Here is a 57362-nt window from a genome sequence, read left to right as displayed (position 1 = left end):
TTTTTATCCGAGTGCTGAACCCGGCTTATCCAGAAGGCATCATGTTAGCGATTCTATTTGCTAACTTATTCGCGCCACTTTTCGATTACCTAGTCAAAGAAAGTAATATCAAACGCAGAATGAAAAGGGCGAGACCTTCTTAAAATGAGGGTGACCTCACTGAAAATTGATTGAAAACTGCACTATATTGAAAAGGTCAGAGACATGGGGTTTCTGACTTTTTATTTTTATCAGGAGGACGAAGACGATGAGAATAAAGGATATTCTCGATAGCCGTTTGGTGCTGTCGTTCTGGTATAACCTAGACTACTGCTTGTCTCTTCTTAGTAAAATCTCTTCTCGTTGATTTCCTCAATGCAATCGCATTGAAAAGCATTCTATCTATTTGTTTTTTAGTCTTACGTGAAACTGCGTAGGGCAATGCGTATAAGGAAATTAACAATGAAACGTATTCCAGAACCTTTCCGTATCAAAATGGTTGAGCCAATCAAAATGACGACTTTGGCAGACCGTGAAGTCGCGTTAAAAGAAGCGGGCTATAATCCATTTCTTCTTCGTAGTGATGATGTTTATATCGATTTGCTGACTGACTCAGGCACTGGTGCCATGAGTGATAATCAGTGGGCTGGTATCATGATGGGGGATGAATCCTATGCGGGGAGTCGAAATTACTACAACCTGTGTGATGCAGTGGAGCACTTCTTCGGTTATAAGCTCACCGTGCCTGCACACCAAGGGCGTGGTGCCGAGCAAATTTTGTTCCCCGCTTTGATTGAGCGTATGCGTCAGGTGCGTGGTGGCGAAACGCCAGTATTTATCTCGAACTACCATTTTGATACCACAGCGGGTCACATTGAACTCAATGGCGGTAAAGCGATTAACGTGGTAACGGAAGAAGCATTCGACACCACTACGCCTTATGATTGGAAGGGCAATTTTGATATCGATAAGCTGGTGGCAACAATTGAAGCGCACGGTTCGCATAACATCTGTGCAATTATCACCACGATTACTTGTAATAGCTCCGGTGGTCAGCCTGTGTCGATGGAAAACATGCGCAGTGTGTACGAGATTGCAACCAAGCACGATATTCCAGTGGTGATTGACTCGGCTCGTTACTGTGAGAACGCTTACTTTATCAAGCAGCGTGAAGCGGGTTACGAGAATAAATCGATTCTGGAAATCATCCGTGAGATGTACCAGTACGGTGATATGCTCACCATGTCAGCTAAGAAAGACCCGATGGTAAACATTGGTGGCATGTGTTGTATTCGTGATCATAAGGAGTTGTTCCAGGCGGTGCAGACGCGCTGCGTACCCATGGAAGGATTTGTGACATACGGCGGCATGGCTGGGCGTGATATGGAAGCGCTCGCTCGCGGTTTGTATGAAGCCGCGGACGAGGATTTTCTTCACTATAGAATTAGCCAAGTTCAATACTTAGGTGAGCGCTTACGTGAAGGCGGTATTCCGATTCAATACCCAACGGGTGGTCATGCGGTGTTTGTGGATGCCGCTAAGATTTTGCCACATATTCCAGCGGATCAGTTTCCTGCGCAGGTATTGTGTAATGCTTTGTACTTGGAAGCGGGTATTCGAGCAGTAGAGATAGGATCGTTGCTGCTTGGTCGAGATCCGGAAACGGGTAAACAAAAAGCGTCAGAGCTTGAGTTGATGCGTTTGACCATTCCACGTCGTGTCTACACAAACGATCATATGGATTACATTGCGGATGCGATTATCGAACTGAAAAATCGTGCACATGAGTTAAAAGGGCTCACTTTCGAGTACGAGCCACCAGTGCTGCGCCACTTTACTGCTCGATTTAAAGAGATCGATTAACTCAAGTTTAAATCTAGATAAGCAAAAGGCCGCGAGTTTCGCGGCCTTTTTCGATTCGTTTATTTCTTAGCGTTACAGTTACGCTAACTCTAATGTGATGCGAACGAACTGGTCGTCTTGATACTGCACTTCATAATTGAAGGTACCACTGGCGTAAATGCTGCCAAGGAAAAGTGAGCGTTGACTCATTGGTCCGCGGAACAGCATCGAAATAGGAGCGATTAGGGCGTTATTATCATCGAAGTGCTGATTTAAGTTCTCAGAAAGCACACACAGCAAACAGCCGTGTTGGTCGTGAGATAAGTCGACGTCTTCCGGTCGCGATAATAACACGGTAGTCCCCAGTTTCTTCTCAATCTCATTGATCAGCAGCAAGTAGCTATCTAGATCGGGTTGAGGATTTCTGGGTTTGTCTGCACCGACGCAGCGCTCGAGTAATTCTTCCAGATTTCCGTTCTCACCTTTTGCCTGCTGAGTCAAAGATTTTAACGGCTTTTTAATCAGCTTATAGCGATTACTCTTCAGTTTTGGTTTCAGCCATTTCTGAAGTAAGTCATTACGTTCTTTAAGGGAGAGGCCATGCGAGGACGCGTGAATTTTAAAGTGCAGGTGTAATAAAGCGTGAACCGCAAGCTCACTCAGAAGTTGGTTAGCATCTGTAGACTGTCTTGCCTGCTTAGAACTTTGCATTACACTCGAACAAAATTAGGGAAGAAGGATAATGGTGCCGAGAGAGGGACTCGAACCCTCACACCAAAGGCACTAGCACCTCATGCTAGCGTGTCTACCAATTTCACCATCTCGGCATCATGATGCTCTGAATACTCAGAGGCCTCGAAAGAAGCAACGCGAATTATAACCAAAATCCACCTGTTGGCGAGAGCAAAATGACGAATTTTGGCTCTTTCGAGTTTGATTGCATATTTATTGGTCACTTTTATGTTTTTTACCATCAACGCCTATCCTTATGCCCTTACTTTTATTAATGGTATGACGACAAAAGAGTACTTTTGCCTAAATTTTGAACGCTTGAACGTTTGCGTAAATAAATGTGATGAATATCTCTTTTTGTTGGCTATACTTGCGTCCCGTTTAAGCGGGAATTAGGGTTTAGTTGTTCAGGACCCTTACCCATACAAGCCGTCACATGGAGCAGGCCAAGCAACATGCTCGCCAGCAGTGAATGACCCCACGGACCGGACCAGCTACGTTCAATTGCTTGTATAAGGTAAAAATAAGATGTCGAACTATTCGTTCTGTCTACATTCTGGATCTAAAAGTGAGTTATCACTCGCTGCGTTGTCCCTTTCTTCTGCCAATTCCTTTGGCTCTTTTTTCTTTTTCAACGTTTAGTAGGTCCAGCTCATGAGTGTTCTATTTAGTCTATTTGGTATTGTTGCACTGCTAGGTTGTGCTTTCCTACTTTCTGAGGGTCGTTCTTCCATTAATTGGAAAACTGTATCTCGCGCCTTGATGCTACAAATGGGGTTTGCTGCTTTGGTGCTCTATTTCCCGTTGGGTCAAGCGGCGCTGGCGAGTTTAAGTAATGGTGTCGCGGGGCTACTCAGCTTTGCTGATGAAGGGATTAAATTCCTCTTTGGTGACCTCGCTTCTTCTGGCTTTATCTTCGCTATCCGTGTCCTTCCTATCATCATCTTCTTCAGTGCTCTTATCTCCGCCCTTTACTATTTGGGCATTATGCAAAAAGTGATTCAATTTATTGGCGGCGCTATCCAGAAGTTCTTGGGTACGAGTAAAGCAGAGTCTTTGGTTGCAACAGGGAACATTTTCTTATCTCAAGGCGAGTCACCACTTCTTATTCGTCCATTTCTTTCTAACATGACTCGCTCTGAACTGTTTGCCGTGATGGCTGGTGGTATGGCTTCAGTGGCGGGCAGTGTGCTTGGTGGTTATGCTGGTTTGGGTGTCGACCTCAAATACTTGATCGCGGCAAGCTTTATGGCAGCACCAGGTAGTTTGATGATGGCAAAAATCATCGTTCCTGAGCGTCAAACGCCAAGCGATTACAACAATATTGAGCTAGATAAATCAGAAGAAAGTAACGTTATTGATGCGCTAGCAAGCGGTGCCATGGGCGGTATGAAAGTTGCCGTTGCTGTTGGTACCATGCTTATCGCTTTCGTGAGTGTTATCGCGATGGTGAACACGGGGCTAGAAAACTTGGGTGAGATATTTGGTTTCTCTGGCGTAACGCTACAAGCGATTTTTGGTTATTTGTTTGCACCTCTCGCATGGTTGATTGGTGTGCCAAGCCACGAAATTCTAGCTGCGGGTTCATACATTGGTCAGAAAGTGGTGATGAATGAGTTTGTTGCGTTTATCGATTTTGTGCAGCACAAAGCGACACTGTCTGAGCATACTCAAATTATTATCACTTTTGCGTTGTGTGGTTTTGCGAACATTGGCTCAATTGCGATTCAGTTGGGCTCTATCGGCGTGATGGCACCTGAGCGCCGCAAAGATGTTGCAAGTCTAGGCCTAAAAGCGGTTGCTGCTGGTACACTCGCTAACCTGATGAGTGCGTGCTTAGCGGGCATTTTTATCTCGCTCTAATTTAGATTGAAGATCCACACTAAAAACCCGCCTAAATGGCGGGTTTTGTTATTTCTAAGGCTTGGGCATTAAGCCGTAAGGTATCGATTTAAAAGCCTCTGGGTGCTCTTGATAAGTTGGCGCTTTATGTACCCCTTTCCAATCGAGCAGCATGATGGCTAGCACGTTACGGTGTTCGCCGTACTTGAGATCAAAGTTACCGTCGACCGACGGAATCATCCCTTTTTCTGCGTTGATTGCATGACGAATGGCTTGGCGGGTCTTCTTTACGACCGGATCATGGTCCAAGCCTGCTAACAAAAACGAAATGCCGACTTCCGCAATCACATCTTCTTTGGCGCGCAGTAGGATAGTGTCGATGTTGTTACGAAAGTAATCATAAATCCATTGGTGTTTCTTCTCGCTTACTCGCTCCTGATAATACTGTGAATCGGCAAAGATGATGTGCGTCATACCATAGAGTTTGTTCCAATACTGCTGAGCTGAAAGCATCTTATCTTTATCGTCGGGGTAGGTGTCACGGAAGGTTTGAGTGAATTCCTCGACCACATCTTGCTCTCCTAACTGACGAAGCCAGTAGACTTGGTTTGCAAGCTGAGCTGCCCATGCCTCTATCATCTCTTTGTCCGTAACGTAACGCGAGAAATCGTAGCGCCTAATAATTTTTCTCAGCGTTTTGTCTTGTTTATGCTTTAGGCCATATTCGTTTGCTCTTGCCATTGCGCCAAGCAATTCCACACCAAGATAAAGGTACTCAGGATGGTGTTTAGTCACGGTATAGCGTCGCTGACCTCGTTCGGTTTCTTTCTCTTGATACGTGGTCAGCCTTTGAGATGAATAGAGAATGATGTCTTCTGGTTCAACGACTTCATTAGCAAATTGGTTTAACCGGCTGGCTACTTGTGCCATGTCGGTCCAAATGGCAGCGTGATATTTCTCATCTAATGTTTGGCGGTACATGCGTAAGCCAAAATGGCCCTCTTTAAACGCCGGGAAAGTGAACAGTTCTGGTTCGTAGGTACTACGAATCAACTGCGCTGATTGAGTATTATCGAGAAGCGGTACGTCTTCCTGTGATGCCTGAGCAGCAAAGGTAAGTGAGCAAGAGAGTAAGACCGCTAAGCTAAGAGGTTTAATACGCATAAATCCATTCCCTATGAAGTCCTGAACCTAAACCTACCATCAATATTAATTGAGAATGTAAAAGCTGAGTCAATAGTTGAAAATTTGCCTAAAAGTCAGGTTGATACGTTCATCTTTGGTTTTCGCGGTTTTTGGTACGCAGTGCTTCCAGTGATGCTGAAGCTCGCCAGCCATAATCAGTAAGGAGCCATGAGAAAGCTCGTATTCAATCTCAGTTTTACAATGTAAATTTCTAAGCAAAAATCGACGTGTTTCACCTAAGTTCAAAGATGCGATAACAGGGTTTCTACCTAACTCTGGTTCATTATCTTGGTGCCAGCCCATTGAGTCTTGGCCGTGTCGATATAAGTTAGCGAGAACAGAATTAAAAGTGACATCAGCAACTGATTCACAACGCACTTTCAGCTGAGTTAACTCGGGAGTCCAAGGGTGAGGCTGCATGGTTAAGCCTGAGTAAGTATATGCTGCATCACCGTGCCACGCTTGTAAGCGAGGTTGAAGTACTGACTTGCCGAACATAGTAATGTGTTCTTGGTGCCATGGCAGTGTCTTTCGAAGTTGGTCAAAGTAATTATCCGCCTCAAGATGGTTAAGAAAATGAGGATCATAATAAAGTTCTCCTCTTTCTACTTCTTGCCATAGATCGCCGCCAAATAAATCGCCTTGTTGATGCATCATCTCACACCTAAAACATAAAAGTTGTCAATCACTGTTACCTTTCTGATTATGATTGGTTATTCTTGTGATAATAAGAATTTTAACAATAAATAAAAAATCTCGTAGTTGTATACGAGTTGTGGGGAGAAAATGCGTTATTTACCCAGAAAGCGATGCTATTTTGCATTGTTCTTCCTCACCTTTTTCGCTTTGTGTATTGGGGTTATTGAGCTGTTAAATCGAAACCAGCAAGAGCTTCACAAAGAGCGAGTTCAAGTTGAGGCCAAAGAACAACTTTCCATTCTCCGTTCCAATTTGGAAGCGGTACTTATGGCGGATATCTACAAAGCCAGTACTTTAGCGACACTCATTACGTTACTTCCTAAAAACCAAGAAGAAGAATTGAGTATCGCCGCTCACCGAATCCTAAATAAAAGTAAACATATTACAATCATCGGTATCGCGAAAAATGATGTAATTAGTCATGTATTTCCACGCCAAGGTAATGAGCGCCTAATCGGCCTTGATTACCGCGCAGTGCCACAGCAGTGGGTACAGGTGCAAAAAGCCAAGGATGTACAAGAAATTTTCATCGCAGGGCCAGTGACTTTGATTCAAGGTGGCCGAGGTTTGATCGTGCGTGTGCCTGTTTTTCTTGATCCTCCAATGAATCAGGACTACTGGGGAGTGATCAGTGCGGTGATTGATTTCGATGCTCTGATGAGAGAAACCGGCGTAATTGATTTCTCGTATCGTTACCCTTTAATGATCCGTGGTTACGATAGCGGTGGCTCATTTGGTGATGCTTTCTTTGGCGCGCAAAGTGTAAATAGCATGGCATATGCAAAAGAGATGGTTCATTTTCCTTATGGTGGGTGGAGTATGGTGGTTTTCTCTGGAGGCAAAGCTGATCGCCAAATCTCTTGGCATCAGTTGCATTTAGCTAGAGTAATCGGCTATCCCATTATATTCGCACTTAGCCTCGCGCTGTTCGCCATTTATCGACTGTATACCATTGCAGATGACAGAGCTTTACACGATGAACTCACGCGTTTACCAAACCGTCGCTATTTTATGAAGTTTTACAAGCAGCAGTTTGAAATAGCGAAACGTTATAAAAAGCGTTATAGCTTCGCCTTAATTAATATTGACCTAGATAGGTTTAAACACATTAACGACACCTATGGTCACGACGCAGGTGACAAAGTTTTAATCGCTACGGCTGAAAGGGTAAAAAGCTCTCTGCGTAAATCAGACATCGTGGCCAGAATGGGCGGTGATGAGTTCTTAGTTGTAGTTCATCACCCAGGAACGGAAGAAAATGTTCAGTCTCTTCTACAAAAACTTCGATTAGCGCTATGCTCGACGCCCGTCATTTACGATGAAACGCTTATCTATTTGAAAGCCAGTATTGGGTACGCGATATTTGACCCGCAAATGTCATCTCCTGAGCAAATGATGAAAATAGCCGATGAGAGAATGTATCAACAAAAGCATGGCGGATGAGCCTGAACCCAGTTTCAATAAGGGGTTAGAGGAATGGTAAAGTTGGGAGCCCGAAATCTCATCATCATTGAGGTGCAAGAATATGTGACTTCATATGTTCACAGACACTTTGCTGAGAGAGTCGTTATTAGCAGTGCATTCAGTGGCATATTTGCATAATGTTGCATTTTGCAAATGCAGTTTGCGAAATTAATGGTTAATAAAGCAACGATATGCATCTGGATCTACTAAAAAACGGCTTTTTTAAAGTTGGCACGCATCGTGCTTTACTTAGAGTGACCCTTATTAAGCCGAGGGTCACCTAGCCAACTGACGTTGTTAGTGAATACAAATTGTTCACAAGTATATACCGCCAATCACGTTTATTGTGATTGGCGTTTTTTCTTTCTAAAGCTCGATGATATTCACGTCGCTGCCCGTCTCATCAGCTTCTCCGCACTTGCTGTAACAACTAGGTTGTCTTGGACAAACCGCCCCTCTGGAGCAGATCAACCTTGCTTGGGTTTGAATCCCGCGCTCTATCCAGTTGATGTTTAATATCTTAGCGATAGTCGTTAAGTCTTTTTTGATGTGGGGAGGAATAACACTACTTCCGCCGGAAGCGACACAAAGGGACTTAAGTTCTTCCGCTATGGAAACGGCATCGCCACCTTGTGCAGAAATGGCAGGGTTAAGATCAATACCGGCACATAGCACCCGATTATTCCCCGCAGGATCAAATACGTTGACCGATTCGCAGCAGTAGATACGTGGCTCGTCACCAACATTTAAAATCGAAATTTGCGCTGAACTTGTATCCAAAGGCTGGGAAAGGCGTCGGAATACCGCCCAGTGCTGGCAAGGGTCGTTCACTTTGCGCATGTTGCCCCAAGGCAATGGAATACCATTTCCGCGATACACGGCTTTTAACTTGCCAGGGCCATAGGCATCAAAATAGTGCCAATGAGGGTAAGGCGAGACCACCGTCATGCGACGCATTGCAACAGAAGGAGAAACTCCCGCCTTTTTGTGAACATCAATCTCGTAACCAGAACGGTCAAGCAACTGACGAAAGGGTACTTTGGGGCAGAGTAGGGCACCGGCAAAGAAGCTGGACTCAAAATCACGCCAAGCTTGCAGGATATCTTGCGAATTGAGTTCAGAGTTAGACACAGGGCTGTCCATTTGCTCCCAATTGTTTTGATGCCCGATAGATAAAACGTTATTCATTGCATCGCTGCTATGGAGCACTCGATGACCAATATATACCGCCAAGTCATACTTCAATCGGGTTGGATAGTCACGCATTCGTTTATTGAGATAAATAGTCCCAGGTGGCTCCATGAAAGACGTAATCAACTGTTTGGCGCTGACGCCCAGTTCATCAATCACATCTTGTGGCGCTCGATCTACCCAGCGGATATCCAATCCCATACTCTTTGCAATGTCTACGAGATCTTCTACAGATAGATTCAGCCGCTTCAAGCCGACCTCTTCGGCGGCGCGCTCTAAATCAGGAAAATGGTTTTGATGGTTTTCTTGGTGTGCTCGAATCAAGAGATGAGCAAACTGACGCCCCGTGATACCTGTTTGGGAGAGCATTTCTGGTATCGCGATTTGAAGAATATCATTGGAGAACAGAAAGCTCGGCTCCAACGCCATGCCACTAATCCCGCCACGATTTCCTTTGTTGGGTGTGATGGCTTCTAATTCGGGTTCATCATCTAAAAACCAAGCAGGATCTTTTTGAAAAACTTCCGCGATCACTTCGAGCATATCGATACTCGGTACGCGTTTTCCGCGCTCAATCATTGAAAGGTAAGAAACCGACGGAGCGTACTCTGGATTAATTCTTACACAACGGGCAGACAAATCTTCCATCGTTAAATGGTTGTTTTTTCTTAGGTTACGAATTTTCGTACCAAGAAAATGAGACTGACGAATAAGGCTTTTTGACACAGACATTTTGTAAAATTCACATTGTAAAATTTTTGTTGTGAAATTGTAGTCAATATTTCGCTAGTCTACATAATGAGCAGGCAAGGAAATTAACCATCCACTTCACAGAATTGCCTGAAACTTAAATAAAGGATTTAAGTTTTTACTCTAGGACGAGTTTTTAAGTGCGAGGATATGACGATGAATATGCTGAACTTCGATAAAAAAGAGATGCAACAACAACAACGCCCATTTATCGCTGAAGCCGTATTTGCCGTCGAAGCGGTAAGTGCTGAGCAGCAGAGTGAGAAACAAGTAAAAGCGAAGCAACTACTAGACCGCATGTTTCCATTGGAGAATGGGTCGCACCAAGATGTATCAAGTTACGTGATTGATTACCGCCATGTTTTGGCTTATTTCAAAGACGGTACACACAGCGGCCTGAAAAGCCCAAAACACTTCGTGGCGTACACTGGTGAAAAGGAAGATCCAAAATCGATTTTGTTTAAAGATGATTCGGGTAATCATGTAGAAGTGCTGTTTGGCTGTCACAAAGGCACTGGTTGCGTGGAATTAGTGGACATTGACGATATTCAATTGGAAACTCGCACGACGTTTCATCCTGAACTAACTGGCAATGCACCAACCGCGATGCGCCATTGGATAAGTCTAATCAAAGGCGACAAAAAAGGTAAGCCGATGGCATGCAGTGAAGATAAAGAATATACCGCAAAAAATGGTGACGACTACATTCTAAGTTACTGTTACAGCGTCGATTAAGATACTCATGATTGGATACAAAAACCCCGCACTTTACGTCGCGGGGTTTTCTTTTTCATCGTAAAAGTCGTTTTCGCTTAGTCAGTTTATTTAAATTGGCATCACGCGGTTACGACCGAGTTGTTTTGCTTCATAAAGCTGTTTATCGGCTTTATTGATTAAGGCTTCAGGCGTATCACCCGGCTCAAATTCTGCTACCCCAAAAGAAGCGGTAATGCTGTGAACTTGTGTGCCTGAGCGCTTATCTCTGATACGCAGTTTTTCTATCATCCGGCGTAGTGTGTCTGCATATTGGCGAGCAATTCGCAGAGATTTGTTAGGTACAATTAACGCGAATTCTTCACCACCAAAACGGTACGCACATATCCCATCTCGACAGCTTTGTTGTAGCCGGCGGGCAATGGCTTTTAACACTGTATCGCCAAAAAGGTGCCCGTAATTGTCGTTAAATGATTTGAAATGATCGATATCAAGCATGATCAAGGTCATTGCCTGATTTGATGCGATAAGTGAAGAGAGATCTTTGTCAAATGCTCGGCGGTTGTATAGGTTTGACAAACCATCGAACAACGCATCTTGCTGTACTTCAGCCAGTTGGTTTTTGAGGCGAGAAATTTCTTCACTCGCGTTAGTCAATTGGCTATTCAAAAACTTTGTTGAGTGACGAATTTCGTGTGACTCTGCGATAAGTTGACGAATCACCACCATCACTTCTTCAATGCTTAGGCTATTGTCCTCAACTTTTTCCAGTTTATTAAAGCTTTTGTCTACCATCTCAGAAAAGGAGGAAGTATCTGAAATCGTATCGCTCATTGAACTGGATACTTCATGTAGCAGAACTTCTACATTGGTTCTAAGATCTTCAAGGCTGGTTTCTGCTTTGCTGGCCACATAGTTGTTGTAAAGCTGTTTATTGGTTGCTGGCGGGCAAATACCGTAGTTTTCTAACACCGTGTCTAACTCAAAGTTGAGTTCTGGAATGGTCTTGTCAACGTAGGTATACCAAAGCGCGTAGTTGGCTGGCGTGGCAGCAACATGGTTTTTGATCATCAGTGGGACCGCTTTTTTTAAATTAGCGGTTGATTTCTTAAACTCGTCGGTCATTTCTGCGATGGTACTAGCAAAATGGGATTGGGCTTAGATTAACGGATATTAACTAATGTCGCTTTAATTTTTATCACTTTTGCATGGTTTATATAGAAAATGAGTGATTAAGATCGTGATCAATACCGTTGGATTCAAATTTTATAAAATATCAGTATGAAACATGTACAGGAATTTGGTGGTATTGCGTGTTTTGATATATCCAGCAAATGGATTCCGTGTAAACGTCAGTAACCTAATGATCGTCAAACTCTCGTTTTCGTATAAAAGCAAGTAAATCAAAAGGCTTAACGTCAGGGTCTCCGTGAAAAGAACTCGTAGACGAAGAATTAACATCTGAGGGTGCGAATTGAAAAAGAAAATAGGACTTTATTGGTTCACGAACGACTTGCGATTGCACGACAACCCACTGTTGAAAAGCGCCAGTGTAGAAATGGACGAGTTAATTTGCTTGTATTGCTACCCTTCAATGACGCCTTACTTGCAGCACTTTGCGCAGGAAGCCTCTTTCGGGCGCGCGAAATTGCAGTTTCTCGACTCATCGCTTAGTGAACTCAATCAATCTTTGAATCACCTTGGTCAGCGATTATGGGCGGTTGAACTAACGCCCGATCAAGCAATCAAGTATGCTGTTAATCGCTTCGGCGTCACACATATATATGCTGACGCCTTTCCCGGTTCGGATGAGCAACAAGCGTTAGATCGCGCAGTTGAAGGCGCGTCTCATGTAAAAATAAAACAGCAAGCAATCCGGACCCTGTTAAGGGAAGAACAACTGCCATTTGACTTGAGCAATCTGCCTACCACTTTCACGCAGTTTAGAAAGCAAGTTGAAGGTTTAGACATCTCTCGGCCCCACGAGAGTATCCGTTCGTTACCTCCAATTCCTTTAGGTGTGAATCTTCCTTCCGTTACTGCATATTACTTTGACACAAAAGCTGCGTTTCATGGTGGAGAAAGCCGCGGGCTTGAACATTGTCGCCAGTATTTTGCTTCCACACTAGCCAGTGAATACAAACAAACACGCAATGGTTTAGATGGCATGGATTACTCCACCAAGTTCTCTCCTTGGCTAGCTCATGGGTGCGTTTCTCCGAAAACTATTTATGCCATGTTGAAACGTTATGAAGCGGAGAATGGTGCAAATGATTCAACCTACTGGATTTACTTCGAGCTGCTTTGGCGTGAATACTTTTATTGGTATGCCCGTCGACACAAGCGACAGCTCTTCCGATTCGGTGGCATCCAAAATCAAGCACCACTCACCAGCTTTTACGCGCACCGTTTTCAACAATGGAAGAAAGGTGAAACGCCATTTCCTATCGTCAATGCGTGTATGCACCAACTTAATGAAACCGGTTATATGTCGAATCGTGGCAGACAGTTAGTCGCCAGTTGTTTGGTGCATGAACTTGGCCTCGATTGGCGTTATGGCGCGGCGTACTTTGAGTCACAACTGGTTGATTACGATGTGGCATCAAACTGGGGAAATTGGCAATACCTAGCGGGCGTTGGTGCTGATCCGCGTGGTTCACGACAATTCAACCTCGAAAAGCAAACCGAAATGTACGATCCGCACATGGAGTTCATCGATAGGTGGCAAGGTCGTTGTCCTGGCGCGCATTTGGATAGTGTAGACATGGTCGATTGGCCGATTGTGATGGGCAGCAGTGACAAAGCTTCGTCATCGGAGAAACCGTAATGCAATTTGAAACCGTACGATTGATCTTGGGCGATCAACTTAACAGTGAGCACTCTTGGTTTCAGCAACCGGATGAGCAAGTGCTTTACCTGATTGCGGAGCTCAAGCAAGAGAATACATACGTCACGCACCATATTCAGAAAGTGTGTGCGTTCTTTTCTGCAATGGAACAGTTTGCGAAAGAGCGTCAGAGTGAAGGTCACCAAGTTCTGTACCTCACATTGGATGACACACAATCCTTCGACGATCTTGAGCAAGTCTTGCAACACTACGCGAGTGAAGTTGGTGCAAGTAAGTTTGAATATCAACGCCCGGATGAATACCGTCTGCTGGAGCAGTTAGCCAAACTAAAGCTTGATGGGGTCGTGACGCGTTGTGTCGACTCGGAACATTTTTTGTTGCCGTTTGAGGAAATAGAATCGCAGTTTCCTCAAGGCAAACACATCATGATGGAGCACTTTTACCGCCGTATGCGCAAGCGCTTCGACATCTTGATGCAAGACGGAAAGCCCGTCGGCGGAAAATGGAATTACGATGCCAATAATCGTAACAAGCTCAAAGCCAAAGACATTGAACAACTTCCACAACCTTTGATGTTCAGTACCGACGTAAGCGACATTATTGAGCGATTGGCAAAACATGACATCAAAACTATCGGAAATCTCGAAGGAGACTTGTTGTGGCCGATCAATCGCGCGCAAAGCCTCTCTTTACTCGCGCATTTCTGCCAAGTCTGTCTGCCGTTGTTCGGCCGTTTTCAAGACGCCATGACAGGCCAGCATGATGCTAAGTGGAGCTTGTATCACAGCCGAATTTCATTCTCGCTTAACAGCAAATTGCTGCACCCGAGAGAAGTCATTGATGCTTCACTCAAGGCATTTCATTCCAACGCGGACATCGACATTTCTCAAGTTGAAGGGTTTATTCGCCAAATATTAGGATGGCGAGAGTACATTCGAGGCGTCTATTGGGCGAACATGCCTCATTACCCGAAAAAGAACGAGCTGGGCGCAGAAAGAAAGCTGCCAAACTTCTTTTGGAGTGGCGAAACCAAAATGGCCTGTATGCGCAATGCGATTGAGCAGTCCCTCGATTATGCCTACGCACACCACATCCAACGTTTGATGGTCACTGGTAACTTTTGCTTGCTAACCGAGATCGACCCAGATCAAGTGGATGAGTGGTATCTCGGTATCTATGTTGATGCGATTGAATGGGTCGAAATGCCGAACACACGTGGCATGGCATTGTTTGCGGATGGCGGCATTGTTGGCACCAAACCTTACGCGGCGAGTGGTTCTTACATCAACAAAATGAGCGACTACTGTAAAGGTTGCCATTACGACAATAAGGCGAGGAGCGGAGAAGGCTCGTGTCCGTTTAACAGCCTTTATTGGCGCTTTATGAACAAGCACGACAAGCGCCTCGCAGCCAATCCACGAATCGGGATGATTTTCCGCTCTTGGGACAACATGGAAGAACAGCAACGCCAAGCGATTCTTGATACCGCAGAGCACTACATAGAAAACGTGGAGAACTTGTGATGGAAATACTCATCGTCGGTGGCAATGGTGGAATTGGTTTGGCAGTGGTGAGAGAAGCCGCAGCTCGGTTCCCTCAAGCGCGCGTGCATGCCACTTATCGTAAGCAGCAACCAGATTGGCAACACCCAAATGTCGTTTGGCATCAAGTGGATGTATCGCAAGACGAGCAGATAAAAGCGTTCAGTGAGCAGATTGAACACGTCGATTGGTTGGTGAACTGTGTTGGTATGTTGCACACCCAAGAGAAAGGCCCTGAAAAGAATCTTAATTCGCTCGACGCAGACTTCTTTCAGCAAACCATCACGGTTAATACTTTGCCAAGTTTGCTGTTGGCGAAATACTTCACGCCCAAGCTAAAGCGCAGTACTGCACCCAAGTTTGCGACCATTTCGGCCAAAGTTGGCAGCATTAGCGATAATCAGTTAGGTGGTTGGTACAGCTATCGAGCATCGAAAGCCGCATTAAACATGTTCCTAAAAACCATGTCGATCGAATGGCAAAGAGTGGTCAAACATGGCACGGTGCTTTCACTTCACCCTGGCACCACAGATACCGCTTTGTCGGCATCTTTTCAAACCAATGTCCCAGAGGGAAAGTTGTTTACGCCAGAGCGAGTTGCTAAGGATTTATTAGGCTTGATAGAAAAAGCAACCCCGCAAGATAGCGGGGCGTTTTGGGCTTATGATGGGACGTTATTACCTTGGTAAGAGAACGCGTACAAACGTTAATACAAATGAAATAACATACTCCAGAGAGGGTCGGCGTGACCTACGTTTTCGTTGATTTATTTCTTCGGCAACGCTCAGAACAATAAACGATTTCCTCCCAATTTCGCGCCCACTTCTTTCTCCAAGAAAATGGGCGCTGACAGACCGGACAGACTTTCATGGGAAGGTTGGATTTAAAACCTTTCATCGCGCTGAATGTTCACTCCTAATTTGGTTAAAACTACTTATCAAATAGGTACAGGTAATCGCCGTAGCCTAAACTCGCCATCTTGTTCACAGGTACAAATTTCATCGCAGCAGAGTTCATGCAATAGCGTAATCCCGTCGGCTTAGGACCATCTTTAAACACATGACCTAGGTGTGAATCACCAAACTTACTGCGGATCTCCGTTCTAGGGTAGAGCAGTTTATAATCGGTTTTCTCCACGATGTAGCCCGGGTTAATTGGTCGAGTAAAGCTTGGCCAACCTGTGCCAGATTTGTATTTATCAGTAGAAGAAAATAGCGGTTCACCGGTCACAATATCAACATAAATTCCCGCTTCTTTGTTGTCCCAGTATTCATTATCAAACGGACGCTCCGTGCCTTCTTCTTGCGTCACGTAATACTGTAGCTCTGTTAAGTTTGATTTGATTTCAGACTGAGCAGGTTTACTGTACGCTTTCACTTTCGAAAGCAGCTTTTTTTCTTCAATCAACTGTCGAAGTGTTTTAGGGCTTTCTTTTCGATCTTCACCAAACACTTCGTCGAGGTATTTATCGCGACCTGATGCGTAGCGGTAGTATTTGTACTTTAGGCTACTCTTCTTGTAGTAATCCTGATGGTACGACTCCGCAGGGTAAAACTTTTCAAACTCGATCAACTCTGTTTTCAACGGCTTTGGATAGATCATCGCCTTGTCGATTTCCATCATAAACTGCTTAGCAATCTGTTTTTGCTCCGCATTATGGTAGAAGATCGCTGGACGGTATTGAGGTCCACGGTCAACAAATGAACCTTTATCGTCGGTAGGGTCGATATGGCGGAAGAAGTAGTCCAGCACTTGTTCGTAGTTCACGACAGCAGGATCGTACTTCACCTCAATCACTTCAATATGACCAGATTTACCAGAAGAGACTTGGCGGTAAGTCGGGTTTTCAATATGACCACCTGAATAACCTGATACAACATCGATTACGCCGGGCAGTTGCTCTAAATCCGATTCTGTACACCAGAAACAACCGCCAGCTAGCGTTGCGATTCTTGTATTCTCTGAAGCCTTCAGCTTATCCATCGTATCGGCGGTACCTGTTTTACTCAATAGTAGAAACAAGACTGGAAGTGCGAAGGAGAAACCGGCCAATAACTTAGACATATTCTTCATAGCTACCTCATCGTTATTTTTGTAGAAAGTGTTACTTAAATAAAAAGTGTTACGTATAGAGAAAGGTAACCGAGCGAAAAAATTACAGTAATGTTGAAAATTCCGTTGCCCTTTTATGCGATAGAGCTAAAGTATCGACAAGAAACACACCGCTAGTAAGGGCAACGATGCCTTGAATAAGCGATGCTAAATGAGGTAAATCATGCAAGCTGAAGTTAAATGGATAGAAGATTTTAAATTCCTTGGGCAATCTCAGTCGGGCCACTCCGTAGTGATGGATGGCAATGGTGGTGCAACCGCACCAAGCCCAATGGAAATGGTACTAATGGCTGCTGGTGGCTGTAGCTCAGTCGATGTTGTTGATGGTTTGAAAACAGCAGGCCAAAAGGTTTCGTCAGTTAATGCCAAGCTAACCACAGAGCGTCGTGAAACCGCACCGCGTATCTTTACGCAAGTGAATATCCACTTTGAAGTGTCAGGTGACGAGCTTGACCCAGAAGTCGTAGTAAAAGTGGCGGCTGACTCGCTAGAAAAATACTGCTCGGTTTGCTTAATGCTAGGCGAAGGTGTTGAGATGACCCACAGTTGGGAAATTGTGTAAGTTGACAGACTCCACAAAATGTAAAAACAGGAAAGAGAAAAGTCCGGGCTTTTCTCTTTTTTTATTTCGCAGTTCACGTACCTTGTGAAGAATCTGAAAGCAGTAATTGCAGGTTGTAGGAGTCTTCCAGTGACAGAACTAGAAAAAATGATGTCTGGCCAGGTCTTTGATGGCATGGACAAAGAAATTGACGCCATTAGAAGCCATGCTCTTCAAGCACTTAGAGCACTTAATAATAACACCGACGAAAGTCAGTGCGACGAATTGCAAAAGCAGCTATTTGGCAAGGTAGGCCGTTGTATTGTCCAGTCCCCTTTTCATTGTGAATTTGGTAAGACCATCGAAATAGGTGAAGAAACCTTTATCAACATGAACGTGGTCATGCTCGATGGTGCCAAAATTACCATCGGGAACCACGTGCTCATTGGACCGAGCGTGCAATTTTATACCGCTTCTCATTCTGTTGATTACCGCAGTCGCCGACGTTGGGAAACGTTTTGTAAACCCATCACGATTGAAGATGATGTGTGGATTGGCGGTAACTCCGTCATTAACCAAGGTGTAACAGTTGGCGCTCGTTCGGTTATTGCGGCGAACTCGGTAGTCAACCATGATGTGCCGCCAGATTGTCTATACGGAGGCACGCCAGCTAAGTTGATTCGTCGTCTCAACGAAGAAGAGTAGAGGTTAGTATGCAATAACTCTGGCGATTAGAGAGTTCAGACTGAGCTCTCTTCGTCGAGTACATCGTTATATTTTAATGTTAATTCCTCACTCAATTGCTAAAAGAACGGCACCAATTGATAAAGTCAGGGCAACGACAACAGAGTTAACAATGATAATACCCAGTAATAGAATCGACAAATAACGATACCATTTTGGTACTTCTCTAGAAATATTAGGTAATTTTCGCTTTTCACCTGAGCTAGGTTGAACGATTAAACGAACAAACATCAATGTTCGGAAAAATGCGTAAGGCCACCCTGTGAATAAAGAAAGCTCAAATTCATTAAAATATGGTTTTTTAAAATAGTTCCCAACAATCTCCTTCGGCATCAGAAAGTGCATGACACCGATAAAAATGGTTTGTAAGAAAATAATAATCACACCAGTCATTAAAGTGTAAAAAAGAAATGTGATTACTTGCTGCATATAGACTCTATTCCAGTACTAGCGACTAAGTTTGGCTTGCTTTCAATTGAATTATAAAAGCTTTTTGCCACTTTACCGGATGCATAACCTACAGCCGTTGAACCGGCAGCGAGTACAATGGCAGTCCCCCAGCCAATAGGGTTTGATACTAAAAATAGACCGACTAACGCGCTGGTACCCATTCCTACAGCTGTGCTAGTTATTGACTCAACAAAAATTTCATTCTTCTCATGTTGGTCTTGTGTATTCGCAATCTGAATGCAGGAAGCCGTCAGACCAACACCGACTAAAACATGTCCGCCCACTTTAGATGCTTGAGCTATTTTATTCAGTTTTTCGGCTTGTTTAACTATATGAGCATTCGCAGGTAACCCTCCACTTCGAGCTATGCGAATAGACTGGTGAGTCGTTTTGTTGCCAAATAACAGCTTTTCCATAGGGCCAACATTTTTCTTTAGTAGGTCTAAATGTTTTTTACGTCGACCATCATATTGTCCTTTACTTATTACTCCGTTTTTATAGTTTGCGTAAAGGTCGTTGATGTTCTCAATGAGCTTAATATTTCCTTTACTCATCAAGTTCCCTGTAGCACCCATCAAGGTACCTCCTGGAATAGTAATCATATTGGCGTTGTTTTCTAACCATGCCAACGCCCAAAACATTTCAGCATGTTGCGGTGGAACTTGATTTGAGATTGATTTTGGAGGTTGATTGTAGCTGAGAAGATTGGGAGGCAAAACTTTATGGGGAGGAGAGCTGGGCATTTGAGGTTTAGACGCTGGGTAGGTCCCTAGCTTCGCGATACTTTTAGGAGGTAACGCATTGTTACTTTGAGTTTTAAGTTGAGAGCTTGATTTGGGTAGAGCTGATAACCAAATGATATCGCCAGCTCTAATGCGGTTAGGATCTGAAATATGCTTGTTTAATGTCATTATATGAGTCAGTACCATCTGATAGTCCTTGCTACCATATGGAGCACCATACATGTTTAATATAATTGATTATAAGTTATCATGAGTTTTTATTTTATACTCAAATAATCCCGACACAGAGCACCTCTAGCTAATAATTTGTTTGTGCAGATACTAACAAAAAACTATATTTAAAAAGGTTTATTTTTTGCATTCTAGACTTTCATTTTAAAAATTTACAAATTAGCTGATGTATTTATTATTTGCATGAAATTGTTAATGTGATTTTTTACATTTAAAGTGTGATATTAAACTTGGTTGGATAAGTGAAGGTCATACATGATTTGCTAGTGATAAAAAACCTGCGATAAAAAATACAAGTGCTAACATTGTAGAGTTTATGATAATTACCCATATTATTATGAAGGATAATAGGCGGTACCACCTAGGCACCTCTTGGGATACATCGGGTAACTTTCGTTTTTTACCTGAGTTAGGTTGAACGATTAAACGAACAAACATCAATGTTCGGAAAAATGCGTAAGGCCAACCTGTAAATAGAGCTAGTTCGAAAGTGTTAAAATAAGGTTCTTTAAAGTAGCTATTGACAATGTCTTTTGGCATTAAAAGGTGCATGATACCTATAAAGAATGTTTGAAAAAAAATAACTAATACACCAGAGAACATTAAGTATCCAATAATGTTCCAGATCAATTGCATATTGCACCTATCCTTATAATAAACCGATGCTTTTTCAAAGGTTTTATCCTAATTTTTATCATGAAGAAACTAACAGATAACCTATATCTTAGCTATGAATGTAAGGCCGTTTTGAAGGAGTGTCGAGAACGAAAATAAGAACTATTTTATTGATTTTTATGTAAATATAGTTGGTCGTGTATAAAATGGATAACGTGTAATGGCGAGATGTAAGCCTTGCACAACTAACAAAGGTTGGTTAAACAAGGCTAATAGTCGGTTATGGATGAATAACGATTTGTTGCTCCTCAGTCATCACAAGTGTCGCTTTGCTTTGTTCGATAAGTTGGGCAGCATAAGAAGGGGTAACGGCCTGCATATCACCTTTAGATCGAAGAGTTAAAGACTCCCACGCTTGATCTCGATATTTCCCTGCTTGGGTGTATTGAATCAGTACTTTCATAGCTTCACGCTCCGGTGTGGTTGACGTGCTACTTAAGTTAACGATCTTAGGTTGGTTGCGCATCTGTTAAAAATGAAACGTTAGTTTAACTAAATGTACCTTTCCAAATATCGCGCATTGAGCAGAGCAATTTAGAATCCTTTTGATGGAAGGATGAAGAACACTCAATCTTTCGATTCATACTGCGCAATATAATGTTTGAGAGATTTGGTTTCCGCACTCTCAAACTCTTCATCGTGCATACGCAGTGCTTGGATACGGTCGAGGCGGAACTGGCGGTAGTCATCGCGCAATTCGCACCAGGCGACCAGCGTCCAGACTTTGCCCCAAAAGAACTGGCCTAACGGTTGGATTTTTCTTTCGGTCACCTGTCCGCTTTCATCTTGGTAATCCAAACTGACCTTAAACTGATGATCAATCGCGTGGCGCAGAAGCTGCCCTCGTTTGGCAGTCTCGGATTGGGTGTGATAATCGGGCACAATCAGCGGACAATCTTCCACTTGTTGTTTGAGCTTATCGGGCAATACCGAAAGTATTTTGGTGGACGCAGAGTGAGACGCTTCGGCGAGTTCGGCATCCGACCAGGCTCGAACCATCCGCATACCCAGTTCAAGCGCCATCATCTCTTTTTCTGAGAACATCAAAGGCGGCAGATGAGAGCCAGCTTGCAATAGGTAGCCAACACCTGCTTCACCTTGAATAGGAACACCAGAACTAAGCAACGACTGAATATCGCGATAAATCGTACGTTCGCTGACTTCCATTCTTTCTGCGAGCTCTTTCGCTGTCACTGCGTAACGCTTTGCGCGCAAAAGCGTCAGTAGCTCAAACAGTCGTTCTGATTTGCTCATGATGTTCCTTATCTAGACCTACTGGTTGTTAGTGGTAGTGTGGCTGATTACTTCTCTAGCTCACTGCACATTTTTAAGTTGTGATGTTTAAGCTCGAAACTTTCGCAGTCAATCATCAATAACAGAGGCTGAAATTCAACGGCTTGCTTAATCTGTTTTCCCGCCTGTTTTGCATCGTCCATTGAACGCCAGTAAATGATGTCTGTCCACACATCGTCCGTCGCTTCGTGACTGAGTGATCGGTATAAAAAGCCCGGCAGATTCTTCACAAACGTTTGTGACTGTTTGGCAGCGGCGATCACGTCTTGCTCTGTTGTGCCTGCGGTTAGACGAAATTGCACAGTTTCGATAACGGTTTCCATATTGTGATTCCTTATTGGTTTTGGCTGATTGCCTGTTGAGTTCCAAATAAGGTTACGCGGATGGAATGTCAGAACATGTCAGTAGTGAAATCTCACTCACTTATCATCAATATGGTTATTTTTCTGGGCTGTTGTAACGATCCCAGTAAGGTAAATCTGTGCCGAGTTTTTCGCTGATAAAATCGATAAAGGCTCTTACTTTCAACGGCATGTGCTTGCGCTCAGGAAAAACCGCATAAATGGCGTGTTCTGGTAGAGAATACTCTTCCATCACCGGTTTTAGATTTCCTGCGGCAAAGTCTCTTCCTGCAATAAATGTTGGCAGTTGCGCAATGCCCGAACCTCTTAACAGCAACTGGCGAATGGCTTCGCTGTTATTGACGATAAAGTTTCCTTTTGGAAGTACCTTGTATTCGCTGCCGTTGTTGATGAACATCCATTCGACGCCGCCACGGAAATAGGAGTAGCGCAGGCAGTTGTGACTGACTAAATCACTTGGTTTTTGTGGTGTTCCAAACTCCGCTAAGTAATCTGGCGAGGCACAAAGCACACTTTTACAAGGGGCGAGACGTTTTGCGATGAGATTGGAAGAGGTGAGTTCACCAATACGGATCCCCAAATCAAAACTGTCTTTAACCAAATCGACCATTTTGTCTTCGAGGTTTAAATCCACTTCAATTTTCGGGTAACGAGCGAGAAACTCGCTGATCAAAGGCGCGATATGCAGCACACCGAAAGACATCGGCACGGTAATTTTGAGCCGACCTTGTGGAGAGCCTTGCAGTTCCGATACCGCGTCCACGCCTTGCTGGGCCAGATTGAGCGCTTGAGAAGCGTACTCAAAATAGCGTTCTCCCGCTTCGGTCAGGCTCAGCTTACGCGTGGTTCGGTTAAGGAGACGAATGCCCAAATCGTCTTCTAGTTGGTTGATGCGTTTGCTGATCGCCGATTTCGTCAGATTCAGCTGTTTGGCCGCAAGGGAAAAGCTGCCGCATTCGACAACAGCAACAAAAACGGGCAGGGAGGCAATCGCGTTCACATCAATCTCCTATTATCGTGAAGCATTTATTGTTGAGCACAAGGATACAATTAATTTCTAATTATAGAGATTATCTTCAAGAAGAAAACAATCTAGACTATGCACCAGTATTACGACCTTGATTTTGGGAAGAAGAAAATGAAGTACGATTGGATCCTGTTTGACGCTGACGAAACCTTATTCCACTTTGATGCTTTCAAAGGTTTGCAGCTTATGTTTTCTCGCAAAGGCGTAGATTTTACTGAACAAGATTTTGCTCATTACCAAACCGTAAACAAACCGCTTTGGGTGGATTACCAAGATGGCAAAGTAACGGCAGATGAGCTAAAACATAAGCGTTTTACCGAGTGGGCTGAGAAGTTGAATACCACAACAGCAGATCTCAATAGCGCATTTTTAGAAGCAATGGCCGATATTTGCAGCTTGTTGCCAGGTGCAAAAGAGCTGATGGAAGCGCTGCAAGGCAAAGCTAAAATGGGCATCATCACCAACGGTTTTACAGAGTTGCAAGCAATTCGCCTTGAGCGCACAGGGATGACTGAGTACTTCGATAAAGTGGTGATCTCTGAACAAGTGGGCGTAGCAAAACCGGACTTAGGTATTTTTGAATACGCGATGCAGCAAATGGGCAACCCATGCAAAACGCGCGTACTGATGGTGGGTGACAACCTGCATTCCGATATTCTGGGTGGTAATAATTTTGGTATTGAAACTTGCTGGTTAAATACCACAGGCGCAAGCGTCGATGAGTGTATCGCACCAAATTACACCGTTGAGTCTTTGAGTGAACTAAAGAACATTTTGGTGGCGTAACCGAATCGGGTATTATTCCGTAGTAACCCTCAGAAAAATCAAGGAATAATCATGTCAGATATCAAACAGCTAGACAGCAAAGTCGTTTACCAGAATAAGTGGATGACGGTGCGTGAGGACAAAATTTTACGTCCGAGCGGCGCAGAGGGCATCTATGGTGTGGTCGACAAACCTGATTGTGCTGCGATTCTGGCTATCGATAACGGGATGATTCACTTGGTTCAGCAGTACCGTTACACCGTAGGTCAACGTTGTTGGGAGATCCCACAAGGGGCGTGGGAATCAAACCCAGATGCGGATCATCTTGAGCTTGCCAAAGGCGAACTGCGTGAAGAAACGGGTATGCAGGCGAGCACTATGGAGTATGTCGGCGCGCAGTTTATCGCATACGGCTTTTTGAATCAGACATGTCACGTCTACTTCGCCAGTGATTTAACGGACGTGGGCAATCAACTCGACAGTGAAGAAGAGGATTTGATCACTCGCGCTTTTTCTGTTGAGGAGTTCGAACAGATGATGATCGACGGCACGATCAAAGATTGTGTCACCATCGCCGCTTATGGTTTGGCGAAGCTGAAGAAATTCATTTAGTTATCCATGACGATTTTTTAATGAAAACAGCGGCCTAGTGCCGCTGTTTTTAGTTTGGGTGAGTTCGTTGAGCCATCGCTTACTCGTCGATTTTCTTACCTAAGATTTCCACTTGCGCTTTTTTGGTCACCCCCGCGACTTGCAGCGCAGTGCTGCCAACCGATTCATAGTTCAACTCGATTTTGTCTAACTTCGCGTTATCTTTTGTTGGTAGGCTTAAGCTTCTTGATGACATGCCTTTAGTCAGAACCCCTAAACTGTCGAACGTCTTTTCCTGACCATCTTTCATGAACACTTTAACGCTTTTCAGATCGACCGTACCTTGCGTACATTTGATTTTGATGTGGCTGAAACGAGCGTTAGCAAATGGTGACAGTGGATTGACTGTGTCGGTTTCCGATTTAAAACTGACGGTTTTATCTGCAATCTTGTCCCAATCGTTGTCTCCTGCAACCGATTGGAAAGAGGCTACAGCCGTTAAAAGACAGAGTGCGAGGGTGTTGAACAGTTTCATAGCTTTTCCTTACCTTAGGTTTAGATATTCTGTTTAATCAGTTCGATGACGTGTGTGACTTCGTCTTGAGTTAAAGCCCCTTCTTTCACGAATAAAACTTCGCCTTGTTTATTTTGTACGATAATCGCAGAACTTTCTTGCTGTAGATCCCAAGTTGTTGCTAATACGCCATTTTTGTCTAACACCATGGAAGACCAAGAGAATGTCTTTTTGCTGTCCTCTGCCGACGATTTTACAAATGTACCGGTTCCCCAGATGGCGTCTTCTTGGTTGATCACGGTTGTGGTCTGATACTGATCTTCAGGAAAGTGAGCGGCAGTGATTGCTGACATCAGCGGCGCGTTCATCTCTTTGGCTTTACTACGACCTGCAATGGTTTGTATCACACAGACTTTGCCTAACATCTGCTGAGTTGTCCAAGGTTGATAAGCCACATCGTCTCCTTGCAGCGTCATTTCGCCATAGGTATCAATGCTGACGGAAGGGGTGGTTTGACCGACAGAAAGGTTATGAGAGAAGGCGAGTGTCGGGGCGAGTGAGAGTAAGAGTGACAGAACAGATGGAGTTTTCATTGGGGGGGCCTGTAACGAAGTGAGGTTAGAGCGAATCAAAATAAGGGGCAAATACGATGCCCCTTATCGGATTTGGCGATTAGTTAGAAAGTACAACGCGCGCATTTAACGGTTGTAGCGGACGATTGTTTTGTCCCATGACTTCCATAAGTTTCGCGGCTTGATCTTTGGATAAGGTTTGAGTGTCTTTAAGCACAAACCAGCGCACACCTTCTGAACATGGCGGTGTGGTTAAAGAGCCGTTAAATCGATAGTAGTTTGCAGTTTTTGGCAGTAAGTCGTTAATCTCAAACGTATCTTTAAAGAACGTGGTTTGATTCTCTTGTGGGATTGCGTTGATCAGTTTAGACAGTGCTGCGTTTTGATCGCCAGCATCAAACATCACCGAAATTACCGCCAACTCGCCGTCTGCGTTGGCGTGTACAAAGTGCGCTTCAAGTGGATATTGGCGGCCTTTGATTTGGTTTTCTGATGGTGTGTGGAAATGGAACTGTTGCAGCTCGAACGTCTCGCCATCAATGGTGAAGCTGTTACGTCCGTTCACTTGCGCTTGCAGCGTATGACCATTGTTGGTTAAACCAATGACCTGACCAGTGTACGAAAGGTTCAGTGCTTCCAGTTTTGCATCGGCTGGGTTGTCGATGTTGATTGGGCTTTGGTTTTTCGTGGTTGCGCAGTCTTTGGCGATTTTTCCCCAGTGCTCTGGCCCGTGTTTGTCATTGCCATAGCCCCATTCCGAAGCCTGAGCTGCGCTTAGAGTGAGAAGTGAGAGTGAAAAAGCAAGTAGTGTTTTGTTCATAATAATGTCTCTGTTCGGTCGCTTCGATAAGCGTTGTTACAAGGCAATGACCTAGAGGTTTGATCACTGCCTGACAAATTAGAAACGGTGGCTGAGCTGGGCACCAATTAGGAACGCATTTGAATGGGTCACGCCCGTCACCATCGGTGCAGGAACACCTTCATACGCGTACTCTTCTACGTTGACATCTTCACCAATCAAGTACGTCATGCCGATGTCAACCGTGGTATCTGATGACCATTGGTAAGAGGCCCCCGCAGATAACCAGTGACGGTTCGAATCTGGAATAGAAAGCGAAGTCAGCTCATCGACAGGTGTTTTGTCGAACATGTAACCCGTGCGAAGTGTCCAACGTTCATTGGCGTACCAAGTCGCACCGATGGAGTAGTGCGCGGAGTCTTGCCACTGAAAATCTTTTAGCAACTGATCATCAGCTTTCAAGCTGTCAAATGCTGACCAACCAATCCACTGCACAGAATAGTGCAGGGCAAATTTAGGTAAGACGCGGTGATAACCGGAAAACTCCGCAATATCCGGTAGCGGCATAGCAAGCGAGTCGTACGATTCGCCCGCAAAGTGGATGTCGCCCTTGGCATCTATGTTAGGGCTGTGCTTGTAGCTTAAACCTAAGCGATGACGTTCGTTAAACTCGTACATCATGCCAATATTCGCACCAAGCCCAATGCCGCCTGCTTCCACATCAAGTGCGTTGCCTTTTACGGATCCACAGCGTTGTTCTAGTTCGTTTCCAAGTATGTTCCCACCAACGCAAACACCCACGTCCATATCGCGGTACAGCTCACCAGAGCCGTAAATCACATCAATACCACCACCGATACTAAAACGGTCGTTCACCTTGTATGCCAAGCTTGCGCCAAGGTTGACACTCGCTACGCTGGTGACACCGCCAAAAACAGGTGCGCCATAGTTTGGTTTAAACTCCATGTCGGTTCCGAAGTTGGAATATGCCGATAAGCCTAGATACCAGTCGTCGTTGATAGGGTGAATAAAGTAAAAATTGGGTACAACGGCTGGTTGACCAACGCCATCGACGTCATCAATGTCGGTCACGGTTTGAGAGAAGGACGGGGTAATGTCAACTTGAGGGGACGGAGGAAAACCGCCCATACCAACATTGACATCCGCATTAATGTTAGCTCGATGATATTGCGCATTTTTAACGGTAACGTCAGGTTTGACGTAAGTGACACCGAACGATAAGGCATTTTGTTTAAACAGCGTCATCGCTGCGGCGTTGCGGCTGATTACAGACGCATTATCACCAATGACGGCATCACCAGCAAAAGCACGACCAAGACCCGTCGCAGAATGTTCGTTAATTTGAAAACCACCGGCATACGCCGTCGAGGAGGCTAACCCGATTAATAAATAAATCGGTGAAAGAGTTAATTGTCGCTGCATGTTTTTCTCATGAATTAATTAGAAGTTGTATTGCAACTAAAATTAGTAAAACAAACAAATCTGACCAGTGTATTTAAGAGTAAAACTAACAGTGTGCTGACAATAAGTAAATTTAACTTAATAAATATTTATTGTTGAATTTATTAATGCTTCATGGCGTGAATATAGTAGTTATTTAAGTGTAAATTAAACCCTGAACCTCTATTTTTATTTTTGCGGTATTACTTCTCTATTTTTATTGTGCTGACTGTTCCCTAACAAATAGAGGGAAATCCAGCGATAAAGTGTCCGTGATGGAAACTCTGAGTCATTTGTATTTCCATTGCATCCCAACGTTGGTAGTTCGAATCAGCAAGAGAACTATCGTTTTAAACCCACATGACACACTCCTCTCGGCCTTACCTGTGTTATGTGGGTATTTTTTTATTTAACTTGTCACTTAACTCCTCTTGAAATTCAACAATTTAAAAATGGCCATAATGAAATCTAAATGGATGGCATATTGAATAAGTTTAGGTTTTACTGGTTTGTTGGTATTTAAAAGTTTTGTTTATAGTACTTATAACTTGAATTTCTATATTAAAAATGATCTTTGTTATATTTATTGAATGATAAAGTTTTGAAGTGACTATAATATCTCGGATTTTTCACGTTAGTGATGTTATTCCTTCAGTATCTTGACGTTAATTTACCTATCTTTACGTCTCGTACCCTGTACGGCTAAGACAAATAGCAGTATAAAATCAAAACGATTATTTACTTCACTCCTGCTATGAAACTCAATAAAAAATGGCTCGTTTTGTGTGGCCTACTTGCTATTGGTGCTGGTGGTTATCATTATCTGCAACGTCCAGAACCCATTTCTCCTTACGCGACAGAAGTCGTTCGCAAAGGCAATATCGAAAAGGCGGTATTAGCCAACGGCATGTTGCAAGCGTCCAAATTGGTGAATGTCGGTGCGCAAGTATCTGGGCAAATTCAACGCCTCGCTGTGAACTTAGGGGATGAGATCAAACAGGGAGATTTGATTGCACAGATTGACAGCCTGACTCAGCAAAATAGCCTCAAAGAAGCCCAAGCGTCTCTTAATAGTCTCAATGCTCAGTATCAAGCTAAGCAAGCGCAGATTAAACAAGCAAACTATGAATTCGTGCGCCAAAAAGACATGCTGGCGGCGAAAGCGAGCTCACGAGCTGATTACGAGAATGCCGAAGCGACGCTCGCCATCTACAAAGCCGAGTTAGCGCAACTGGATGCCGAAATCGAGAAAGCCAAAATCAACGTCGACAATGCGCAGTTAGATCTCGGTTACACCACCATCAACGCACCGATGGATGGCACGGTGGTCTACACCGCGGTGGAAGAAGGACAAACCGTAAACGCCAATCAAACCACGCCAACTATTATCGAGTTAGCCAAGTTAGATACGATGACGGTGAAAGCCGAAATTTCGGAAGCCGATGTGATTTTTGTTCACCCAGGCCAAACGGCGCTGTTCACCATTTTAGGCAAACCGAATCAGCAGTTTAAAGGCACATTGCGCGCCATTGAGCCGGGGCCAACCATCATGGATGGCGATGACAGCGATTTGAGCATTTCAGATAGCGACGCCATTTACTACAACGCTGTATTTGATGTGAAGAACCCGCAAGGTATTTTGCGCATCGGCATGACTGCGCAAGTTTCGATTGTCCTTGAGCAATCGGAAAATACCTTGATTGTCCCTTCACAAGTCCTGCAAAAATCTGGCGGCAAAGGCAACTATACCGTGCCAGTGCTTGAACAGGGCCAAGTGGTGCAAAAGCCCGTGACAGTGGGTATCAACAACAAAGTGAACGCAGAAATTCTCTCAGGTTTGAAGGAGGACGACCAAATTGTTCTTGGCAATGCGATGGATGGAGAATCATCAAGCCGAGGTGATCGTCGTCGACCTCCAATGAGGTTCTAAGATGAGTGACGTGCTTTTAAAAGTTGAGGATTTAACTCGACGATTTGTCTCTGGCGACGAGTCGCTTACCGTGTTGAACCACATTAATTTAGAGATAAAACGCGGTGAAATGGTCGCGATCGTGGGTGCATCGGGCTCAGGTAAATCGACGCTGATGAATGTGCTCGGCTGCTTGGATAAACCGTCCAGCGGTCGATACTTCATTAATGGGCAAGATGTCTCGACGTTGGAATCCGACCAACTGGCGGAACTGCGCCGCGAGTATTTTGGCTTTATATTCCAGCGTTACCATCTGCTGGGGGATTTAACCGCGGTGGCAAACGTGGAAGTACCGGCGGTTTACGCGGGAGTTCCTCATCGTCAAAGAACGGAGCGAGCGCAGTCGTTATTGGCTCGCTTAGGGCTGGAAGATCGTTTCACTCACAAGCCCAGCCAACTGAGTGGTGGCCAGCAACAGCGCGTGAGTGTTGCTCGTGCACTGATGAACGGCGGTGAGGTGATTCTCGCTGATGAGCCCACTGGCGCATTAGACAGTCACAGTGGGCAAGAGATGATGGCACTGCTTAAAGAGTTGCATCAACTTGGGCATACGGTCATCTTAGTGACTCATGATATGAACGTGGCGAACTTTGCGGATCGCATCATTGAAATCAAAGATGGTGAAATCATTGCAGATACGCCAAATGCACAAGTTGTAATCAATGAGCAAGCAGTACAGACACCGAGCACGTCTTTTCATCGCCCAGCGCAAGTCGCCAGTAAGTGGTGGAAGTGGGACAGTTTTATTGACGCGCTCAAAATGGCGCTGCTGGCGATGTCTAGCCACAGAATGCGCACGTTTTTGACCATGCTCGGCATCATTATTGGTATAGCCTCGGTGGTTTCCGTGGTGGCACTAGGTAATGGTTCACAACAGCAAATTTTGTCGAATATTTCATCCATGGGAACAAACACCATTGATGTCAGGCCGGGCAAAGGGTTTGGTGACCGCCGCTCCGGACGAGTGAAAACGCTAACCGCCGACGATGCTAAATCGTTGGAGAGTCTACCTTTTGTCGACAGTGTCACGCCGTCTTTATCCAACAGCTTAACCGTGCGTTACGCCAATCAGGATGCAACCGCGTCTGTGGAAGGGGTTGGGGAAGATTATTTCCGTGTGCGCGGTTATGAGATCGCCAAAGGTCAGTTTTGGGATGAAGAGAGCGTGAACTCACTCGCCCAAGAAGCAGTGATTGATGACAACACCAGAAAGGAAATGTTTGCGGATAGAAATCCGATTGGTGAAGTGATTTTTCTTGGTTCATTGCCAGTGCGTATTGTGGGTGTCACGCAGAAAAAAGAAGACGCGTTTGGCAACAGCGACGCGCTGAAAATTTGGGTGCCATACACCACTATGTCGGGACGCATGATGGGACAACGCTACCTCAACGGCATTACTGTACGGATTGATGAGAACGCCCCAAGTGCGGCGGTAGAGCAGAGCATCATCAACTTGTTAAAAATGCGCCACGGTACAGAAGATTTCTTCACGATTAACACTGACACCATTCGTCAGAGCATCGAGAAAACCACCGCCACCATGACGTTACTGATCTCAGCGATTGCGGTGATCTCCCTAATTGTCGGCGGAATTGGCGTAATGAACATCATGTTGGTGTCGGTGACAGAGCGCACGAAAGAGATCGGTGTACGAATGGCTGTGGGTGCGCGGCAAGCGGATATTTTGCGTCAGTTTTTGATTGAAGCGGTACTGGTGTGTTTGTGTGGTGGCATTGCTGGTATTGGCTTGGCATTTTTGATTGGTTTTGCATTCAGTACATCTGGCAGCAGCTTCCAAATGATTTACTCAATGAACTCGATCATCTGGGCGTTTATTTGCTCAACGTTGATTGGCATCGCTTTCGGCTTTTTACCCGCTCGCAATGCCGCCAAACTCGATCCGATAGAAGCGCTAGCGAGAGACTAAAAATGAGTAACACAATGAAATTCAAGACTCGATTGGTCGCGGCTGCCTTAAGCGCAGTGTGGTTGTCAGGTTGTGGTTCGCTTATGCGTAGCGACTATCAAGCTCCTGAGGTGCAAGTGCCTGCAAATTGGCAACAGATGCATGTTGCGGGTGATGTCAGTATGGATCCTTGGTGGTTGGCGTTTAACGACCCAACGCTTAATCAATACATTACTCAGGTGTTGGCTCAAAACAACGATTTGACGCTGGCAACGCTAACGCTAAAGAAAGCGCGTTTACAGCTGGGTTTAACGCAAGATGACCTTTTCCCTACGTTGAGTTCTTCCACATCAGGACAAGTTCAAAAATCTCTTGATAGCGGGGAATCGGCAGATAGCTACAGCACTAACTTGTCCGTCAATTACGAGTTGGATTTGTGGGGAAAAATCTCGGCAGACGTTGACCAAGCCAAGTGGACGGCGGTGGCAAGTCAACAAGATCGCGAGGCGACCGCACAAAGTTTGGTGGCAACGACGGCATCGTTATATTGGCAAATCGGCTATCTAAAACAGCGCTTAAACCTCAGTCAGCGTAATGTGGAAGACGCAGCTCAAACGCTACAATTGATTGAAAAACAGTACCAACTTGGCGCTGTGGATCAGTTAGATGTGCTTGAAGCCAAACGTACGTTGGCAAGCTTACAAGCGCAGCAAAGTGAGTTTGAACAGAGTTTACTTGAGGCAAACAACGCCTTTGCGATTTTGTTCAATCAACCGCCAAAGAGCATCAGTGCAAACATCCAAATGCTGCCTGAAGGCGATATGCCATCGTTGAGTGTTGGTGCTCCGTCTGATTTATTGATCCGCAGACCCGACATTAAAGCAGCGATTTATGAAGTCAAAGCCGCGCTAGCAAATAAAGACGCAGCAGATTTGGACTACTTGCCCAAGCTGACGCTCACTGGGGCTTTGGGTGGATCGTCACAAGCGCTTAAAGACCTGCTTTCCAACCCGATTGGCAGCTTAGGTGCGGATATGACGCTACCGTTTTTGCAGTGGAATGAGATGAAAAATAGCCAAGCCATTGCCGATTTAGACTATCAATCGGCTATTGTGAGCTATCGCCAAGTGTTGTACGCCGCATTCCAAGATGTCGAAAATGCCTTGTCGGCACGCGCAAAATTGAAGTATCAGGCGGCGCGTCTACAAGAGCAATATGATGCCGCAAGTGCCGCTGAGTCCATTTATGCTGCGCGGTATCAGTATGGCTCGACGTCGATCATGGACTATTTGAATGCCCAAGAAGAGACCAGAAACGCGCAAGCTTCTTTGTTGGAAAACCGCTACAACCAGTTTCTCACTCAGGTTACGCTTTACCAGTCTTTAGGAGGAACCGACGTTGCGCCGTTGTAATTAGGGATCAGCGCACACTAGCGAAGCGTCATGCAACAAAGCCTTTTTTGAAGGTATTACTGGTCCCATCAATGGGACCAGTAATAAAAGCTTAAGTTACTTGGCGAACTTCTTGAAAGGTGCATCAACCGGAGTGTCAGCTAGGTGATTGGTGTAGTTACTCATCACTTTTTGCGCTAGACCAAGTACAATTTCAAGCAGTTGCTGCTGTCCGTAACCCGCCGCAAAGAACTTCTCTATCTGAGACTCTTCCACTACACCACGTTGGCGCACCATTTGAAGCGTTGTCTCTCGTAGTGTTTCAAGTTTTTCGTCTGCCAATGGTGTTTGGTTGACGAGAGCATCAACAATCTCCTGATCCACTTTCATTGATGCCGCGATCGCACTATGAGCAGGAACGCAGTAGTGACAACCATGCTCAACGTTGATGGTTTGCCATACGACGGTCAATTCTTCTGCGTTAAATGATGTTTGTTGAAATAGCTCATGCACAACTTGATAACCCTCAAGCAAGGTTGGCGCTTCAGCCATAACAGCATGAAGGTTTGGTAGCATGCCAAACGCTTTGACTGAATTTTCAATCAGGTGCTTTGATCCTTCGGGTGCGTTTTCTGCGGTATACAGTTTAAATTCTGCCATGTTTAAATCTCCTGTAATTGGATATGAGCGAATTAGGCAAGAACAGGATAGTTGATTTTGAGCGGTCGCTCAATATAAAATTGAGCATATGTTCAAAATTGATAATTGCTCATGGCGAATACAAAGAAATTCCAACGTGATGAAGTGGTGAAAGCCGCCTCGGATCTATTCTGGAAGAAAGGTTTTCATGCAACATCTACACGTGATTTGCAAGATAGCGTTAATCTGCGTCCTGGAAGTATCTATGCGACGTTTGGGTCAAAAGAGGGGCTATATTGTGAAGCGCTAAAAATGTACGTTGCGAACTTACAAGCCCTGTTTGAGTTGCATTTAGCTCAGAACACAACGGTTCTAGATGCAATAGAAGCTTTCGCGATTGATGTGGTTATCAATCAGCGAGACTCCAATCCCAGTGAAGTGTGCATGTTAGTCAAATCAGCAAGTGAATTTGCTGAGGATTTTAATGCGCTGCGAAATCAAACAAACAGCTTAGCAAACCAATTTGAATCTTTTCTTGCAAAGCTGTTTGAGCGAGCAATCGAGAATGGCGAAATTGAAGCTCAGGATACATTGCTTCTTGCTCAGTTGTTCCAGGTTCAGTTTACGGGTATACGAGCCTACTCATACCGTAGTGATGATGTAACCTTAAAGACGTTGATCTCTATTATGGTGAACAGCTTCCGCGGTAACGTACCAAAACAGAACGCTGAATGAGACTGCTCAAAGTCAACGTCTCTAAATCAACGGCTTGAAGTAAGCGAGCTCAAATAAACCCGTTATCGGGGGTCGATATCGATAAAAAATGACCACGAAGCATCGTGGTCATTTTTATGCAGATTAACTTGCAATGAACAACAACGGCTTATTAAAAGCGAAACTCTTCTAAGTTATTGCTGCTTTCTAACATTTTTTCAGCCACATAACGATGCGTTGCTGTGGTTGGGTGAGTCACATCCCAGAACACGAACTTATCTGCGCCAGATGCTGCACATTCAGAACGTAATGAGTGAGTGTACATGTAGTCAACAGAGGATGAACGGTTGATGTCTAAGCAAGGGTCGCTTGCATTTACGAAACCGTGTTCTTCTGGTGCCGAGGTTAACTTCTCAAACAGTGCGTGTGTATCAAACAATGCGATGTTGTAGCCTTGGGCTTTGTAGTACATCGCTTGTGCTTTGATGAACTCGTTCATCTTCAATACTTTCGCACGAATCGTTTCAATTTCTTCCTGTGTTGAGTATTTGAACTGTGGTGCTTTGGTTGCATCTGGCAGTGTCATCAACATGAAGTTCTTCGCGCCAGCGTCTGTTAAACGAATCAGAGCTTCAGCGTAATCCGCTTTTACTTCCGGCACGCTACGGTTGTAGTTCATGAAATCATTTAAACCAAACTCTAACGTAAACAATGTGTTAGCAGGGTTGTAGTTCTTCGCCAGCTTTGTGTAGGTTAAGTAAGAAGAAACTTGTTCGCCGACACCAGTTAGCGCGATGTATTGGTTTTCACCTGCTGCGCCACCAACTGCCCAGTTGTATAGCGGTAAGTTTTTGGCTTTAGCAACGTATTCCGTCCAAACAAAACCGTTTGAGAAGTGACCCAAGAACCAGCTATTAGGGTTAGGGAAGCGCCATTGGGACGCGTTAAAGATGTTGCCTGTATCAGACAAGCTATCGCCCAAAGCCACTACCTTGTTGATTTGATCTGGTTGCATTGCAGCATCATTGCTCCAGATCGTGTGGTTATAAGAATAACGATTGTCGGCAGCAAAAAATGTAATGTCTGCGTTCTCGTTCGCTAGATCTAGTGTTTCCTCACAACGCTGGCGAATTACGTTTTGTGAGGTATTGGTGTAGAACATGTTTTTAAATGAAACAGAGCTCCACCAATAACCATCGATAGTGAAGTAACTACCATCTTGGTTTTTTGCCCATTTCCAATCGGTAGCCGCATCGTCCTTAGAGTGGCTCGTACGATACCAGCATCGAACGTACGTATAAGTTTGATTTTCTTGCGCGCTAACCACTTCAGCCGCAGAAACCATTGCTGGTGATAAAGTTGGCTCCTCTGCAATGGCGGAGGCAAGCGGAAGTAATGCAGTTAATAGTGTGATTGTTTTTTTCATCATTCACTCTTCTTGTAATGGTTATTGTTCCGAATGCGTGAATACGCTCGGCTATAACAGTATTTAGATGAGAATTTTTCTCACTAAACCTTCTAATTCTGAGTAAATGCTCAAGACAGTCAACAACTAAATATTCAATATTTCAGTTTTGGCACCACGGTCAAAAAATCCATTCAGCATAGCAATCGATTAAATGGGTTATATTTAGAATAATTACTCACTAACATTAGTTTAACATTCACTTTTTGTTAATTAAGTAATTGCTTTATAAGGTTTTGTTGATGATTTTTAATGTTAACTTAAAGTGTTTATTGAATGATCTTTTGTACAAATTTGTATATTCATGAAACAAATTGTTTGGCATTTTTGCTCTGTAAACTATAGCTGAAGCTCTCATGCAAACATCATGATGATGACTTTTCATGAGAATATAGTGAATAAAAATTAGCTCAAATAAGGAATAGGGCAAATGCACTACACAACAAGTAAAAAACAAGGCTTATTTTCGTTGTCTGCCGTAGCAATAGCACTGACCACTTCGATGTCAGCGTTTGCGGCTCCACCAATGGGATTTGATGAATCTAAGTTACCGACGAAGTACATCGTCAAATTCAAAGAAGATGCAGTCAGCCGTTCTTCAATGGGTGGTAACTCATTCTGGGGGCCACGAATCGCGCAGGAGTCTGTTCTAGAACAGGTGAAGGCACGTAAGGTGGAAAAACTGGGCAATCGCGCCATTTACAGCGTTGAATTGGATGGCGATGACTTAGAGCCGCTTCGCAACCGTAGTGATGTGGAATACGTGGAAGTCGATCCACCTCGCTATTTGCTCAGCGAAACGACCCCATGGGGATATGAAGCGGTTAATGCTCAACTGCTAGCTGACTTCAATGCGGGTAATCGCACTGTATGTATTATCGATTCAGGGTACGACATTTCGCACAACGACCTAAGCGGAAACCGCGTTGCTGGTACTAACGATAGTGGTACGGGATCATGGAGTGATCCGGGTAACAATAATGCCCACGGTACTCACGTCGCGGGTACGATTGCTGCGATTGCCAACACCGAAGGTGTAAAGGGTGTGATGCCAAACCAGAATGTGAATTTGCACATCGTGAAAGTATTTAACGAATCGGGTTGGGGTTACTCATCTGGGCTTGTTAAAGCAATCCAAACCTGTGCCGATAATGGTGCTAACGTTGTGAACATGAGCCTTGGTGGTAGTCAATCAAGCCGAACTGAGCAAAATGCACTGCAAAATATTTACGATCAAGGCGTTCTATTGATCGCCGCAGCGGGTAATGATGGCAATACAGCGCACAGCTATCCAGCTTCTTATGACTCAGTGATGTCTGTTGCGGCTGTTGATAATCAAAATGATCATGCAGCGTTCTCACAATCTACTAATCAAGTTGAGATCTCAGGCCCGGGTGTGGCGATCTTATCAACGGTTACGGTAGGTGAAGGTAAACTTTCTGATATTACCTTGAATGGTGTCAGTCAGTTTGATCGTGGGATTGTTCCTCACAATCGTTTGATCAATAACGGTTCTTCGTATGTTCCGGATCCAATCGCGGGTTCAGTAACGGCAACGCTAGATAGCTGTGATGTCTCTGGCGGTAACTTTAACTGTGGTGATATGTCGGGCAAAATTTGTTTGACTGAGCGTATCGGCAACCAGTCTTCAGGAAACTACCCTGAAGTAGATGCGGTTCAGGCTTGTTACAATGCGGGTGCGCGAGCTGCAATCGTATACAGCAACTCTGAACTACCTGGTTTACAAAACCCTTTCTTGGTAGACACAAACAACGCTTATCGTATGGTTTCGGTAACGGTTGATCGTGCATTTGGTCAAGAGCTATTGGGGTATGTTGGCCAGGAAATTACTGTTGCAACAACCTCTGGTGAAGATTACGAGTACTACAATGGTACATCAATGGCGACACCGCACGTAACGGGCGTAGCTGGCTTGGTGTGGAGTTACCACCCAACCTGTACAGCAGCGCAAGTACGTAATGCCCTAGTGAAAACTGCAACAGATATTGATGTTGCTGGTCGAGACAACCGTACTGGCCACGGCCTAGTTAATGCTGAAGCGGCGAAGCTGTTCTTGGACGCTGGCTGTAATGGACCTGATGGTGGTAGCTCTTCGGACTCTAGCTTCTCAAATACCAGCCCTGTTGCGATTCCAGATAATAAATCTTCTGGCGCAATCAGTGCAGTAGAAGTCGATCGCTCTGGTGATTCAGGCACAGTAAGTATTGACGTTGATATTAGCCACACTTACATCGGTGATCTACGAGTGACTTTAACGTCACCGACTGGTGGAGAAGTTGTACTTCACAATAATACTGGCGGCAGCGCTAACGATATAAAAAACACGTTCCAAGCGGATTTTTCTGGTTTTGAATCGCAAGGTACATGGGAACTAAAAGCGGTAGACAGTGCCAGAAGAGACACAGGCACCATCAACAGTTGGACTCTGACCTTTCAATAAGGAGTGACTATGAAGAAGTTGACCTTACTTTCTTTGTCTGTGGTAGGCGCTACCGCACTATTGGCAATCGGACTGAGCTCAAGCAGCTTGGCAAACAATCAAGGATTTCCTCTCGTGGATGAACGCCAAGATCAAGCCGAGCAGCAACCTGCGCGTTACTTTGTTAAGTATCATGAAGGAAAAGAGAGCGAAGTGAGAGCGCTTCTTCGTCAGCACAACATTGAAGTGGTCGACGCTCTGGTGAAACAACACGTGTTGGTTGTGGTGGGTGAACAGGCGGAAGTCGATAAGCTCGCGGATCACGATGCGGTCGAATACACTGAGCAAGAGCCGACAAGAAAGCTGCTATCTAACGGAACTACGCTTCAATAAGCCAAACTTTCTAAGATAGTGCCAAAAAGAAAAACGCCCCTCACGTGAGGGGCGTTTGTTTCATTTGTTAGTGGAAGATGAAGATTACGGACGTTCACCTGCTGCTAGGCGACGTTCGATATCTGCAACCACTTCTGGGAAGTCGGCAATCGTATCGATTAGGTAATGCGGCGAGCTCTTTAGCAATTTTGCGCGCGCTTTTTCACGAGCGGCATTAAGCGTTGCTTCGTCCGCAGCTTGGTATTCTTCAAACGTTAGACCTGCTTCGTTACCAGAAAGTAATAGACCAACGGTCCACATACCAGCGTTATGACCTTCATCGATGCCCGGTGCGGCGTCATCCACTTTGATACACGCGTTAACGTCCGTTACATTCAGTTCAATCACGTTCTTCAGTGCCATAAATGGTGCAGGGCGACCACCTTGTGGCAGGTCATCCGTTGCTACTACGTAATCTGGTTTGTAGCCGTAATCCGCCGCCACTGGAATCAATACGTCCATCACTTCGCGAGGGTAACCAGAACAAGAACCGATCTTGATGCCTTTGTCTTTCAGACCGTTTACAACTTCAATCGCATTAAGGATTGGGTCTGCATGGTCCGCCACTTTTGCTTTTTGCAAAGGCATGAATGCTGCGTAGATAGCGTCGATGTCTTCGCTGGTCATTGAGCGACCAAACTTCTCATTCCAACGCTTATCAACTGCAGGAATACGACCCACAGCTTGGATGTGATCCCACTTACCAAGCCCCATTGGTTCGCGCGCTTCCTCAAGATCGATATCGAAATCAAAGCCTTGTTTGAACGCTTCCACAAAGATACTGGTTGGCGCAAAAGAGCCGAAATCGACGATAGTGCCAGCCCAGTCAAAGATCACTGCTTGAATTGGTGAGTTGCTCATGTTCAATCCTTTTTCTTGCTTGCCAGAGCGCTGCCTACACATTGGAACTGCGCTCAGGATAAATTGGTTTTGAGGTTAGAAGTAGTTAAAGTCTTTGCACACTTTGGCGATCGCTTCTTCAAAGATCGCCAACGCTTCTGTCAGTTGTTCGCGAGTGATGATCAGCGGTGGGCTGAGTTGAATCACATTGCCTTGCGATACCTTGAAGCTCACGCCATTGTTGAGGCATTGGTACAACACAGCTTCCGCTTCGTCATACGCGCGTGCTTTGCTTTCGTGGTCAGTGACCAGTTCAATGCCCCATAACATGCCGATGCCACGCACATCACCAATCACTGGGTACTTAGCTTTCATCTCTAGCAGCTTTTCACGCATGAACTGGCTGTCAGCTTTGGCTTTATCTAGCAAGCCGTCTTGCTCAATAGCTTCCATGGTTGCCAGTGCTGCAGCACAACCGATAGGGCTTTTCTCATGAGTGTAATGGCCCATGGAGATTTGCTCGGCGGTGTTGTATTTGTCTTTGGTTACCATGGCCGCGATAGGCACTAACCCTCCGCCCAAACCTTTACCGATGCAGAGCATATCTGGCTCGATGTCATAGGCTTGGTAGGTAAACCATTCACCGCTGCGACCCATGCCGTTAGGGATGTCGTCGATGATCAGCATGACATTGTGTTTGTCACAGATTTCGCGGATGCGTTTCCAATAGGCTTTACTCGGCACTTGTACGTCGGTATTACGAACCGCTTCTGCGATAAACGCGCCCACGCCACCTTCTTTCTCAATCACGTATTCAAGGTAGTCGGCGTAATGCACGTCGCTGCCGTCCGCGACTGGGAAAGCACCACCGTAAGATACGGCTGGTGGAATGCGCTCAACACCTGCCATTAATGGCCCCATGCCTTGTCGGAAACACGCTTCGCCACCTACTGAGATGGCATCCAATGATGCGCCGTGGAAGGAATCCCACAGAGACACCACCTTGTAGTTGCCCGTGATGTGGCGTGCTAATTTAAGAGCCATACCAACCGCAGATGTGCCACCCGGAGCAAACAGCACACGGTTCAATTCACCGCCACAGATTTGGGTGAGCTTTTCGGCACATTCAATCGCGGTCTCGTTGGTAAAACGACGTGGTGAAAACGGCAGTTTGGCAATTTGCTCTTGCACGCGTTTCATCACATGCGGGTGACCGTAGCCCAACTGGTGGACGTTATTGCCATGGAAATCCATGTACTTTTTGCCCGTGGCATCTTGGATGTAGATGCCTTCTGCTGCTTCCAAGGTATCTAAGCAAGGCGTCGACATAGCTTGATGAAGAAAGACCTCCGAATCACGCTTCAATAATGTTTGTGTGCGTTCGTCATCCATCGATGCATTCCAAGCTTGGCGCGCTGGTGTTGTGTTGACATCGCCTTCGCTGCGGAAATGGGTCGGTTTGATATTCTGAGTCATAACGCTCTCTCAATCAGAAGGCTGCTTTACGCAACTTGCCAGTACATTGCTTTTTCAATTGCACCGATTAAGCGCTCGATATCTGCTGGGTAAACTTCACCAATGTTGCCGATGCGGAAGCAATCTGCGTTCGATACCTTACCCGGATAGATCACGAAGCCCTGCTCTTTCAAACGTGTGTAGAACGCTTTGAACTGGTAATCACTGTGCGTCGGAGAGTAGAAAGAAGTGATGATTGGCGAGTGTAGGTCATCACTCAGTAGTGGCTCAAACCCCAAAGAACGCATTCCTGCAACCAGTGTTTTCTGGTTAGTTTGGTAACGGTGATGACGCGCTTCAATGCCGCCCTCTTGTTCCAGTTCTAACAAGGCTTGGTAGAAAGCGCGAACTGTGTGCGTTGGAGACGTGAAACGCCATTTGCCGTGGTTCACTTCCATACAGTGCCACTGGTCGTAAAGATCAAGGCTCAAAGAACGCGCCTGACCTTGGCACTTTTCTAGCTCAGTTTGTTTCGCAATCACAAAGCCAAAACCCGGTACGCCTTGAATACATTTGTTTGCAGAGCTGATCATAAAATCGATGCCTAGCTCTGCGATATCGATAGGAATGCCACCAAAGCTCGACATGGCATCGAGAATCACCACTTTACCGTGTGCTTTCGCCGCAGAAGCAAATGCCTCAATTGGGTTAAGCATGCCAGTGGTTGTCTCACAGTGAACAATCGCCACGTGTGTGATCGCAGGATCCGATGCCAATGCAGTTTCCACCTCGTTCAAGTGTGGCTGTGATGTTTCGCCTGGGGAAACTACATGGCATGGAATATTTAGGTAATCAGCGATCTGAGCGATACGTGCACCGTAAGCACCGTTGTCGACAACCAACAACTTTCCATCTTTGCCAATGGCGCTGCCAATTGTCGCTTCTACTGATGCGGTGCCGCTACCTTGCATTAGTACGCTGGTATAGCCGTCTTGCTCCGTCGCCAGTTTTACAAGCTTAGTGCGGATCACTTCTACAATGTCTTTGTTGTATTCATCATCCCAAGTACACCAGTCTTTTAGCATGGCTTCACGTACCGTTTCAGAAGTAGATAGAGGACCTGGAGTCAGTAGTAGGTATTCGTTTTTCATCTCGATTTCCATCAGAATAGGCTAATTGGTCTACACCAAATTTCGAGTTCACTCTAGCGAGGAAGAAAAGGGCAGTAAATAGGCGAATCTCCAATTTCATAAAACTTTAATATCCAGAAAATGGCGGATCAATTGAACGATTATTTATCGGTAATTTTCGTAAAACTGCCATTTAATGGTCATGAATTCGTCACAAAGGCTCAGTAGGGTGTATATCGTCAACTGGTACAGACCAAATGAAAACTTAGCCAAATTAACTGGAGAAAATGATGAAAAACCGTTTGATGAAAGGATCGCTGGCTGCACTTGTCTCTCTGCTAGCTACGAATGCAATGGCAGCACAGGAAGTCACGGTTTACACCGCTTTCGAAACTGACATTCTTGCGAAATACAAGTCTGCGTTTGAGAAAGATAACCCAGATATCAAGATTAAGTGGGTTCGCGATTCAACCGGTATCATGACGGCGAAATTGCTGGCAGAAAAGAACAACCCTCAAGCGGAAGTGGTGTGGGGTCTAGCTGGCTCGTCAATGGCACTGCTTAAAGATGAAGGTCTTCTTAAGCCTTACACACCAAAAGGTTTGGAAGAGCTGCACGCGAACCTAAACGACCCTCAATCAAACCAAGCTTGGTTCGGTAACGATGCGTTCTTTAACGCAGTTTGTTTTAACGAAGCGGTAGCGAAACAACTTAACCTGCCTAAACCAACGTCATGGGAAGACCTCACAAAGCCGGTTTACAAAGGTCACATTGCAATGCCGAACCCAGCGTCTTCGGGCACTGGCTACATGCAGGTTTCTGCTTGGCTACAAAACATGGGTGAAGATCAGGCATGGAACTACATGCGTGACTTAGACAAGAACATTGCACACTACACGCACTCTGGCTCTAAGCCATGTGTTCAAGCGGGTATGGGTGAAGTGGCTATCGGTATTTCGATGGCGAGCCGCGGCGCGAAGCTGAAAACGCAAGGTGCACCACTAGCGGTTATCACACCAAAAGGCATCGGCTGGGAATCAGAAGCCGTTGGTCTAGTAAAAGAGTCTGATGCAGCGAAGCGCGTTGTCGACTGGTCAATCTCTAAAGCGGCAAACGAGCTTTACGTAGAAATGTACCCAGTGGTTGCACATAAAGAAGTGAAAGCGACCGTGTCTAACTTCCCGAACGTTCAAGAGAACATGGCGAAGATGGACTTCGCGCAAATGGGCAGTAAGCGTGCAGAGATTCTAGCAGCATGGTCTGAGAAGTTTGATGCGAAATCAGAGCCAAAATCTTAATTGAATTTGCTTTGAGTTGAATGCTGAAATCCACCTCGGTTGAGGTGGATTTTTTGTTTTCTCTGTTATTTCAGAGTTTGCTGCAAGTAGATTCCTAGTCTCACCTAGGTTCGCTGGAATGACGGACTTAAGAAAGTTGGGAGCTTCTATCCGCACTCACCACGTCATTCTCGAGAGCGACGAAGGAGTGAGTCGGGAATCTCTAATTGTCACGTAAACAAACTTCGCTTCCCTTCATCTATTTGTCATCTTCTGGCTATAAATTTGTCATTGGAACGTAACACTCTAAAACTAGAGTTGGTATATACCATTTGGAGCGTGTGTTATGTCAACTAACCAACATTACCTAAATATCGAAAATGTAGTGAAGCAATTCGGACAGTTCACTGCATTAAAGAAAATCTCGCTAGCGATTGAAAAGGGCGAGTTCGTTTGTTTTCTTGGTCCTTCTGGCTGCGGTAAAACCACTCTGCTACGTGCCATTGCAGGTTTAGACTTGCCAACGTCTGGTGCGATTTTTCAAAACGGTCAAGAGACCACATTCTTGCCACCAGAGAAGCGCGATTTCGGCATCGTATTCCAATCTTACGCGCTGTTTCCGAACCTAACTGTGCAAGAGAACATTGCGGTGGGTTTGAAGAACCAAGGTATGTCGACAAAAGAAGCGCTAGAGAAGGTGGATTACTGGTTAGAAACCATTGGTCTTCCAACCTCTGGCGAGAAATTCCCTAACCAACTTTCTGGTGGCCAGCAGCAGCGTGTTGCTTTGGCTCGTGCATTAGCTTTGTCTCCGGGTCTACTGTTGCTTGATGAGCCATTATCGGCGCTAGATGCAAAAGTACGTGTTCACTTACGTGACGAGATTTGTAAGCTGCAACGTAAGCTGGGTATCACCACCATCATGGTTACGCACGATCAGGACGAAGCATTGTCGATGGCGGATCGCATTGTGGTGATGAACCATGGCGTGATTGAGCAAGTCGGCACACCTCAAGAGATCTACCAGCAACCAGCAACGCGCTTTGTCGCTGAGTTTGTCGGCAGCATGAACTTTATTGAAACCTCAGTCGCAACGGACTCCCAAGTGCGCATTGCGGAAACCTTGATGCCAGCGCCAAGCTTGACCAATCGTAAGATTCAACGTGGTGATCGCTTCGACCTTGCGGTGCGTCCTGAAAGCATCAAGTTCGTTGAAAACTACAACAACTCTTTACCTGTGCGAGTTACCGCAACCGAGTTCCTGGGGGCGTTTTTCCGCATTGATTGCGTATTGCAAAACGACAGCTCAATGAAAACCATCGTAGTGGATGTGCCCGTGGAAACGGTTCAAAAACTCAATATCAAGGCGGGCGATGTACGTTACATCCAGTTTGCTGAAGAAGGGCTGCATGGTTACGCCGTGCCCTCGGTTGATAAAGCACTAGCGGCGTAGGTGTAAACATGGATGCGAAGACAATGACGATGAATAGCCTAACCACACAAGACAAAGCAAAATCCCTACTCGGACGTGTTAGCCGCGACAACCTTGTGTTGTTTGGCTTGCTCGCTGGTTTGTCGACCATGATGGTGCTGTTCATCTTAATGCCGCTTTGGGCAATGTTGACCAAGAGTGTGCAAAATGCCAATGGCGAATTTGTCGGTCTGGCAAACTTTGCGACGTACTTTTCTTCTTCAAGCTTGTGGGTGTCGGTGGGTAATACCTTCACTTTGGGCGTGATTGTGACCTCGGTAGTGGGTGTGCTTGCGTTCGGTTATGCCTACGCGCTGACTCGTTCATGCATGCCGTTTAAAGGTTTGTTTCAAATCCTAGGTACTGCGCCGATCCTTGCGCCTTCGTTGCTACCAGCGATCAGTTTGATCTTCCTTTTCGGGAATCAAGGTATTGCCAAAGAAATGCTGTTGGGAAACTCGATTTATGGCGTGATTGGTATCTCGATGGGTTTGATTTTCTGGACCTTCCCTCATGCATTGATGATTTTAACTACTTCGCTGCGCACTTCTGATGCCCGCTTGTATGAAGCAGCCCGCGCACTTAAAACTTCCCCAATCAAAACCTTCTTTATGGTGACGTTACCTGCGGCGAAATACGGTTTGATCAGTACGCTTATCGTCGTCTTTACGCTGGTTATCACTGACTTTGGTGTGCCGAAAGTGATTGGTGGAAGCTACAACGTTCTGGCGACTGACATCTTCAAGCAAGTTGTGGGACAACAAAACTTTGCCATGGGGGCGGTGACCAGCATTATGTTGTTATTCCCTGCGGTAATGGCATTTGGTGCAGACCGCTGGGTACAGAAAAAGCAAAAGAGCTTATTTGACTCTCGCTCGGTGCCTTATCAGCCAGAACCTAACAAAGCGCGCGACAGCATTTGTTTGGTTTACTGCAGCCTTATTTCTATCGCAGTGCTGGCAGTGCTTGGCATGGCGGTTTATGGCTCGTTAGTTACGTTCTGGCCTTGGAACAAAGCACTGACGCTAAACAACTACAACTTTGCTGAAATGAGCACTTACGGTTGGAGCCCATTCTTCAACTCGCTAACGCTGGCAGGCTGGACGGCAGTGATCGGTACAGCCATTATTTTTGTCGGTGCTTACTGCATTGAGAAAGGGCGTGCGTTTGGTCCAATTCGTCAGGTGATGCAAATGCTCAGCGTGGTGCCAATGGCAGTTCCGGGTATGGTGCTTGGCTTGGGTTACATCTTTTACTTCAACGATGCGAACAATCCTCTGAACGTACTTTATGGCACCATGGCATTCTTGGTAATTAACACGGTAGTGCATTACTACACAGTGGGTCACATGACCGCCCTGACAGCGCTAAAGCAGTTGCCATCGGAGATTGAAGCCACGGCGGCATCGGTGAAGCTTCCTCAATACAAGTTGTTCTTTAAAGTGACATTACCTGTGTGCTTACCTGCGATTTTGGACATTGCGACTTACTTGTTTGTTAATGCATTGACCACCACTTCTGCGGTAGTATTCCTTTACTCAACCGATACGATTCCGGCTTCGGTCTCGATTCTGAATATGGACGATGCAGGTCAAACTGGCGCTGCAGCGGCAATGGCTGTGATGATCATGATTGCTGCCGCAATTGCGAAGATTGTTCAGATGACTTTGGGTAAATTGTTAGAGAATCGCACACAAGCTTGGCGCAAAAGATAAGGACACTTCGTGCAATACGTAAAAATTAAAGATTCGATTGTTGAACAGATTGAAGCGGGCATGCTATCGCCGCGTCAAAAACTGCCAGCAGAGCGTAAGTTGGCGGAGTCGTTCGATACTACACGCGTCACTCTGCGTGAAGCTTTATCACTGCTAGAAGCGGAAGGTCGAATCTATCGCGAAGATCGCCGAGGTTGGTTTATCTCACCTGAGCCATTGCGTTACGACCCTACCCAAACGCTAAACTTCCCGAACATGGCGAAAGCGCAAAATCGCGTGCCAAAAACGGAGTTGGTCGCAGCAAAAGGGACGTTGGCAAACAAACAAGCCGCGCGCTTGCTGGACTTGCAACCTTTCTCGGATGTGTATCGAGTCGACCGAGTGCGATACCTTGAAGACAGACCTGTGGTATTCGTAACAAACTACATTCGCCCAGAGCTATTTCCGAACCTGCTGGACTACGATTTATCAAATTCGCTGACGGACATTTATCGCGATCATTATGGCGTTACATATCAAAAGATTCGCTACCGCATTTCAACCAGTACTTTGTTGGGTGAAATGGCTCAGGCATTGCGTGCGACAGCCGGTACGCCTGCGATGGTAGTGGAGCGCATCAACTACAACCAACACGGTGAGTTGATTGATTGCGATATCGAGTATTGGCGACACGATGCCATCAGCATTGAATCTCTGGCGGAACTCAATCGTTAAGTGGATTTTCTCATCATCTAAGGCTCTATCTCGGGGCCTTTCTTTTATTCAGACAGGAACATTGAAATGGATTTGTTGGCGATTGGTCTCGTCGTTTTTTCTGCTGTTCTCCATGCGGGTTGGAATATCCTTGGTAAAAGCAACTCAGGCTCTGGACTCGCGTTTACTATGGCCGCAAGCTTTTCTGCATGTTTCATTCTTACCCCTTATTTGATTTGGTATTTGGTGACCATTGGCTGGACATCATTACCGAGTGAATTTTGGGGATTGCTGCTCATTAGCGGCACTTCACAAATGGTCTATCTAGTCGGTTTGATTGTCGCTTATAAGCACGCAGACGTGGGGGTGGTTTATCCAATTGCTCGGGCGTTGCCTGTGATGATGGTCGGCGCAATCAGTGTGGCATTAGGGCATGAATTATCCAGTCAGCAGTGGCTTGGATTCTTGCTGATAACCCTTGGTTGTATGCTGGTACCACTGACGAACTTTCGTCAGATGACGCTGAGCTCTTATTTGAATGTCGGTGTGTTCTGGGCATTAATTGCCGCAATAGGCACAACGGGTTACTCCGTGGTTGATAAAGAAGCGCTGAGTTTACTCACAGGACAAGCATCAGAGATCTTGAATGATCAGTACAGTGCAATCTTCTATTTGGGCGTGCAGTTTTGGGCAATTGGTATTCCTGCCCTTGTGTGGTGCTTGGTTACGGGCAAGCCAGATGAGATTAAGACAGCCTGGCATATCCGAAAAACAGCCAGCATGGCAGGGGTAATGATGGCATCCACCTACGGCTTGGTGCTGTTTGCGATGACCATGACCGACAACGTGAGTTTGGTCGTAGCACTAAGGCAAATCAGTATTGTGTTTGGATTGTTTATGGGGATTTGGTTTCTGTCTGAGAAATGGTATCTCACCCGAGGGCTTGGCGTTACTTCGATCGTGGCGGGGATCATTCTTGCGTTGACGAACTGACTCGTATTGATGAAAGAAAAAGGCAGCGACTCAGGCCATCGCTGCCTTTTTCTTTTTTAATTGTTGGGGAAGGGGTAGGAGTATAAGGGACGTCAGAAACGCAATTGAGCGCCGAACATCACACCACCGGAATCAAAATCACTGTTCTTTGAGTACACATACTCTGCGTTTAAACCAAAGTGCTTGTAGCTCCATCCTAATCCTGCCGCCGCTTCACCACCAACGCTAGTGTGTTCAATGTTTCGGCTCTGTCCATTCACCTTGTAAGTGTACTCAAGGGTGTAGAGCGTCATACCTGCTTTACCGTAAAGTTCGAAACCGGCACCAAGTGGATAGCTAGCATAGCCGCTTAATCGTGGGCCAGAAAAACTCGTGTCGGTAACCTCTGAAATCGGGCTTAACAGCGTTGAGCCAATACCATCAAACGCCCCTTTGAAGCCCGCTTCAATCCCGAAGTTTTGAGTCGGCATGTATCGGTAATAAATTTCACCAAGAAACATATCACCGGATTCTTCACTTGCGGGGGCGTCATAGCTTACACCGCCATAACCTAGGTTCGTGCCTATGATGTGCTGGCTTGTACTAGCGTTCGCCGATAGGGAAAGAGTCGACAACACCAGAGCAGCAACGAATGAATAACGCATGAACGTTTCTCCTCAGCTTTTTAGCCTTTTAGCTTTTTTAGTTTCTTAGTACTTGTTCGAATGTTGCTTTGGTGTTGTCTAGCCATTCATAACGACGACGGTACATCGAACGTTTAGAGCGCGACATGCCTTCGATATCTCGACGGGGTGCATTTACATCAATTGAGTAAAAATGACGATTGTATTCGGTGCCGCCCAATTCTTGCCAGAGTGCATCGTAATCCGTTTTGATTCGCCCTTTGCTGTAGCGCTTAGCTGCGTAAGTATGGGACTGCGTTTTCACTGCTAGAATCGTGTTCACTTCCCAAATTTGTGCGAGCAAAGTGAGCAAGCTCACCATCAAGCTTTTTGGTCTCTGTCCGTAAAGCTTACGAGTTAGCTTTTTAATTTTCGCGTTGTTTTCTTCACTGCTTCGCGGTCCTTGTAAGCCGCCAATCATAATGCTGCGTCCAGATTCGATGTGACCGAGCGTAAAAGAGAGCGTGTAGAAGTTGCCATCTTCAGCGCTGTGCAGCACTAGGCTCATGTCGCCTTCTTTTTGATAACGTGCTTCGTATACTAATCTCACCGAGTACAGTATTTCGTCAATTTCAAAAGAGGCTAATGTTAGGCCTTTCGAGTCTGTGTAGATTTCTTCGATTGTTTGTTTAGAAAACAGTTCTGAAATCGTTTTGTAGTGATCAACCACCAAGTTAGAACGATCGAACGCTGAGTTGTTTTTGATGATATACGGACGAAACGGTTTCTCTAAAAATCGATGCGTACGTGTACAAAGCAACTCTAACAATGACGATTCAATATTGTCTGAAAGGTGCTTAAACGCACGTTTGTAATAAAGCGCACGTAAGATGAACTTAGCTCTGTAGGTCCAAATTGGCTTGTAGACATCAGCATAATCATCTGAGTAAATCGATTTGCTATGGTAAAAAATGGATTTGTTCGCGGTCATTTTCACTCCAGATTAACTTGTGCTCAATAGCGACAATTAAGAACCGACGGACGAGCAGCGAAGAACCCGAAAATGAGGAATGCAAAGCACGACTGAAAAGAGGTGGTTTTTGCTGTGTCCGACGTTTTTGTAAGGTTTTGAACACTGTTCTTTTGCTGGAATTCTAAGAGAAAATTGACCTTAGGTATTGTATGGTTTGGTAAGGAAGTGTCAGGTTGAAACCCATTGTTCAAAATGAAAAAAATGCGAATGTCGGCTGAATATGACGTTGAGTTGCTAAGTTAATGTGAAATAAGTTGAACGAAAATTGAACATTATTTGAAATTGTTTTGACGTGTTTTAGGTCTTTATACGTACCTTATAAGTATCGAGCTAATTTTGGCCCGATGTAAAGGTAAGTAAGGAGAGGTTTATGAAACGCTTAACAACTTTAGCAAGTACGATTGCTCTGATTGCTGCACCTTCTATGGCTCTTGCTGGTGGTTATCAGTGGACAAACGATACCGAAACTATCCATGGCGACGTAATGGATAGCAAACAAGCGGCTTATGAAATGGGCCGAGACATGATCCAAAGCTACCAAAATAAATCATCTGGACAACTCCGTGATGAGTTTACGAGCCTTACAACGTATGTTGATCGCCAATCGTTTTCTATCACTGACTCAAAAGTCATGGTAAATGAGTTCTTGCAAAGTGACGGGCAAGTTGTTTACCAGCCTATTCTCAATGTTCAATACGAGTACCGCATGCGTGATACCGGTAAATACTAACCAGTAAGACGGACTCGAATTGTTTACCACTAATATTTTTGTTGTTTGTTTTGGGGAGCCTCGAGCTCCCCATTTTGTTTTTGTCGAAAGCGAAAATTTTCACACTCTCAGTGCAACATTTTCTATCGCTCAGCGTTAGATTTTCTTGCTCGTTGATTGTCATCATCGTTTGTAAAGTGTTTGCGGAAATGGATGTAACGCACTAACGAGGATACCCGATGACACATCATTCATATTGGTTCAAGCAGGCAATTGAAGCTGAGCAACCAGAAACGCCACAACCGTTACAGCAGAACATTAATACTGACGTTGCGATTGTTGGTGGCGGATACACCGGACTTTGGACCGCGATTATGATTAAGCAGCAATCTCCGGAAAAACAGGTGGTTGTTATCGAAAAGGGCTTATGTGGTAGTGGTGCATCGGGCGCAAATGGCGGTTGTATGTTGACTTGGTCTACCAAGTTCCCGACATTGAAACGGTTATTCGGTGAAGAACATGCTGCTTGGTTAGTAAAAGAGTCGGAACAAGCAGTGCTAGAGATTGACGACTTTTGTCAGCAGCACAACATTGATGCGCACTTATCGTTGAAAGGGGTTTATTACACTGCAACCAATCAGGCTCAAACTGGGGGAATGCAGCCAGTTGTGGACGAGTTAAAGCGATTAGAAGTGAACAGTTGGCGTCGTTGCTCGGTGGAGGAACTGCGTGCCAATGCGGGTTCACCTCGACATATAGAAGGCTTTCACTCTCCAGTTGCAGCCAGCGTTCAACCTGCATTATTAGTGAGGGGGTTACGCCGTGTTGCTATTGATCTGGGTGTAGAAGTTTATGAGAACACGCCGATGACGCGTCTAGATTATGGAAAACCTGCCACTGTCTGTACACCTAAAGGAAATGTTCAAGCGCAGCAGGTGGTATTGGCATTAAATGCATGGATGGTGGAGCAGTTTAAACAGTTTAAAAACAGTATCGTGGTGGTATCTTCCGACATGGTGATCACCAAGCCGCTTGGTGACGCACTACCTCTATCTGGTTGGCAGGCAGGTTCTAGCGTGTTGGATTCACGTATCTTCGTCCACTATTACCGAGATACGCCAGATGGCCGTTTGATGTTGGGGAAAGGCGGCAATCAGTTTTCTTTCAATAACCAAGTTGACGCAATGTTTAACAAGCCAACACGCTACCAAGGTCTACTGCGCAAGTCGTTCGATAAGTTGTTTCCTCATTTGAGAGGGGAGGAGTTTGCTTATTCATGGACGGGGGGCTCTGATCGTTCTGCTACTGGTTTCCCTTTTTTCGGCGAGCTAGATAAACAGAGCAATATCTTTTACGGATTTGGTTATTCAGGCAATGGTGTAGCGCAGACTCGAATGGGCGGAAAAATCTTATCTTCGTTGGCATTGGGAATCGATAATGAATGGACGAAAAGCGGTTTAGCCAAAGGGCCGTTGGGGCATTTCCCGCCAGAGCCATTCCGTTGGACGGGAGCAATGATGGTACGCAACGCGGTACGTCGCAAAGAGGAAGCAGAAGATAACGAGCAGACGCCATTCATCTGGGATAAGTGGCTAGCAAAACTCGCGGGACCAGCAGGCAAAGCGGATAAGCTTGACTAAACTGAAGACTTTAGCCACAAACGAGACAGTTTGCAGTGAAAGTCATTGGGGCGCGATGAAGCCTTGTGTTAGCCTCTGTCTTTCAAGCTCAGATTTAAAAGGTGAGTCATAAAATGAAAGTATTCAGCAACTTCGATAGCGGCAGCATTCACGTAGTGAAAGCGGACGACAAAAACGACATCCAACTCAAAATTCCTAACGACAATATGTCGGAATTCTACCAGTGGTTCCACTTCCGTCTTGAGACAGAAGCCGAGCAATCACACACCATCAAATTGCTTGATTTGGCTAAATCGGCTTATCCAGAAGGATGGCAAGGTTACGATGTGGTTGCGTCTTACGATCGTGAAGAATGGTTCCGACTACCGGCAGAGTTCGATGGCGACACGCTGACTTTCACTGTAATCCCTGAGCGCAGCTCAATTTACTTCGCGTACTTTGCGCCATACACGTACGATCGTCATTTAGACTTGTTACACATGGCACAAAGCGCGCACCACTGCCAACTAGAGACGCTTGGTCATACGCTAGATGGCAATGACATGAGCTTGCTTACTTTCGGTGAGCCAGAAGAAGGCAAAAAGAAAATCTGGATGATTGCACGTCAGCACCCAGGTGAGACAATGGCGGAATGGTTCATGGAAGGTATGATCCAACGTCTGTTAGATGAAAACGACACGGTTGCGCGTGCATTGCTTGAAAAAGCGGTGCTTTACGTCGTACCAAATATGAACCCAGACGGTGGTATTCGCGGTCACTTGCGTACCAACGCAGTAGGTGTAAACCTAAATCGTGAATGGCAAACGCCATCAATGGAAAAGAGCCCAGAAGTCTACCTTGTGCGTCAGCGCATGCAGGAAACGGGTGTTGACATGTTTTTAGATATCCATGGCGATGAAGCGATTCCGTATAACTTCGTCGCTGGCTCAGAAGGTATTCCTTCTTACGATGAAAATCTTGCCGCTTTAGAGGCATCATTTAAGCAAGCGTTATTGACTATTACGCCAGAGTTCCAAGATGAGATTGGTTACGATAAAGATGAGCCTGGTAAAGCGAATTTGACTGTGGGTTCAAATTGGGTTGCAGAGCAGTTCAAATGCTTGTCTTACACAATCGAAATGCCATTTAAAGATAACAACAATCACCCTGATCCACTTTACGGTTGGTCTCCTGAGCGTAGTGTCTTGTTTGGACAAGATGTATTAGCTGCAACGTTAACCGTAGCGGATAAAATTTAGCGCGACGAGTTAACGCTTTTTCATTATTTCGAAAACAGCTCATTTTAAATGAGCTGTTTTTTTGTGCTCTCCATATCCACGCTCCCCTGTAAAAATTTGTTGCCATTCACAAGCTTAAATGATGATTCTTAAATTTGAGAAAGTGGCTTTTTATGGTGATTTGCGTCACAGAAAGTTGGCTTCTTTGTGATATTCTCCGCAACGAATTGACTATGGCTAAACCAACGCAACGAACTTTATTTTTCGGTTGGGTATGCGGATGAAGCTCATGAATAGATGGTCTTGAGGTTACCTTTTTCCGTTTTACGTCATTGGCGTTTGAATATCATTTTTGATTCTTTCCTACGCTATTTAGCTATTTCTATTCGAAGAAAAGAGAAAGTTACGGCTTCATATTTTACGGCAGTATGCTGCCGCGATGTGTTGCTTTGTGTACAAGAAAAAGGAAAAGAATAATGAAAAAAATCGCTATAGCAGTGGCTACTGTACTTGCTGGTGGTGTGATCTCAAACGTTGCACTTGCTGACACTTACATGGGCGGTAAAATAGGTTACAACTCTCTAAACGATGCGTGTTACCTAAACGAACCTTGTGACGACGACAGTTTTGCAGCATCTATGCACTTAGGCTACAGCTTCAACAAGTACGTTGCAGCAGAGTATGGTGTTGATTACCTTGGTGACTTCACTGCAAACTTCAAAAAGCCTGGCCTAAACACCGTTGATGGTGATCTTTGGGCGTTGACGCTTGCTCCTAAATTTAACCTACCGCTAACGGATTCTTGGAATCTATTCGCGAAAGTTGGTGCTGCATACATGATGGCTGGTGACGAGAAAGATTTCGTACCAACTGGCTCTCTGGGTGCTGAATACCAAATCAACTACAACTGGAGCCTACGTGCTGAATACCAACGCTACCAAGATATGTCTGATGATGTAATTGAAGACATGGATTCAGATTTCTTCGGTATCGGTTTCAACTACAAGTTTGGTTCTGAGCCAGTCGTTCAAGAAAAAGCCGTTGAAGAGGTGGTAGAAGCACGTCCTGCAACACGCATTGTAGATCACGTTTACCCTGCTCAAACAACAGCGACAGTACAATTCGACTTAGAAAGTGCAGAAGTGAAAGACGCGTCGAACCTTTCTGGTACCGTTGATTTGATGAATACTTACCCACAAGCTCAAGTTGAGATCACGGGTTACAGCGATACGACAGGTTCTGCTGCTTACAACAAGCAACTCACAGAAAAACGTGCGAAAGCCGTTGCTGACGAGTTCCAAGCAAAAGGTATTGCGGCTGAGCGTATGACAGTGAAAGGCATGGGTGAAGCTAACCCAGTAGCAAGCAACGAGACACGTCAAGGTCGTCAAATGAACCGTCGTGTTGAAGTGGTTGTTCCTGCGTTTGAATACCAAACAACTGAAAAAGCAGAATAATTCCTGCTTAAGATAAAGTTCCAAAAGCCAGCGTGTATCACGCTGGCTTTTTTGATCCCGCTTAACAAACTAAGTAGTTGTATAGAAACATAGTTATATCGGGACGCTTTGACATATGCTCAACATACGTAAACTCAACACCTTCATCAATTTGTCATCACCAGTTCATAGCATGACAGCTAAATGTCTGGGAGAATGATATGCAAAGTTTACCGCCGCTCAATTTGCTCCGAGCTTTTGAAGCCACGGCGCGACTACAGAGTTTTACAAAAGCCGCAGAGGAGCTAAATGTGACTCGTGCGGCCGTAAGCCAGCAGGTGAAATCGCTAGAGTCACAGCTCAATGCGACGTTATTCGAGCGCAAGGGCACGCACCTTACGCTGACCTGCTCCGCACAAGAATACTGGCCTGTGGTTAATCATGTGCTTCAAACATTATCGACCACGACGCAGCATTTATTTACTCGTCCCAAGAATACGCAAGTTAACTTACATGTCGCTCACAGCTTTTGCTCTCAGTGGTTAATGCCAAGATTGGCTGATTTTCAGCGACAATTCCCAGACATCTCCTTTAAAATCTCGACTACTGCTAATACAGTTCCAAGCGCCAGTGCGATTGCGGATATCGAAATTATTAACGGAGATGGAGATTGGCAAGAGCAAGAAGCCATACGATTAACCCAAGAAAACTGGATCGTTGTCGCAAGCCCCGGCTTTATGCATTTAAACCCGATAAATGACCTCTTGCAGTTAGCTAAAGCGCCTAAAATTTGTACTGGCGGTTATCATGAATCTTGGCAAGAGTGGCTTACGCACCAAGGTTATCAAGGGAAGGTGAGCAAAGTCGTCGCCGAGTTTGAACACTCATTGCTTGCGATTCATGCTGCGATGAATCAACTTGGCATGTTGCTGGTAAGAGACTTTCTTGTTGAGGATGAGCTGCAACAGGGCGTATTAGTCCAGGCTGGAAATTGGAATATGCCAAGTTCTGGTGCACATTATATGATGGTTCGAGCATCCGAAAAATCACACGTAAACACCTTTGCTCAATGGTTAATACAGAGTCTTTAATGTTCGTTCAGCGAGTGAGTAGAGCGCATGTGTGGTTTGGCTATTATTAGCAGTAGCAAGTCATCAGTCTAGGACTGAGCGACATGCTTAATTACATCTAATAACCACTGATTTACCGGAGCTTGCTGTTGAGAGCGACGACAGCTCATCACGTAGCGAACATCAAGCTCTAGCCCAGCAGGAAGCGCGATACTTCGGCAACCCTTAGGAACATGTCCACTCATCGTTATGCCAAAATGATTCGTTTGCAGAAGCACTTTTTGAATCATCGCTGGGTGCTCAATTTCCACTTTAGGTGTGGTTCTAAAACCCATATGTTTGAGCCTTTCCAACACAGGGTATCGGTAGTCGTTCCATCCCGGCGTTTTAAAAAGTATAAAAGGGTATTCTTCTAGCTCTTGGGAGTTTTGAGCGGGATGATCTTGTCGAACAAAAAATACCGCTTTTCCTCGCCCCAGTTCGGTCTGAACAATTGACTGTGGCAGATCTTCATCAAAGTAATGAATCGCAATGGCGTTTTCACCGTCAATTAATCGTTTTTTTGCTTCGCTACCCCAGCGCAAACATGAGAATTTTGCTTCTGGAGCGTGCTTTAGTAACTCCAAGTAAAACTTGTCACCGAAGTACTCCCAAAACAATGTGTTGGCATAAATAGTGATTGAGCCGTCAAAATGAGCTGGTGAAAAATGCTGTGGTTTGATGGAATCAATACTGTTGATTATTTGCTCAAAATGCGCAATGTTCGCTTCCACAAAAGCTGTTGGTTCAAAGCCATTTTTGGTCTGAACGAATAGCGGATCATTGAGCTGAGTTTTCATCTTTGTCAGATTTTTGCTGATTGCTCCTGACGTTTTACCGAGTGATTCTGCGACTAACCGGACGTTACGTAACTCATACATCCGTTTTAATACCAAAATATTTTGAATATCCAGATTAACGCTCATACATTGTCTCGCTTGGCTTTTGTCGACAAATCATATCGCTGAATTTCTTAAGAAAAGACAACGCTCGGTCAATTTAAGTTGCTGCCTTATCCCTGATTTATTGAAGGTAACGATAAGTTATTCTTGGTTACATCAGTTTATTAGCATGGATTTCCATTTGGTAAATAATGGCTTTCCTCGTATGAGCGCGTTTCTGTTGTTACAGTTTTTCCACCGAAAGAAAGTAAGAACGATAATAGAGGTGATGTATGAAAAAACTAATCGCACTTGTTTTGATGGTTTGCTCAACAAACGTAGCATTTGCTGGCGATGGGTCATACACGGGCACGATTGATATGACGATGGCAACGAAAAATCAGGTTGACGTAGAGCGTGCAGATTCTCAATTGACGCTGAAGGGTCGCAATGAAATGGCCTATGGCGGTGTAACAATCCATTCGGATGCTGCAACTCAAAAAATTGAACTTCGTGGTCGACGTGATTAATCGAATAG

55 protein-coding genes and 1 tRNA gene (1 of these 56 running past the window's edge) are annotated in these 57362 nt (G+C 45.1%); 29 read left to right on the top strand and 27 right to left on the bottom strand.

Annotated features, from left to right (window positions below; translation table 11 throughout):
* Both R7093_RS08995 and R7093_RS08990 read left to right on the top strand, forming a co-directional pair.
* On the top strand, positions 1-143 hold the final stretch of the coding sequence (locus R7093_RS08995) for an NADH:ubiquinone reductase (Na(+)-transporting) subunit B (RefSeq protein ID WP_047102825.1). Its footprint begins 1102 nt before the window's first position; the window shows 143 of its 1245 coding nt (coding positions 1103-1245); its start codon lies beyond the left edge, outside the window; the stop codon is at positions 141-143.
* Positions 144-441: 298 nt separating this feature from the next.
* Positions 442-1842, top strand: a complete 1401-nt coding sequence (locus R7093_RS08990) for a tryptophanase (RefSeq protein ID WP_047102824.1) — start codon at positions 442-444, stop codon at positions 1840-1842.
* Between the two features lie 78 nt (positions 1843-1920).
* On the opposite strand, the gene R7093_RS08985 is transcribed toward R7093_RS08990, so the two are convergent.
* The 3 genes from R7093_RS08985 to R7093_RS08975 form a co-directional block, all read right to left on the bottom strand.
* Complete coding sequence (locus R7093_RS08985; RefSeq protein ID WP_005384170.1) at positions 1921-2532, bottom strand: DUF2913 family protein; 612 nt, start codon at positions 2530-2532, stop codon at positions 1921-1923.
* A 32-nt stretch (positions 2533-2564) separates the two neighbouring features.
* Positions 2565-2648: transfer RNA gene (locus R7093_RS08980), tRNA-Leu, on the bottom strand.
* The gene (locus R7093_RS08975) at positions 2613-2795 is read right to left on the bottom strand and encodes a hypothetical protein (RefSeq protein WP_021035910.1); all 183 of its coding nucleotides are present in this window, start codon (positions 2793-2795) and stop codon (positions 2613-2615) included. The genes R7093_RS08980 and R7093_RS08975 overlap by 36 nt, the downstream gene beginning before the upstream one ends.
* A gap of 412 nt (positions 2796-3207) precedes the next feature.
* Here R7093_RS08975 and R7093_RS08970 point away from each other — a divergent pair, with 412 nt between their 5' ends.
* A complete protein-coding gene (locus R7093_RS08970; RefSeq protein WP_154204160.1) occupies positions 3208-4416 on the top strand; it encodes a NupC/NupG family nucleoside CNT transporter in 1209 nt (402 codons plus the stop codon).
* Positions 4417-4470: 54 nt separating this feature from the next.
* Here R7093_RS08970 and R7093_RS08965 read toward each other — a convergent pair whose 3' ends face one another.
* Together R7093_RS08965 and R7093_RS08960 are read right to left on the bottom strand one after the other, a co-directional pair.
* The gene (locus R7093_RS08965; protein ID WP_318146628.1) at positions 4471-5559 is read right to left on the bottom strand and encodes a DUF3541 domain-containing protein; all 1089 of its coding nucleotides are present in this window, start codon (positions 5557-5559) and stop codon (positions 4471-4473) included.
* A gap of 69 nt (positions 5560-5628) precedes the next feature.
* A complete protein-coding gene (locus R7093_RS08960; RefSeq protein WP_182015931.1) occupies positions 5629-6234 on the bottom strand; it encodes an alpha-ketoglutarate-dependent dioxygenase AlkB family protein in 606 nt (201 codons plus the stop codon).
* A gap of 132 nt (positions 6235-6366) precedes the next feature.
* Here R7093_RS08960 and R7093_RS08955 point away from each other — a divergent pair, with 132 nt between their 5' ends.
* Positions 6367-7722 carry a diguanylate cyclase gene (locus R7093_RS08955; protein ID WP_042523392.1) on the top strand — a complete coding sequence of 452 codons (1356 nt, stop codon included), beginning with the start codon at positions 6367-6369 and terminating at the stop codon, positions 7720-7722.
* 387 nt (positions 7723-8109) lie between these two features.
* On the opposite strand, the gene R7093_RS08950 is transcribed toward R7093_RS08955, so the two are convergent.
* Positions 8110-9666, bottom strand: coding sequence for a DUF3612 domain-containing protein (locus tag R7093_RS08950; RefSeq protein ID WP_318146627.1), 1557 nt, complete (start codon positions 9664-9666; stop codon positions 8110-8112).
* 174 nt (positions 9667-9840) lie between these two features.
* Here R7093_RS08950 and R7093_RS08945 point away from each other — a divergent pair, with 174 nt between their 5' ends.
* Positions 9841-10419 carry a malate synthase gene (locus R7093_RS08945; protein ID WP_005374156.1) on the top strand — a complete coding sequence of 193 codons (579 nt, stop codon included), beginning with the start codon at positions 9841-9843 and terminating at the stop codon, positions 10417-10419.
* Between the two features lie 90 nt (positions 10420-10509).
* On the opposite strand, the gene R7093_RS08940 is transcribed toward R7093_RS08945, so the two are convergent.
* Positions 10510-11523: a GGDEF domain-containing protein gene (locus R7093_RS08940; RefSeq protein ID WP_318146626.1), complete on the bottom strand. Its 1014-nt coding sequence runs from the start codon at positions 11521-11523 to the stop codon at positions 10510-10512.
* 349 nt (positions 11524-11872) lie between these two features.
* On the opposite strand from R7093_RS08940, the gene R7093_RS08935 reads away from it, so the two are divergent.
* The 3 genes from R7093_RS08935 to R7093_RS08925 are packed head-to-tail and all read left to right on the top strand — an operon-like array spanning position 11873 to position 15476.
* A complete protein-coding gene (locus R7093_RS08935) occupies positions 11873-13225 on the top strand; it encodes a DASH family cryptochrome (protein ID WP_318146625.1) in 1353 nt (450 codons plus the stop codon).
* Complete coding sequence (locus tag R7093_RS08930) at positions 13225-14769, top strand: cryptochrome/photolyase family protein (RefSeq protein WP_170893060.1); 1545 nt, start codon at positions 13225-13227, stop codon at positions 14767-14769. The genes R7093_RS08935 and R7093_RS08930 overlap by 1 nt, the downstream gene beginning before the upstream one ends.
* Positions 14769-15476, top strand: a complete 708-nt coding sequence (locus R7093_RS08925; protein ID WP_318146624.1) for an SDR family oxidoreductase — start codon at positions 14769-14771, stop codon at positions 15474-15476. The genes R7093_RS08930 and R7093_RS08925 overlap by 1 nt, the downstream gene beginning before the upstream one ends.
* A 61-nt stretch (positions 15477-15537) precedes the next feature.
* On the opposite strand, the gene R7093_RS08920 is transcribed toward R7093_RS08925, so the two are convergent.
* Both R7093_RS08920 and msrB read right to left on the bottom strand, forming a co-directional pair.
* Positions 15538-15684 (bottom strand): DUF2256 domain-containing protein, encoded by a 147-nt coding sequence (locus R7093_RS08920; protein ID WP_005374142.1) that lies wholly within the window; start codon positions 15682-15684, stop codon positions 15538-15540.
* Between the two features lie 33 nt (positions 15685-15717).
* Entirely contained in the window at positions 15718-16860 is a 1143-nt protein-coding gene (gene msrB / locus R7093_RS08915; RefSeq protein ID WP_005374134.1) for a peptide-methionine (R)-S-oxide reductase MsrB, read from the bottom strand.
* 202 nt (positions 16861-17062) lie between these two features.
* Here msrB and R7093_RS08910 point away from each other — a divergent pair, with 202 nt between their 5' ends.
* Positions 17063-17461: an OsmC family protein gene (locus tag R7093_RS08910; protein WP_262638289.1), complete on the top strand. Its 399-nt coding sequence runs from the start codon at positions 17063-17065 to the stop codon at positions 17459-17461.
* Positions 17462-17590: 129 nt separating this feature from the next.
* The gene (locus tag R7093_RS08905) at positions 17591-18145 is read left to right on the top strand and encodes a sugar O-acetyltransferase (RefSeq protein WP_318146623.1); all 555 of its coding nucleotides are present in this window, start codon (positions 17591-17593) and stop codon (positions 18143-18145) included.
* An 87-nt stretch (positions 18146-18232) separates the two neighbouring features.
* Here R7093_RS08905 and R7093_RS08900 read toward each other — a convergent pair whose 3' ends face one another.
* From R7093_RS08900 to R7093_RS08875, 6 genes are all read right to left on the bottom strand, one after another.
* The gene (locus R7093_RS08900) at positions 18233-18613 is read right to left on the bottom strand and encodes a hypothetical protein (RefSeq protein WP_005374128.1); all 381 of its coding nucleotides are present in this window, start codon (positions 18611-18613) and stop codon (positions 18233-18235) included.
* Complete coding sequence (locus tag R7093_RS08895; RefSeq protein WP_213961398.1) at positions 18601-19563, bottom strand: glycine zipper family protein; 963 nt, start codon at positions 19561-19563, stop codon at positions 18601-18603. The genes R7093_RS08900 and R7093_RS08895 overlap by 13 nt, the downstream gene beginning before the upstream one ends.
* A 940-nt stretch (positions 19564-20503) precedes the next feature.
* Positions 20504-20686 (bottom strand): hypothetical protein, encoded by a 183-nt coding sequence (locus R7093_RS08890; protein WP_021035913.1) that lies wholly within the window; start codon positions 20684-20686, stop codon positions 20504-20506.
* A 164-nt stretch (positions 20687-20850) separates the two neighbouring features.
* Positions 20851-21537, bottom strand: a complete 687-nt coding sequence (locus R7093_RS08885) for a helix-turn-helix transcriptional regulator (RefSeq protein ID WP_042523379.1) — start codon at positions 21535-21537, stop codon at positions 20851-20853.
* 47 nt (positions 21538-21584) lie between these two features.
* Entirely contained in the window at positions 21585-21899 is a 315-nt protein-coding gene (locus tag R7093_RS08880) for a hypothetical protein (RefSeq protein ID WP_267923439.1), read from the bottom strand.
* A gap of 115 nt (positions 21900-22014) precedes the next feature.
* Entirely contained in the window at positions 22015-22938 is a 924-nt protein-coding gene (locus tag R7093_RS08875) for a LysR family transcriptional regulator (RefSeq protein ID WP_029844656.1), read from the bottom strand.
* Positions 22939-23076: 138 nt separating this feature from the next.
* Between R7093_RS08875 and yjjG the strand changes: the two genes are divergently transcribed.
* A complete protein-coding gene (gene yjjG / locus R7093_RS08870) occupies positions 23077-23751 on the top strand; it encodes a pyrimidine 5'-nucleotidase (RefSeq protein ID WP_029855395.1) in 675 nt (224 codons plus the stop codon).
* Positions 23752-23802: 51 nt separating this feature from the next.
* Positions 23803-24342 carry an NUDIX hydrolase gene (locus tag R7093_RS08865; protein WP_318146622.1) on the top strand — a complete coding sequence of 180 codons (540 nt, stop codon included), beginning with the start codon at positions 23803-23805 and terminating at the stop codon, positions 24340-24342.
* A gap of 79 nt (positions 24343-24421) precedes the next feature.
* Here the strand turns inward: R7093_RS08865 and R7093_RS08860 are convergent, their stop codons facing one another.
* The 4 genes from R7093_RS08860 to R7093_RS08845 all read right to left on the bottom strand — a co-directional run bounded on the left by R7093_RS08860 (position 24422) and on the right by R7093_RS08845 (position 27649).
* Entirely contained in the window at positions 24422-24856 is a 435-nt protein-coding gene (locus tag R7093_RS08860; protein ID WP_258477312.1) for a hypothetical protein, read from the bottom strand.
* A gap of 20 nt (positions 24857-24876) precedes the next feature.
* Positions 24877-25428 carry a YtfJ family protein gene (locus R7093_RS08855; protein ID WP_258477310.1) on the bottom strand — a complete coding sequence of 184 codons (552 nt, stop codon included), beginning with the start codon at positions 25426-25428 and terminating at the stop codon, positions 24877-24879.
* Positions 25429-25507: 79 nt separating this feature from the next.
* A complete protein-coding gene (locus tag R7093_RS08850; protein ID WP_005374104.1) occupies positions 25508-26227 on the bottom strand; it encodes a carbonic anhydrase in 720 nt (239 codons plus the stop codon).
* A gap of 78 nt (positions 26228-26305) precedes the next feature.
* Positions 26306-27649 (bottom strand): OmpP1/FadL family transporter, encoded by a 1344-nt coding sequence (locus R7093_RS08845; RefSeq protein WP_025768039.1) that lies wholly within the window; start codon positions 27647-27649, stop codon positions 26306-26308.
* A 772-nt stretch (positions 27650-28421) separates the two neighbouring features.
* Between R7093_RS08845 and R7093_RS08840 the strand changes: the two genes are divergently transcribed.
* From R7093_RS08840 to R7093_RS08830, 3 genes are read left to right on the top strand one after another with little or no spacing between them, the layout of a single operon-like run.
* On the top strand, positions 28422-29597 hold the full coding sequence (locus R7093_RS08840) for an efflux RND transporter periplasmic adaptor subunit (RefSeq protein WP_047102809.1): 1176 nt from the start codon (positions 28422-28424) through the stop codon (positions 29595-29597).
* Position 29598: 1 nt separating this feature from the next.
* Positions 29599-31563: a MacB family efflux pump subunit gene (locus R7093_RS08835; protein WP_047102808.1), complete on the top strand. Its 1965-nt coding sequence runs from the start codon at positions 29599-29601 to the stop codon at positions 31561-31563.
* A gap of 14 nt (positions 31564-31577) precedes the next feature.
* Complete coding sequence (locus R7093_RS08830) at positions 31578-32954, top strand: efflux transporter outer membrane subunit (RefSeq protein ID WP_080960099.1); 1377 nt, start codon at positions 31578-31580, stop codon at positions 32952-32954.
* Positions 32955-33050: 96 nt separating this feature from the next.
* Here the strand turns inward: R7093_RS08830 and R7093_RS08825 are convergent, their stop codons facing one another.
* Positions 33051-33593, bottom strand: coding sequence for a carboxymuconolactone decarboxylase family protein (locus tag R7093_RS08825; protein WP_005374097.1), 543 nt, complete (start codon positions 33591-33593; stop codon positions 33051-33053).
* A gap of 111 nt (positions 33594-33704) precedes the next feature.
* On the opposite strand from R7093_RS08825, the gene R7093_RS08820 reads away from it, so the two are divergent.
* On the top strand, positions 33705-34307 hold the full coding sequence (locus R7093_RS08820) for a TetR/AcrR family transcriptional regulator (RefSeq protein ID WP_047102806.1): 603 nt from the start codon (positions 33705-33707) through the stop codon (positions 34305-34307).
* A 151-nt stretch (positions 34308-34458) separates the two neighbouring features.
* Here the strand turns inward: R7093_RS08820 and R7093_RS08815 are convergent, their stop codons facing one another.
* Positions 34459-35715: a type 2 secretion system lipase gene (locus R7093_RS08815; protein ID WP_318146621.1), complete on the bottom strand. Its 1257-nt coding sequence runs from the start codon at positions 35713-35715 to the stop codon at positions 34459-34461.
* A gap of 466 nt (positions 35716-36181) precedes the next feature.
* Here R7093_RS08815 and R7093_RS08810 point away from each other — a divergent pair, with 466 nt between their 5' ends.
* Both R7093_RS08810 and R7093_RS08805 read left to right on the top strand, forming a co-directional pair.
* Positions 36182-38212 (top strand): S8 family serine peptidase, encoded by a 2031-nt coding sequence (locus R7093_RS08810; RefSeq protein ID WP_025768035.1) that lies wholly within the window; start codon positions 36182-36184, stop codon positions 38210-38212.
* 9 nt (positions 38213-38221) lie between these two features.
* On the top strand, positions 38222-38584 hold the full coding sequence (locus tag R7093_RS08805; protein WP_011999176.1) for an ATPase: 363 nt from the start codon (positions 38222-38224) through the stop codon (positions 38582-38584).
* Between the two features lie 84 nt (positions 38585-38668).
* Here R7093_RS08805 and phnX read toward each other — a convergent pair whose 3' ends face one another.
* The 3 genes from phnX to phnW all read right to left on the bottom strand — a co-directional run bounded on the left by phnX (position 38669) and on the right by phnW (position 42069).
* Entirely contained in the window at positions 38669-39484 is an 816-nt protein-coding gene (gene phnX / locus R7093_RS08800; protein WP_047478372.1) for a phosphonoacetaldehyde hydrolase, read from the bottom strand.
* Between the two features lie 75 nt (positions 39485-39559).
* Positions 39560-40939 (bottom strand): aspartate aminotransferase family protein, encoded by a 1380-nt coding sequence (locus tag R7093_RS08795; RefSeq protein WP_318146620.1) that lies wholly within the window; start codon positions 40937-40939, stop codon positions 39560-39562.
* A gap of 26 nt (positions 40940-40965) precedes the next feature.
* Positions 40966-42069 carry a 2-aminoethylphosphonate--pyruvate transaminase gene (phnW, locus tag R7093_RS08790; RefSeq protein WP_045457715.1) on the bottom strand — a complete coding sequence of 368 codons (1104 nt, stop codon included), beginning with the start codon at positions 42067-42069 and terminating at the stop codon, positions 40966-40968.
* 266 nt (positions 42070-42335) lie between these two features.
* Between phnW and R7093_RS08785 the strand changes: the two genes are divergently transcribed.
* From R7093_RS08785 to R7093_RS08765, 5 genes are all read left to right on the top strand, one after another.
* Positions 42336-43346: a putative 2-aminoethylphosphonate ABC transporter substrate-binding protein gene (locus R7093_RS08785; protein ID WP_005384363.1), complete on the top strand. Its 1011-nt coding sequence runs from the start codon at positions 42336-42338 to the stop codon at positions 43344-43346.
* Between the two features lie 325 nt (positions 43347-43671).
* Positions 43672-44778, top strand: a complete 1107-nt coding sequence (locus R7093_RS08780) for a putative 2-aminoethylphosphonate ABC transporter ATP-binding protein (RefSeq protein ID WP_258656571.1) — start codon at positions 43672-43674, stop codon at positions 44776-44778.
* 8 nt (positions 44779-44786) lie between these two features.
* Complete coding sequence (locus tag R7093_RS08775) at positions 44787-46511, top strand: putative 2-aminoethylphosphonate ABC transporter permease subunit (protein ID WP_318146619.1); 1725 nt, start codon at positions 44787-44789, stop codon at positions 46509-46511.
* Between the two features lie 9 nt (positions 46512-46520).
* Positions 46521-47225 carry a phosphonate utilization transcriptional regulator PhnR gene (phnR, locus tag R7093_RS08770; RefSeq protein ID WP_005442366.1) on the top strand — a complete coding sequence of 235 codons (705 nt, stop codon included), beginning with the start codon at positions 46521-46523 and terminating at the stop codon, positions 47223-47225.
* 66 nt (positions 47226-47291) lie between these two features.
* Positions 47292-48197 (top strand): EamA family transporter, encoded by a 906-nt coding sequence (locus R7093_RS08765; RefSeq protein WP_318146618.1) that lies wholly within the window; start codon positions 47292-47294, stop codon positions 48195-48197.
* Between the two features lie 92 nt (positions 48198-48289).
* On the opposite strand, the gene R7093_RS08760 is transcribed toward R7093_RS08765, so the two are convergent.
* Together R7093_RS08760 and R7093_RS08755 are read right to left on the bottom strand one after the other, a co-directional pair.
* Entirely contained in the window at positions 48290-48841 is a 552-nt protein-coding gene (locus R7093_RS08760) for an outer membrane beta-barrel protein (protein ID WP_020195716.1), read from the bottom strand.
* Between the two features lie 37 nt (positions 48842-48878).
* Positions 48879-49790 (bottom strand): VirK/YbjX family protein, encoded by a 912-nt coding sequence (locus R7093_RS08755; protein WP_064369429.1) that lies wholly within the window; start codon positions 49788-49790, stop codon positions 48879-48881.
* Positions 49791-50202: 412 nt separating this feature from the next.
* Between R7093_RS08755 and R7093_RS08750 the strand changes: the two genes are divergently transcribed.
* The 5 genes from R7093_RS08750 to R7093_RS08730 all read left to right on the top strand — a co-directional run bounded on the left by R7093_RS08750 (position 50203) and on the right by R7093_RS08730 (position 55925).
* The gene (locus tag R7093_RS08750) at positions 50203-50562 is read left to right on the top strand and encodes a DUF3316 domain-containing protein (protein ID WP_017819758.1); all 360 of its coding nucleotides are present in this window, start codon (positions 50203-50205) and stop codon (positions 50560-50562) included.
* A gap of 218 nt (positions 50563-50780) precedes the next feature.
* Entirely contained in the window at positions 50781-52181 is a 1401-nt protein-coding gene (locus R7093_RS08745) for an FAD-dependent oxidoreductase (RefSeq protein ID WP_318146617.1), read from the top strand.
* Positions 52182-52294: 113 nt separating this feature from the next.
* The gene (locus R7093_RS08740) at positions 52295-53419 is read left to right on the top strand and encodes a M14-type cytosolic carboxypeptidase (protein ID WP_318146616.1); all 1125 of its coding nucleotides are present in this window, start codon (positions 52295-52297) and stop codon (positions 53417-53419) included.
* A 455-nt stretch (positions 53420-53874) separates the two neighbouring features.
* Positions 53875-54855, top strand: a complete 981-nt coding sequence (locus tag R7093_RS08735) for an OmpA family protein (protein WP_065275126.1) — start codon at positions 53875-53877, stop codon at positions 54853-54855.
* 200 nt (positions 54856-55055) lie between these two features.
* Complete coding sequence (locus tag R7093_RS08730; protein ID WP_047102797.1) at positions 55056-55925, top strand: LysR substrate-binding domain-containing protein; 870 nt, start codon at positions 55056-55058, stop codon at positions 55923-55925.
* Between the two features lie 68 nt (positions 55926-55993).
* Here R7093_RS08730 and R7093_RS08725 read toward each other — a convergent pair whose 3' ends face one another.
* The gene (locus R7093_RS08725) at positions 55994-56869 is read right to left on the bottom strand and encodes a LysR family transcriptional regulator (RefSeq protein ID WP_047102796.1); all 876 of its coding nucleotides are present in this window, start codon (positions 56867-56869) and stop codon (positions 55994-55996) included.
* 248 nt (positions 56870-57117) lie between these two features.
* Between R7093_RS08725 and R7093_RS08720 the strand changes: the two genes are divergently transcribed.
* Complete coding sequence (locus R7093_RS08720) at positions 57118-57354, top strand: hypothetical protein (protein ID WP_005374030.1); 237 nt, start codon at positions 57118-57120, stop codon at positions 57352-57354.
* Positions 57355-57362 lie beyond the last annotated feature (8 nt).

The organism is Vibrio sp. 1580 (assembly GCF_033340055.1).
Note: the sequence above shows the minus strand (reverse complement) of the source record. Positions and strands in the feature narration are given on the sequence as shown.

Bases quoted from the DNA above. Each gene is read 5' to 3' on its own strand.
- R7093_RS08990 (WP_047102824.1), top strand. From the start codon at position 442: ATGAAACGTATTCCAGAACCTTTCCGTATCAAAATGGTTGAGCCAATC.
- R7093_RS08985 (WP_005384170.1), bottom strand. From the start codon at position 2,532: ATGCAAAGTTCTAAGCAGGCAAGACAGTCTACAGATGCTAACCAACTT.
- R7093_RS08975 (WP_021035910.1), bottom strand. From the start codon at position 2,795: ATGGTAAAAAACATAAAAGTGACCAATAAATATGCAATCAAACTCGAA.
- R7093_RS08970 (WP_154204160.1), top strand. From the start codon at position 3,208: ATGAGTGTTCTATTTAGTCTATTTGGTATTGTTGCACTGCTAGGTTGT.
- R7093_RS08965 (WP_318146628.1), bottom strand. From the start codon at position 5,559: ATGCGTATTAAACCTCTTAGCTTAGCGGTCTTACTCTCTTGCTCACTT.
- R7093_RS08960 (WP_182015931.1), bottom strand. From the start codon at position 6,234: ATGCATCAACAAGGCGATTTATTTGGCGGCGATCTATGGCAAGAAGTA.
- R7093_RS08955 (WP_042523392.1), top strand. From the start codon at position 6,367: ATGCGTTATTTACCCAGAAAGCGATGCTATTTTGCATTGTTCTTCCTC.
- R7093_RS08950 (WP_318146627.1), bottom strand. From the start codon at position 9,666: ATGTCTGTGTCAAAAAGCCTTATTCGTCAGTCTCATTTTCTTGGTACG.
- R7093_RS08945 (WP_005374156.1), top strand. From the start codon at position 9,841: ATGAATATGCTGAACTTCGATAAAAAAGAGATGCAACAACAACAACGC.
- R7093_RS08940 (WP_318146626.1), bottom strand. From the start codon at position 11,523: ATGACCGACGAGTTTAAGAAATCAACCGCTAATTTAAAAAAAGCGGTC.
- R7093_RS08930 (WP_170893060.1), top strand. From the start codon at position 13,225: ATGCAATTTGAAACCGTACGATTGATCTTGGGCGATCAACTTAACAGT.
- R7093_RS08925 (WP_318146624.1), top strand. From the start codon at position 14,769: ATGGAAATACTCATCGTCGGTGGCAATGGTGGAATTGGTTTGGCAGTG.
- R7093_RS08920 (WP_005374142.1), bottom strand. From the start codon at position 15,684: ATGAAAGGTTTTAAATCCAACCTTCCCATGAAAGTCTGTCCGGTCTGT.
- msrB (WP_005374134.1), bottom strand. From the start codon at position 16,860: ATGAAGAATATGTCTAAGTTATTGGCCGGTTTCTCCTTCGCACTTCCA.
- R7093_RS08910 (WP_262638289.1), top strand. From the start codon at position 17,063: ATGCAAGCTGAAGTTAAATGGATAGAAGATTTTAAATTCCTTGGGCAA.
- R7093_RS08900 (WP_005374128.1), bottom strand. From the start codon at position 18,613: ATGCAGCAAGTAATCACATTTCTTTTTTACACTTTAATGACTGGTGTG.
- R7093_RS08895 (WP_213961398.1), bottom strand. From the start codon at position 19,563: ATGGTACTGACTCATATAATGACATTAAACAAGCATATTTCAGATCCT.
- R7093_RS08890 (WP_021035913.1), bottom strand. From the start codon at position 20,686: ATGAAAGTACTGATTCAATACACCCAAGCAGGGAAATATCGAGATCAA.
- R7093_RS08885 (WP_042523379.1), bottom strand. From the start codon at position 21,537: ATGAGCAAATCAGAACGACTGTTTGAGCTACTGACGCTTTTGCGCGCA.
- R7093_RS08880 (WP_267923439.1), bottom strand. From the start codon at position 21,899: ATGGAAACCGTTATCGAAACTGTGCAATTTCGTCTAACCGCAGGCACA.
- yjjG (WP_029855395.1), top strand. From the start codon at position 23,077: ATGAAGTACGATTGGATCCTGTTTGACGCTGACGAAACCTTATTCCAC.
- R7093_RS08865 (WP_318146622.1), top strand. From the start codon at position 23,803: ATGTCAGATATCAAACAGCTAGACAGCAAAGTCGTTTACCAGAATAAG.
- R7093_RS08860 (WP_258477312.1), bottom strand. From the start codon at position 24,856: ATGAAACTGTTCAACACCCTCGCACTCTGTCTTTTAACGGCTGTAGCC.
- R7093_RS08855 (WP_258477310.1), bottom strand. From the start codon at position 25,428: ATGAAAACTCCATCTGTTCTGTCACTCTTACTCTCACTCGCCCCGACA.
- R7093_RS08850 (WP_005374104.1), bottom strand. From the start codon at position 26,227: ATGAACAAAACACTACTTGCTTTTTCACTCTCACTTCTCACTCTAAGC.
- R7093_RS08845 (WP_025768039.1), bottom strand. From the start codon at position 27,649: ATGCAGCGACAATTAACTCTTTCACCGATTTATTTATTAATCGGGTTA.
- R7093_RS08840 (WP_047102809.1), top strand. From the start codon at position 28,422: ATGAAACTCAATAAAAAATGGCTCGTTTTGTGTGGCCTACTTGCTATT.
- R7093_RS08835 (WP_047102808.1), top strand. From the start codon at position 29,599: ATGAGTGACGTGCTTTTAAAAGTTGAGGATTTAACTCGACGATTTGTC.
- R7093_RS08830 (WP_080960099.1), top strand. From the start codon at position 31,578: ATGAAATTCAAGACTCGATTGGTCGCGGCTGCCTTAAGCGCAGTGTGG.
- R7093_RS08825 (WP_005374097.1), bottom strand. From the start codon at position 33,593: ATGGCAGAATTTAAACTGTATACCGCAGAAAACGCACCCGAAGGATCA.
- R7093_RS08820 (WP_047102806.1), top strand. From the start codon at position 33,705: ATGGCGAATACAAAGAAATTCCAACGTGATGAAGTGGTGAAAGCCGCC.
- R7093_RS08815 (WP_318146621.1), bottom strand. From the start codon at position 35,715: ATGATGAAAAAAACAATCACACTATTAACTGCATTACTTCCGCTTGCC.
- R7093_RS08810 (WP_025768035.1), top strand. From the start codon at position 36,182: ATGCACTACACAACAAGTAAAAAACAAGGCTTATTTTCGTTGTCTGCC.
- R7093_RS08805 (WP_011999176.1), top strand. From the start codon at position 38,222: ATGAAGAAGTTGACCTTACTTTCTTTGTCTGTGGTAGGCGCTACCGCA.
- phnX (WP_047478372.1), bottom strand. From the start codon at position 39,484: ATGAGCAACTCACCAATTCAAGCAGTGATCTTTGACTGGGCTGGCACT.
- R7093_RS08795 (WP_318146620.1), bottom strand. From the start codon at position 40,939: ATGACTCAGAATATCAAACCGACCCATTTCCGCAGCGAAGGCGATGTC.
- phnW (WP_045457715.1), bottom strand. From the start codon at position 42,069: ATGAAAAACGAATACCTACTACTGACTCCAGGTCCTCTATCTACTTCT.
- R7093_RS08785 (WP_005384363.1), top strand. From the start codon at position 42,336: ATGATGAAAAACCGTTTGATGAAAGGATCGCTGGCTGCACTTGTCTCT.
- R7093_RS08780 (WP_258656571.1), top strand. From the start codon at position 43,672: ATGTCAACTAACCAACATTACCTAAATATCGAAAATGTAGTGAAGCAA.
- R7093_RS08775 (WP_318146619.1), top strand. From the start codon at position 44,787: ATGGATGCGAAGACAATGACGATGAATAGCCTAACCACACAAGACAAA.
- R7093_RS08765 (WP_318146618.1), top strand. From the start codon at position 47,292: ATGGATTTGTTGGCGATTGGTCTCGTCGTTTTTTCTGCTGTTCTCCAT.
- R7093_RS08760 (WP_020195716.1), bottom strand. From the start codon at position 48,841: ATGCGTTATTCATTCGTTGCTGCTCTGGTGTTGTCGACTCTTTCCCTA.
- R7093_RS08755 (WP_064369429.1), bottom strand. From the start codon at position 49,790: ATGACCGCGAACAAATCCATTTTTTACCATAGCAAATCGATTTACTCA.
- R7093_RS08750 (WP_017819758.1), top strand. From the start codon at position 50,203: ATGAAACGCTTAACAACTTTAGCAAGTACGATTGCTCTGATTGCTGCA.
- R7093_RS08745 (WP_318146617.1), top strand. From the start codon at position 50,781: ATGACACATCATTCATATTGGTTCAAGCAGGCAATTGAAGCTGAGCAA.
- R7093_RS08740 (WP_318146616.1), top strand. From the start codon at position 52,295: ATGAAAGTATTCAGCAACTTCGATAGCGGCAGCATTCACGTAGTGAAA.
- R7093_RS08735 (WP_065275126.1), top strand. From the start codon at position 53,875: ATGAAAAAAATCGCTATAGCAGTGGCTACTGTACTTGCTGGTGGTGTG.
- R7093_RS08730 (WP_047102797.1), top strand. From the start codon at position 55,056: ATGCAAAGTTTACCGCCGCTCAATTTGCTCCGAGCTTTTGAAGCCACG.
- R7093_RS08725 (WP_047102796.1), bottom strand. From the start codon at position 56,869: ATGAGCGTTAATCTGGATATTCAAAATATTTTGGTATTAAAACGGATG.
- R7093_RS08720 (WP_005374030.1), top strand. From the start codon at position 57,118: ATGAAAAAACTAATCGCACTTGTTTTGATGGTTTGCTCAACAAACGTA.